Source organism: Sphingobium mellinum (assembly GCF_037860795.1).
In the GTDB taxonomy this organism is placed as follows: Bacteria; Pseudomonadota; Alphaproteobacteria; order Sphingomonadales; family Sphingomonadaceae; genus Sphingobium; species Sphingobium mellinum.
In genome coordinates, this window is record NZ_JBANRK010000008.1 from 55955 (window position 1) to 112107 (window position 56153).

The following is a 56153-nucleotide window of genomic DNA, read 5'->3' on the forward strand; positions in this document are numbered from 1 at the left end:
ATCGGCTATCGTGTGGTCGCGGCCGAGCAGCGCGGCGCGAAGACCAAGAAGAAGCTGGAGATTGACCCGCTGCACGCCGATACCGTGCGGCTGGCGTTCAAGCTCGCGCTGGAAGGCGATGGCACGTCGGGGCCAATGGGCGTAAAGACGATCACGAAATATCTCAACGAGCGCTGCATCTTCACCCGAGACGGCGGGCGCTGGGGCATCGGCACGGTTCACCGGCTGCTGACCCGTCCGACCTATGTCGGGCGGCACGAGTTCAACAAGCGCGGCAAGAGCAAGGAACTGAAACCCGCCCAGGAGGTGATCCCGGTCGAGGTGCCGCCGATTATCGATCAGGCGACGTTCGACGCGGTGCAGGCGCATTTGAAGGCGCGCAGTCCCAAGGTGGAGCACCCGCAGGTCGTCGGCGGCCCGACGCTGCTGACCGGCCTCATCCATTGCGCCAAATGCGGCGGTGCGATGACTATCCGCACCGGCAAGGGTGGGCGCTATCGCTACTATACCTGTTCGACCAAGGCGCGGCAGGGGCCGACCGCCTGCGAAGGCATGACCGTGCCGATGGAGAAGCTCGACGACCTCGTCGCGGCTCATCTGGAGGAGCGGCTGCTCGATCCCGATCGGCTGGAAGAAGTCCTGTCGGCTGTCCTCGATCGCCGGCAGGACCGATCCGACCGGCGTCGCGAGCATATTGCCGAGCTGAACAAGCGCGCCGCCGAGACCGAGTTACGCCTGAAGAGGCTCTATGACGCCATCGAAAGTGGGGTTGCCGATCTCGACGACCCGGCGCTCAAGGATCGTATCGACGGGTTGAAAGCCACCCGCGACCAGGCGCGGGCAGATGCCGAGCGCGCGTCGGCCCTGCTGCATAGCTCAACCCAGCAGGCGATCACGCCCATGATGCTGCGCAGCCTTGCCCGAACCGCGCGCGAGCGCATCCGGTTGGAAGGCGGCGGCTATCGCCGCGATCATTTGCGCGCGCTGGCGCAGCGGGTGGAGGTCGATCAGGGCGAAGTCCGAATCATGGGTTCCAAGAGCAACCTGTTGCGGCTGCTCGCCGCTAACGGCGTAGGCGCGACGGCTGGGGGAGTGCCCAGCATTGTTCCGAAGTGGCGGAGCGGGAGGGATTCGAACCCTCGATACGCTTTTGACGTATACTCACTTTCCAGGCGAGCGCCTTCGACCACTCGGCCACCGCTCCGCGTTGCACTGGAAGGCGGCTCCCTATCGCGCGATGCGGCAGGTGGCAAGAGAGCGTCTTGGTTTCTTTGCGCTCCATGTTTCTTGCGCCGTCCCGTTAAGGATCCTGGCGGGCCCTCGCTGACATTCCGTTCCGCGATCCCATATCATGTCGGGACATCGCGCCGCGCGTGGGCCGCGTTCCGGAACAATCGGCGGTCTCGTCGCGCTAGATTGACGGCGGGTGAAGGCGCATGGCCGCACGGACGGAGAAAGGCTCGACATGATCATTGGCACGCCGAGGGAAATCAAAAACCACGAATATCGGGTCGGCCTGACGCCCGAGAGCGTGCATGAACTGACGGCGCACGGGCATCGCGTGCTGGTGGAAAGCGGCGCGGGGGAGGGGATCGGCGCGCATGACGCGCTCTATGCCCGCGCCGGCGGCGAGATAGTGGAACGGGCGCAGGAGCTATTCGCCGCCGCCGAAATGATCGTGAAGGTGAAGGAGCCCCAGCCCGAGGAGCGTGCGCTGCTTCGGCCCGGGCAGATTTTGTACACCTATCTCCACCTCGCGCCTGATCCTGATCAGGCGCGCGACCTGATGGCGTCGGGCGCGACCTGCATCGCCTATGAAACCGTGACCGACGCCCATGGCGGCCTGCCGCTGTTGAAGCCCATGAGCCAGGTTGCCGGCCGCATGGCGATCCAGGCCGGCGCGACCGCGCTGGAAAAGGCGCATGGCGGCCGCGGCGTGCTGCTGGGCGGGGTGCCCGGCGTGCTGCCGGCCAAGGTCTGCGTCATCGGCGGCGGCGTGGTCGGCTTCAACGCGGCGCAGATGGCGGCGGGTCTCGGGGCGGACGTCACCATCCTTGATCGCAGCCCGGAGGCGCTCGAACGGCTGGGCATCCATTTCGAGGCGCGGGCCAAGACGCGCTTTTCCAACCGGTCGAACCTCGCCGAATGCGTTGCCGAGGCGGACCTCGTCATCGGCGCGGTGCTGATCCCGGGCGCCGCCGCGCCCAAGCTGGTGACGGCGGACATGCTCAAGACGATGAAGAAGGGCGCGGTGCTGGTCGACGTGGCGATCGACCAGGGCGGCTGTTTCGAAACCAGCCACCCCACGACCCATGACGATCCCACCTACATCATCGATGGCATCGTGCATTATTGCGTCGCCAACATGCCCGGCGCGGTCGCGCGCACCAGCACCTACGCGCTCAACAATGTGACCTTGCCCCACGCGCTGCGCATCGCCGATCTCGGCTGGAAGGAGGCGCTCCGATCCGATCCGCACCTGCTCGCCGGCCTCAACGTGTGGGACGGGCATATCACCTATCGCGCGGTCGCCGATGCGCTCGACCTGCCCTATATGGATCCGGCAAAGGCCCTGGCCTGAACGCGCGGCGAGGATCCGGAAATCCAGCCCCGTGACATTGCGGGTTCGCCAACCTCGTTCGTCTTGTCTGGCGGGGGCAGTCTCCTTCCCTGTCCCCGGACCAGCAATTCTGCCGAAGAGAGGCTTGGATATTCCGTCATGGTCGATTCCGTATCTGTTTCCGTCCCTTCCCTTCCCCTGATTTTCGGCGCCGGCCGCAGCCGGGGAGGCCACTGATGAATGGCGATCTCATGACCTGGCTGCTGCCGCTCGTGGCGATGCTGGGCGCGGGCCTGTTCGCGGGCTTTGCGGCGGGCATTTTCGGCATCGGCGGCGGCTTTGTGGTGGTGCCCGCGCTGTTCGTCGTGCTCCCGCTGTTGGGCGGTAGCCATGACGCTATCGCCCATGTCGCGATCGGTACGTCGGCCGCGACCATCATCGTCACCTCGATCCGCTCGTTGCTGTCGCACGCCAAGCGCGGTGCGGTCGAGTTCGAGGTGCTCAAGGCCTGGGCGCCCTGGCTGATCCTGGGAGACGGCATCGGCGTGCTTCTGGCCGGGCATGTCGATGGCAAGGTGCTGACCATGATCTTCGCGACCGGCGTGATGCTGATGTCGCTCAACTTCCTGCTGCCCAAGGTCGGCGGCAAGGTGATCAGCGACACCATGCCTTCGGGCGTCGCGCGCATGGGCATCGCCGGCGGTCTTGGCACTTTCTCCTCGCTGCTCGGCATCGGCGGCGGGGTCATTGCCATCATGGTGATGACGCTGTGCGGCCGGTCGATCCATCGCGCCATCGCCACCGCTTCGGGGATCGGCACGTTGATCGCCATTCCCAGCGCAATCGGCTTCGCGCTCATCGGCCTTAAGGAAACCGGCCTGCCCTGGGGCTCCTTCGGCTATGTGAATGTGCCCGCGACCATCGCCATCACATCCATGTCGGTCCTCACCGCACCGCTTGGCGTGGCCGCCGCCCACGCGCTGCCTGCCGGTCCGCTCAAGAAGATCTTCGGCGTCTATCTGGTTATCATCGCCTATCTGATGTTCCGCAACGCGCTCAAGCTCTGACCGATGCCTGGAGCAGGTTTCGATCCGATCGCATCGGCTCGACTGCTCTAGCCTTTCTATTTAGTCGGCGTCGGGGTTGCGGAAATTCAGCCTGCGCGTCACCGTGTAATCGACCACGCCGACCAGGAAATAGCTGATCCACTGCTGCACCAGCGTCAGCAGGCCGCGCTGCGCCTTGTAGCGCTCCAGCGTGACCTGCCGGCTTTCCCGCGCGCGTCGGTCGATGAAGTCCCGCATCACCTCGGCGAATGTTGCATCCTCGATCCGCAGCATGATCTCCAGGTTCAGGAACAGGCTGCGCATGTCGAAATTGGCGGATCCGATGAAGACCATGTCGTCGATGACGATCAGCTTCATGTGCAGCTTGGACGGCTGATATTCGAAGATTTCGACGCCTCGCTTCAGCAGCGGTCCATAGAGAAGTCGCGCCGCCGCCACCGTGGTGCCATTGTCCGACCGCGACGGCAGCACCAGCCGCGCGCCCTTGCGCCGGGCCGCTGTCGCGATCCGCTTCAACATGCCCCGGCCTGGCGAGAAATAGGCCTCGACCATGTCCACCCGCTGCGCCTGTTCCAGATCATGCTTCACCACCTGTGCCCAGGGGCTGAGCCGCCGTGTCGGCCCGCCGATCAGCCAGCGCATCGGGTCGCTGGGGTCATGGTGCAGCGAAGGGTGCCAGTGCCGCACCATCTGCCGCAGGGTACGGAAACGCTGCCGCTTCGTCGACACCCAGCGCCAGAGCTGCCCATACCAGTTGGTCATCGCCGCCACCTGCGGCCCGTCCATCATCAGGCCCAGGTCGGCCCAGGCGCCGTCCTGCGGCAAGCCGAAATAATCATCCTCGATATTGAAGCCACCCAGCAGCAGCCGCCGATCGTCGGCGATCGTCATCTTCTGGTGATTGCGGATGAGGTATCGGGTCGACCGCCGCACGCCGAACCGCCCGAACTGGCCCCCCGCCGCGATCAGCGGGTCGAAAAAGGCGAGCGGCGTGTCGCCCGATCCGAACGCGTCGATCATCAGCGTGACCGACACGCCGCGTTCGCGCGCCGCGATCAGCCGGTCGAGCACCATGCGCCCGCTCTCGTCGGCCGCGAAGATATAATAATAAAGCTTCAGGCTCTCGCTCGCGCCGTCGACCAGCGCGATCAGCGCCTCGCGCAGCGCCGGGCCATGCTCGATGAGCTTCAGCCGGTTGCCGCGGATCGACAGGCCTATTCCCGACTCGTCACTTTGCCCGTCAGCCTGTCGCGGTGTCGCCATATCCGGTTCATGCCCCCATTCGCCTCGCCGTGCCATGGCTTTGTGGGCTGTTCATTGACTCAACGCGGCAGCGCTGCTAGGCGCGAGCTTCACGATTTCCTCCCGCTGTTCAGGAGCGCCCTTTTGGCACGCGTTACCGTCGAAGATTGCGTCGACAAGGTTACCAACCGCTTCGATCTCGTCCTCCTCGCCGCGCAGCGCGCGCGTGAGATTTCGGGTGGCGCCGAACTGACGCTGGACCGCGACCGGGACAAAAATCCCGTGGTCGCTCTGCGTGAAATCGCTGAAGAAACCATCCTGCCGGTGGATCTGCATGATTCGCTCGTGGCGTCGCTGCAGAAGGTGCAGGTCGACGACGACGATACGCCGGACGAAATCGGTTCGATCGCCCAGTCGGCGGAGGCCCTGCGCCTGACCGCCGCCGCCCCGCCGCGCAACCAGAATATTGGCGGCGACTACGACGGCTGATCGACCTTAATCGGTTTGGAGAGGGAATGGGGCCCGGCCTGCGCAAGCAGGACCGGGCCTCGATCTTTTTGGGCTGCTTTGGATCATTAGGGGACCGTCTGAAATTATTCAAAACGAGTTGTTACCATACATCAGGAAATCCGGGTTAGCCGTCATCCGGTTGTTCTTGAAGAATGAAATGCGCGCGCCCCTCCTGCTCGCCGTCCTTGCTACAACTGTTCCGCCTGGTTCCTATGCTCGTAGTGACGAGAGGTGGCGTCAGCGACTGATTTCGCAATCTATCGAGCCGCTGAAATTACGAGGGCCGAAGACCATCGCTATGTAGAAATACATGATGCGGTAGGTCGGCAGAATCGTTCTACCGGCGCCGAAAGCGTAACTTTATTGGCTCGGCCGTGGCCGCTCCAGTTCACCCATCCGTCTGTCGATCAGGGGAACCGAAACGCTGCTATACAGCTGACATAGCCGCTTCGTGGCTCGGCTGGGTGGATCCCTGCCATTACGTATCTCTTGGCCATGACCGAACCGCCCTTTTACTGTGGTGCTTTCTCGTTCAGCAATGGCACGAGCAGCCCGTTCAGCTCGCCAAGATCGAACGCACCCGACTGCGCGTACCTAAGTATTCCTGCCCGATCGATGACGAAGTTGGTCGGCACGCCGGTGAGCGGCCCGTATGGACCTTTGATCCGTCGCGCGGAAGGAATAGCCATCACGTCGAAGAGTGCCTTCAACTTGAAGAGAGGTAGCGATCCTTCGGTGGTAATGGCAAAAATCTTTAAACCATGTTTGCGCTGGGCAGTATAATAGGCATCGAGCGTGGGTAGTTCTTTTCGGCACGGCGCGCACCAAGTCGCCCAGAAATTGAGCACAACTACATTGCCCTTGAGATCGGAGAGTCTCACTTTGTTGCCATCCGTCAGCGTCAACTCGAAATCCGGCGCCATCGTCCCGATGATAGGCTTCGTTGCGCCTACAGGGTCCGGCAACGCCAACAGCATCAACACCGCTGCAATCGCCATTCCGATATATCTTGTCATGATGCCCCCTTGCTGCCGCCTGCATTAGCGCATTCTGAAGTTGGCCGGAACAGAAGATGGCTTGCAGACTCCGGGAAACAAATAACAAATATGGCGGCAAACGATACAATCCCATCTTTCACCGCCCGGCAGTTCCATGGCTGCACACCTCTTTTCCTACACAGGGCAGACTGCCAGGAATGACCCATATTCACGCGCGCTAAACTCATTCGTAAACGCTTGGCTTTGGCCACAAGCCGACCCCCGCCCTTCAACTCCCCAGCACAAAATCGCGCAGCGCGCGCGCGTCATGCAGCGCATTGTGCGGGATCCGGCTGTTCGCCGCCGCGCTGAATCCCGCCGCGTTGATGAGTTGCAGCCGCAACCCGCTGGTATCCACCATCTGCCCCGGCCCGGTCACCAGCAGCGCGCAGAAATGCGCGAGGTCCTCGGGCCAATCCGCCACGATCACCGGGTCCGCATCGCCCGCCAGATAGTCCGCCAGATGATGCGCCGCCTCGACCCGGCTCAATTCCAGGTCGATGCCGGGCGGCACATGGCGCAGATAGGGGATGACGTTGCGCTGCACCCAGCCATGCGGCTCCTCGGACAGCGGCAGCGACACGTAGAATTCATCGTCGCCAAATTCCGGCACCAGCGCGACGCTGATCAGCGCGCCTGCAAAGCCGTTGAATTCGGTGTCGAGGAAATAGCGCATCGTAAAAAATCTGCCTGCCGGAGAATCGCGGGGAGGGGGTCCGTCCGCGAGATAGGGCCCTCCGCCCGTCAGCGCCACCCTCGCCGACATTTGCGTGCGGGCGCCCAAGCTGCCATGCGCGCGGCAGCAGACAAGGACTCGGCCCCATGACCCCGCGCGAACTGATCGACATCGCCCCCGTGCCCGGCGGCCAGGAACTGAAGCTCTACCGGCGCGGCGGCGATCATATGATCGTGCTCGACCGCAATGAACTGATGAGCAGCCGGATGAGCGGTTCGGAAAAGGCGCTGGCCGTCCTGACGCTGGAGCGGTTGCCGAACGTCAAGGCGCCCCACCTGCTGATCGGCGGCTATGGCATGGGCTTCACCCTGCGCGCCGCGCTGGCGCAGATGGGGCAGGGCGGCCGGATCACGCTCGCGGAACTGGTGCCGCAGATCATCGCCTGGGCGCGCGGGCCCATGGCGGACATGACCGCCGGATGCCTCGACGATCCGCGCGTCCATCTGATTCAGGGAGACGTGGCAGGCGTGATCGCCGATGGCCACGCCTGTTATGACGCAGTCCTGCTCGACGTCGACAATGGCCCCGATGGCCTGACCGCGCCCGCGAATGACCGGCTCTACTCGGCGGCCGGCCTTGCCGTCGCCAAGGCGGCGCTTCGGCCCGGCGGCATCCTTGCCATCTGGTCGGCGGCGCCCGACGCCGCCTTCACCCGCCGGCTGCGCGACGCGGGCTTCGCGGTGGAGGAAGTGGCCGTCAAGGCGCGCGACAACGGCAAGGGGCCGCGCCACGTCATCTGGTTCGCCCGCAAGCGCTGAGGCTTGTTCAGGCCAGCGCTTACTCCGGCAGCGCCCAGTCGATCGCCCCGCGTCCCTTCGCCTCCAGAAAGGCGTTGGCCTGCGAAAAATGCCGGCAGCCCAGAAAGCCGTTATGCGCCGACAGAGGCGAGGGGTGCGCGGCTTTGAGCACCAGATGCCGGGCCGGGTCGACGAACGCCGCCTTCCTCTGGGCATAGGCGCCCCACAGCAGGAAAACGACCGGCTCGGCTTTTTCGTTGACCAGACGGATGACCGCATCGGTGAACTCTTCCCAACCGCGCTTCTGGTGCGACGCGGCTTTGCCCATCTCGACCGTCAGCACGCTGTTGAGCAGCAGCGCGCCCTGGCGTGCCCATGCCTCCAGAAAGCCGTGGCGTGGCGGGCTGACGCCCAGGTCGCTCTTCAGCTCCTTGTAGATATTGACCAGCGAGGGCGGGGTTCGCACGCCCGGCTGCACGCTGAAGCACAGGCCGTGCGCCTGCCCCTCGCCATGATAGGGGTCCTGCCCCAGGATCACGACCTTGACCGCGTCGAGCGGCGTCAGATCGAGCGCACGGAAATAGTCGCGGCCCTTGGGGAAGATGCGCTTTCCCTGCGCCTTTTCCGTTTCCAGAAAGCGTTTGAGCGCCTGCATGTAGGGACGGTCGAATTCCCCGCGCAGCGGCGCGCGCCAGCTGTCATGAAGCTTGATCGTGCCAGTCATGGGACGCTGTTGCGCTGACCCGCCGCGCCCTGTCAACCGCGCAAAGCCCTTGCTCGCGGGCCGCGAATCGCGGAAAGACGGCGGATGCCCCGTTCTTTTTCCTTCGCCGCCCTGTTGGCGGGCCTTGGCCTCTTCCTTACCCCGCTGCCGACTGCCGATGCCTTTGGCCCGACGCATAATGTCGTTCAGCAAAACGCCGAATCCCGGCTGCTGTCCGAATTCAACCGTTTCGCCCGGCTGACCGACGGGACCGTCGGTATCGCCGCGCGCGACCTCCAGACCGGCGAAACGCTCAGCATCAATGGCGATACGCTCTTCCCGATGGCCAGCGTTTACAAGATCGCGGTGGCGGGCAAGATCCTCTCGCTCGCCGATGCCGGCACGCTCAGCCTTGACGAGCGGCTGCCGCGCCTTGGCACGCCGACGCCGGTCAGCGCGCTGCTCGAACTCTCGCTCACGCGCAGCGACAATGAAGCGACCGACGCCCTGGTCGCCCGCGCCGGCGGGCCGCAGGCGGTCAATGGCTGGCTTCAGTCGATCGGCATCCATGGTCTGCGCGTCGACAGCAATACCGCCCAGCTGCTTGCGCGCGCCAAGAGCGCGACCGGCTCGGCGGAGGATGAGGCCGCGCTGGAATCCGGCCAGTCCTCGCGGGACCGGGATGCGCGCGACATGCCCAACCTGGCCTTTGCCGCGGACCCGCGCGATACATCCACGCCGCGCGCGATGGATGACCTGCTCGCCGCAATCCACCATGGCAAGGCGTTGAAGCCGGCCAGCACGGCCATGTTGCTGTCAGTGATGGGCCGGTGCCGAACGGGCAAGGGGCGGCTGTCGGCAATGCTTCCGCCCGGCACGCCGATCGCACACAAGACTGGCACGTTGAACGGTCTGGGCAATGACGTGGGGATTATCGACCTGCCCGATGGTCGCCGATTCGCCATCACCGTATTTGTCATGAAGGACCGACGCGGCCATGTGTTGAGGGACCGCATCATGGCGGAAGCGGCCCGCGCGGCCTACGACTATTTCCTGTTCGCTCCCGAAACAGGCACCGTTTGACGCAGCCGCCTTAACAGATGTAAAGTTTGCGCCCACTCCCTTCTGCTACGGGGAGGTATGATGAGCGACAAGGCTGGCTTCAGGGACTTCTGGCCCTATTATCTGCAGGAACATGCGCGCCGGGGCACGCGTGCGCTGCATTATGCCGGGACAAGCCTGTCGGTGCTGCTGCTGGGCGGACTGGCGGTCACGGGTCGCTGGTGGATGGCGACGGCTCTGCCGCTCGCCGGTTATGGCTTTGCCTGGATCGCCCATGGCCTGGTCGAACGGAACCGGCCGGCCACCTTCCGGCACCCTGTCTGGTCGCTGCGCGCGGATTTTCGCATGTGGTTCCGCTTCCTGACCGGTCGCATCGGCGGCGAGCTGGCGCGGGCGGGTGTCCGGCCGGACGGCTCGGTCGACCCTGCCAAGCGCCGCCATCTGTGAAGCGCGGCCATCACAGCGGTTTCCCTCGCATCTGCTTGACTTGACCCCCTCGCCAGCTCTGCCACAAGGGCGGCGATGGCTCTCACCGCCCATTTTTCTCGCCTGCCTGATCTGGCCGATCTCGCGCCCCGTTGGCAGAGGCTGGAGGCGGCGTCCCGCGGGTCTTTCTTCCTGGGCTGGACGTGGACGGCGGCGTGGCTGGACAGTTACGGCGTGCGGCCCGATCTGCTGGCGGTCACCGACGGGGAGGGGAGGGATGTCGCGCTCGCGCTCATCGGCCGTGCGATGCAGCCGCGCCTGCTGGGCCGCTGCGCCACCCTGCTGCTGAACCAGTCGGGAAACGCGGTCGCGGACCGTCCTTTCGTCGAATATAACGGCCTGCTCGCGGCGAGCGGACAAGAGCAGGAGGCGGCCGACGCTGTCCACGCCGCGCTTGCGCGCCGCGCCGACTGGCGCGCGCTGCGCCTCGGCGGCATGCCCCCCGGCTCGCCGCTGTTGGCCCAGCCCGCGCGGCGGGCCATCTGCCTCGACCGCTCGCCCGTCTATCAGGTCGATCTCGCCGCCGTTCGATCGGCGCAGGGCGATTATCTTTCGCTGCTGAGCGCGAACAGCCGAAGCCAGATCCGCCGCGCGCTCAAGGATCATGGCGGCACGGGACCCGCTATCGCCGCCGCCTCCACCCCATCCGATGCCGGGACCTGGCTGGAGGAAATGGCCTCGCTCAATGCGGGCCGTCATACCGACAATGCCTGGGCGGACGCGGCCTTCCGCCGCTTCGTCGCGCTTCTGGTGGAACGCGGCCGCGCCAGCGGAGAGGTGGAGCTGCTGCGTTTCACCGACGCAGGCGGCCTCGTGGGGTTGTTGCTCAACTTCGTCCATCGCGGTCAGGGGATGAACTACCAGTCTGCCTTCGCGACGCCCCGCACCGCCAAGGACAAGCCCGGCCTGCTCTGCCACGCCGCCGCCGTCGCCTATTATGCCGATCGCGGCCTTTCGCTCTATTCCCTGCTCGCCGGCAAGGATCGCTACAAGCAGAGCCTCGCCACATGCGAGGAGGCGCTGGAATGGTGGCTGATCGAACGCTTTTCCCCCCGGCTGGAGGCCGAAGCGATGCTCCGTCGCCTGTTCAGGCGCCCAGCTTCCGCATGAGGCGATAGGCCAGCCGCCGGCTGCGCTGCCGCTCGGGCCGGGGGCCCACGGTCGCGACCGGCCATCCGCGCCGGCGCAGCAGGGCGTTGAGCCCATGCAGTTCGCTTTCCGCGACGCTGCGTTCAGACCGCCAGGTCACCGACAGGCTGATCGAGACTGCCGGCCCGTTTTCCACGAAATGCGGCGCCTTGACCGGCACATGGATGGCGTCTCCCGGCTGGAGGCGCACGGCCATGCCGCGATCGCGGAAATGCTCCTGCCACGCGAGGTTGCGGTGCCCGCCCGCGTGGAAGGCTTCGCTCTGGATCGCCGGCACCAGTTCCTCGTCACCGGGGGGAAAGACGGTCATCACCTTCTCGCCCCGGATCTGGAGCAGGATATTATGCTCCGGGTCCATATGGAACGGCGTCACGCTGGCCGGGGAGGAGAGGAACAGGAACGCCTCCCGATGCAGCATCGGCCCGGTGCTGCGGTCGACGATCGGCGCCAGTTCCGCCAGCGCCACCTCCAGCAGCGCGCCATAGGCGGGGTCGCGCTCGACATTCTTGAGCACGGCCCAGCTGCCATTGGTTTCGATCGTGCGGATCGTTTCGCCCAGCGTCAGCCCATTGGACGGCGTATCCTCCGCCCGCACGCCCAGCGGCAGCCTGCCCAGATTATATTCGACCGACGCGCCTGGCATCCGTTCCGCCAGCGTAGCCAAAGCCTCGACGGTCAGCAGCGGGTGTCCAGCCAGTTGATGCGTCAGGCGCGCCGCCCGATCGGGATAGGCGGAGGCGAACTCCGCCCGCGCCTCGTCCGAAAAAGCCCGCGCGCTGATGGGGGAGTGCGCCGTCATGCCTGTCCTTTCATCCGGCTCGCAACCGCATCCACGCCGCCGGCCAGCGCGAAGGCGGCGGCGCGCCCCAGCCGCTGCAGTCCGCCGCCGCGCAGGGCGATTCGATATTGCACGATCGTCCGCCGCTCGGCCCAGAGGCTGTCGATCATCGGGTGATCAGGGGCGGCGCAGCTGTCCATCCATCCGATCGCCGGATCGCCCTGCACCGCGTGCAGGTTCATCAGCTCGATCAGCACGCCGGGCGAAAAGCGGCCCAATTCCTCGTCAAAGGCGATCTTGAACGAAAAGGCGCCCTCGCCATGACGGAAATTGGCGAGCATCGCGATTGCGCGGCCATCCAGGTCGATCCGCAGGAAATGCAGCCGCCCCGCGTCGAACGCCGCCGCGCAGGCGGCGCGGAAAAAGGCCGCGTCACTTGCCTCGCAGCCGAGCGCCGTGCCCTCGCGCCCCTTCCACCCGGACGCTTCGAGCGCCAGGAAGTCGGCACACCAGCCCGGCAGATCGTCCCGCCCGACCAGCATGTGCTCGCTGATCCTGCCCAGATCCGCCAGACGTTTCTGCAGCCGCCGGATCTCCTTGCGCTTCTTTGCGCGGACATGAATCTGCCAGTAGCTGTCGGCGTCCAGATCGGACCGCAGCATCGCTCGGTCATAGCGATGCACCTCCCGGCGCCCGCGCCTTTGTTCGACGCACACTGCCTCCAGGGCGGCGGCATTGGCGCCCGCCGCGTCCAGCCCCTTCAGGTGAAGAAAGCCAGGCGCCCAGGCCGCTGCGTCGAGTTGCGCCAGCAGGCTGGCCCAGGCTTCCTTTTCCGCACCCCGGCGGATCAGCGGCGCGCCGAAGAAGCAATGGTCGTGCATCCAGTTGGCGGTACAGGCAACGGGCAGGCGTCCATGGCGCGGCGTGACGATGACGGGCAGCAGGCCGATCAGCTCACCGCCGCTCTGGGCTTCCAGCATTCGCACCGTGCGCGTCGTCGCCAGATGATCGAGCGCCGCGCACAACATGTCGGGCGCGTAGAAGGCGTTGGGCTCGGCGGCCTCCAGCGCCAGCGCCGTCCAGCGCGCGCGCTGCGCCGGACCATGGGCGCGCGCGCCCGCCGTCAGGGGATGGGAAGCCATGTCCATGACTTCAGGCGCATAAACAGCAATGATTAGGGAATAGCTAAACCTGCCTCATTCGGACAAGGCCTTGCCTCTTTAGGGGGAAAGCCCTTTACATCGGGCGCCGGATTGTCTGTGAACAGGACCAGACACGCTACAGTTTTTGAAAGAGTCGCGATGGCCCGCCGATCCTATTCCTGTCCCGACCGGCTGATCGCATGACCATCCTCGTCACCGGCGCGGCCGGTTTCATCGGGATGCATGTTGCAGACCGGCTGCTGGCGGCGGGGCGGGCCGTGATCGGCATCGACAATCTCAACGATTATTACGCCGTGTCGCTGAAGCGCGACCGGATTGCCGCGCTGGAGCAGCGCCACGGCAAGCTGTTTACCTTTGCGGCCCTCGACTTTGCCGACATGGACGCGCTGCAGGCGTCGCTTGCCGGTCAGCAGGTGGAAGCGATCATCCATCTGGGCGCGCAGGCGGGCGTACGCTACTCGCTCATAAATCCGGATGCCTATGTGCGCTCCAATCTGGCGGGCCATGTCAACATGCTGGAACTGGCCCGGCAGCGCCATGTGCGGCACCTCGTCTATGCCTCGTCCTCGTCCGTTTACGGCGGCAATGACAGCCTGCCGTTCCGGGTGGAGGATCGCGCCGATCATCCGGTCTCGCTCTATGCCGCGACCAAGCGCGCCGACGAACTGATGAGCGAAACCTACGCCCATCTGTTCCGCACCCCCATGACCGGTCTGCGCTTCTTCACCGTCTATGGCCCCTGGGGCCGGCCCGACATGGCGATGTGGATCTTCGCCTCGAAAATCCTGGCGGATCAGCCGATCCCCGTCTTCAACCATGGCCGGATGCAGCGCGACTTCACCTATATCGACGACATCGTCTCGGGCGTGATCGGGTGCCTTGATCATCCCCCGGCCGATGACGGCGCGCTCAAGGCCGGCGGCAGCCGGTCGCCGCACCGGCTTTATAATATCGGCAATAATCGGCCCGAGGAACTGATGCACCTCATCGCCGTGCTGGAGGATGCCTGCGGGAAGAAGGCGCAGATCGACTTCCAGCCGATGCAGCCTGGCGATGTCAGGGCGACCTTTGCCGATATCAGCGCAATCGCCCAGGATATCGGCTTCGCGCCCACCACTGGCATCGAACAAGGCGTTCCCCGCTTCGTGTCCTGGTATCGCGAATATCATGAGAGATAGAAGGCGCATCACTACTCTGACCGCGTCTTAAAGTTCCACAAGTCATCCCAACAGTTCGAATTTCGGCTGACTGTGGCCAGAATGGCGCGCAATTTTACGGACCTGGCCGCGAAAACCGATTGCCATCATTGCCCTCGACAGCCTATCCCCAAGGCGGGTTCCGGTTCACGCCGGAAGGGTCGCGGATAAAAGGTCAGGACGGGTGCGCCGAACGAGGCGATCCGTCGCCACGCCTGATCGGTCGTAAAAAACGACGCCGGGCGTGGAAAAAAGGGCGAACGCGTGTTTACAGTCTCGAAAATCGTGCCTTTTGGTTCTGGCAGCAGAATTATCGAAACCGCCGCCAGAACGCTGTCGACCGCTTCTCAGGGCATCAACGCGCTCGAAGCCAAATTCGCTGATCGGGACTTTGCCGCGACATTCCTTCGCCTGGTCGGCATGATCATGAACGTGCGCGGCCGGCTGATCGTGACGGGCATGGGCAAGAGCGGCATCGTGGCGCGGAAGATGACGGCGACGTTGACGTCGACCGGCACGCCCGCCCTCTTCATGCATCCCGCGGATGCCGGTCATGGGGATCTGGGCATGGTGACGCCGGACGATGTCGTCCTGATGCTGTCCCATTCGGGCGAATCCAGCGAACTCGGCCCCATCATCCAATATTGCAAGCGGTTCGGCATTCCGCTGCTTGGCCTCACGGCGCGCGCGCAGAGCACGGTGGCGACCGCATCGGACATATGCGTCCTGCTGCCTGCGGTGCGGGAAGCCTGCCCCAACGAGCTGGCGCCGACCACGTCGACGACGATGCAGATGGCCTTTGGCGACGCGCTCGCCATCGCGCTTATGGAAATGCGCGGCTTTTCGGCCGACGACTTCCATAAGTTCCATCCTAATGGCCGGCTGGGTGCGCAGTTGCTCAAGGTGCGCGAACTGATGGCCGAAGGCGATGCCGTGCCGCGGGTCAGGGAAGACGCCTCGCTGCTCGACGCGACCATCGAAATGACCCGGGCGCGGCTGGGCGGCACGGCGGTGGTCAACCAGAATGGCGAACTGATCGGCGCCTTCACCGATGGCGATCTGCGTCGCACGGTAACCGGGACGCAGTATCTGACAGAGCCGGTCGGCCGCTTCATGACATCCACGCCCTTGGCCGTGGGACCCGAAGAACTGGCGTCCGAAGCGCTGCGTCTCATGCACCTGCACAACATCACCCTGCTGTTCGTCTGCGAAGCCGGGCAGCTGCTGGGCGCCGTCCACATGCACGATCTTCTGCACGCCGGGGTCGCCTGACGATAGCCGTCGTCATACCCGCGCGGGCGGGTTCGTCGCGCCTGCCGCGCAAGCCGTTGCGGCTGATCGCCGGGCGCACCTTGCTGCATCGTACGATCGCGATGGCGCGGTCGGCGATCGCGGGCGTCGATGGCGGCGAACTGCTCGTCGCGACCGATGACGCCGACATCGCCGCCCATGCGCGATCGGTCGGGTGCGAGGCGGTAATGACCGACAGCCGCATCGCGACCGGTTCAGGCCGTGCGCTGGCCGCCGTCCTGCAACGGCCCGCCCCGCCGCGCTTCGTCGTCAATCTCCAGGGGGATTCTCCCTTCCTGCCGGAAGGCGCGCTGCGTGCCGTTATTGCAGCGCTGCAATCCGGGGCGCAGGTGGCCACGCCGGTGATTGCGCTCGACTGGGGTGCGCTCGACGCATTGCGCGACCACAAGACACGCTCACCCTTCAGTGGCACGACCTGCGCCCGCGCGCCCGATGGGCGGGCGCTCTGGTTCTCCAAGACGATCATACCCGCGATCCGCAACGAGGACGCGCTGCGCGCCAGCCAGCCGCTCTCGCCCGTCTGGCGCCATGTCGGCCTCTATGGCTACGCGCTCGATGCACTGACGCGGTTCGAGCAGGCGCCGCCCACCGCGCTCGAAAATCTTGAAGGGCTGGAGCAACTCCGGCTGCTGGAACTCGGCATCCCGGTCACCACCGTGGCGGTCGCGCCGCCGCTGTTCGACAGTTCCGGCATCGACACCGAAGCCGACATTGCGCGGGTCGAAGCCATGATCGCCGCCCATGGCGACCCCACGCCCGCCTGAGCGCGTCCTTCGATCCCATGCGCCGCATCTTCATCATCCGCCATGGCAACACGTTCGAAAGCAGCGCCACCGCCTGCCGCATCGGCGCTGGCACCGATATCCCGCTGGTAGACAGCGGGCGGGTTCAGGCTGACCGGCTCGGCCAATGGTTCGCGGCGCAGGCCTTTCCGGTGCGGTGCCTCTTCAGCAGCCCGCTGCGCCGCGCGGGCGAAACCGCCGCACGGATCGGCGCGGCGATCGGCCATCGACCCGACGGCACGCTGCCCTGGCTCAATGAGATCGATCACGGCCCTGACGAAGGCCGCCCCGAGGCCGAAGTCGTCGCGCGCATCGGCGCCCGGGCGATCGCCGACTGGGACGAGCGCGGCCTTGCTCCCGATGGCTGGCATGTCGACGCCGCCGGCCGCATCGCCGCCTGGCGCGACTGGTTCGCCGAGCCGGGGGAGGGGGTCGACCTCCTCGTCACCAGCAACGGCGCCGCCCGCTTCGCGCTGCTCGCGATGCGGCTATCCCCGGCGTCGCTCAAATTGCGAACCGGCGCCTTTGGCGAGATCGCAATCGACGGGCAGGGCCGCCCGACTGTGGCACGATGGGACGCGCGCCCCTGATCCGCGGCCGCTGACCTCGCCCGTCAGTTTTTCCGCTGGGGCACCGTGAAGGTTCCCGATACGCGCCCGCCCGATCCGCTCGACACGCCCGGCGCGCCGCCGCCCGACGCCCGGCCATCCACCGTGGATCGCCCGCTCGTCAGGTCGATCACCAGCCGCCCCCCGGTCAGCCGGTTGCTCCCCTGCGTCAGCGTCACATTGCCCAGCATCGTGATCAGCCGGCTGTTGAGGTCGTAGATCGCGACATTGCCCTTCGCGGTCTCGTTGCCCTTGGTGACGACCACGCCGCCCGACGCGTCCATCCGGTCGACCTGCACGCCGCCGTCGCTGCCGTTGCCCCCCGGTTGATTGCGGTAGGCCACGGTCATCCGCGCCGCGTGCAGCGTCATGCCCGCCTGCGTCACCATGACATTGCCGGACACGACAACGCGATCCGCCCGGTCCTGCACCTCGATCCGGTCGGCGGTGAAGTTCACCGGCGCGTTGCTGTCATGATTTTTCAGCACCTGCGCCCCGGCCCCGGCATAGAGCGCCATCGCGCCCACGGCGCCGGTCGACAGCAGGATCAGCGTTTTCTTCATCAGTTCCGCCCTTTGAGGCCATTTTGTTCGATGCGCAAGCTTGCCCTGCCTTGCAGCGTCACCGTCCGCGCGCTCAGGTCAGCTTCCAGATGGTCGCCGCTGAACGTGCCGATCGGGATGCGCCCGTCGACCCGCCCGGCGCTTTGCATCCGCCGGGTCTTGAGGTCGATGCCCACGTCCCGCGTCGTCAGCCGGTATCCGTTCGCCGCCTCGAACTGCACCGGGCCATCGACCGCCATGCGCTCGCTGTTCATGTCGTAGCGCCCCTTGCGCGCGTTCAGCACGGCGGGCCCCTCGCTCAGCAATATGCGCGCGGACATGTCGTTCAGGTCGACGATCGGCTCGCGCGAGCTCTTCTGCACCGCGCTCCCGGCGCGCAGGGAAAAGGGCTGCCCCTTGCCATCCTCGCCGCGATAGAGCGCCTCGGTCACGCGCATCCGTTCCTTGGCCACCTCGACCTTGTTCTTGTCGAGCACGAAGCTGACCTTGTCGCCGCCGGTGAAGGGTGCGGTGGCGAGCAGCGCCGCCAGCACGCCCACGGCGGCCGGCAGCCAGTTCTTCAGCAGCCCGACCAGCCGGTCATGGCTGCCTCCGGGCCGCGCCCAGTGGCGCCTCGCATGGCGTTGCTGTTCGGCCTGGATGGACATGGGATAGCGCTTTCAGCCCCTCACATATGCGCGAAGATGTCGATCTCCGGCCAGCCGGCAAGGTCCAGCTGCGCCCGATGGGGCAGGAAATCGAAACAGGCCTGCGCCAGTTCCATGCGCCCCTCGCGGATCAGGCGCTTGTCCAGCTCCGCCTTGAGCGCGTGCAGGTAGCGCACGTCGGACGCGGCATAGTCCTTCTGCGCGTCGGACAGCACCGGGCCGCCCCAGTCGCTTGATTGCTGCACCTTGCTCAATTCCTGCCCCAGCAGTTCGCGCACCAGTTCTTTCAGGCCATGGCGGTCGGTATAGGTACGGATCAGGCGCGACGCGATCTTCGTGCAATAGACCGGCGCTGCCACCACGCCCAGATAATGTTTGATGGCCGCGATGTCGAAGCGCCCGAAATGATAGAGCTTCAGCCGTGCCGGATCCGCCAGCACCGCCCGCAGGTTCGGCGCGGCATAATCGCTCCCCGGATTGAAGCGCACCAGATGCTCGTCGCCCCGCCCGTCGCTGATCTGGACGACGCACAGCCGGTCGCGCGGGGTGATGAGGCCCATGGTTTCGGTATCGACGGCAACGGGGCCGGGGCCAAGGACGTCTGCGGGCAGGTCCTCTTCATGAAAATATACTGTCATGAATGACCCTCTATGGCGAAAGCGGCCGCAACTCAATCGACCCTTTTGGTGACATCCGGCAAAGCCCCGCCGATTGCATCGCAGGAATGTGGCGGCAATCGGGCTAAAATCATTCGCGTGAAGGTGAAAAGTTGATATAGTGATTCTCAAACCGCATGGGTTGCGGTGGATTGTGCATGCCCTTCGCCCGGCATGTTTGTCCGGTATAGTCTGGGGCGAAGCGAAAGTGACCAACAGGGCATGAGTTTTGATAGAGGTCGCCGCGGCGGGCGCGGCAAGGACAAGCGCGACAGTTTCGGCGACGACAATTTCTACGGCGGCGATCGTGGTGGCTTCGGCGGCGGTTTCGGTGATCGCGGTGGTTTCGGTGGTGATCGTGGCGGTTTCGGCGGTGGTGACCGCTTCGGCGGCGGTGGTGGCGGCGGCGGCGGCGGTTTCCGCAGCGGCGGCGGTGGCGGCTTCGGCGGCGGCGGTGGCGGCGGTGGTTTCGGCGGCGGCCGTGGCGGCGGCATGCCGGCCCAGGTCGTGGGCGAAGGCACGGGCGTCGTAAAATTCTTCAACGGGCAAAAGGGCTTTGGCTTCATCGTCCGTGACGATGGCGGCGAAGACGTGTTCGTTCACATCAGCGCTGTCGAGCAGGCGGGCCTCACGGGCCTGGCCGAAGGTCAGCCGCTCGGCTTCACCCTGGTGGATCGCGGCGGCAAGGTGTCGGCGACCGACCTCAAGATCGAGGGCGAACCGCTTCCGGTCCAGGAACGCGCGCCCCGCGAACCCCGTGCAGGCGGCTTCGGCGCTGAACGCAGCGGCGGCTTCGGCGGCGGCGATCGTGGCCCGCAACGTCAGCTTACCGGCGAACGCGCCAGCGGCACCGTCAAGTTCTTCAACGCCATGAAGGGCTTCGGCTTCATCCAGCGCGATGACGGCCAGCCTGACGCATTCGTCCACATCAGCGCCGTCGAGCGCGCCGGCATGGCCGCCCTCAACGAAGGCGACCGCCTCGACTTCGAACTCGAAGTCGACCGTCGCGGCAAGTACGCGGCTGTGAATCTTCAGTCGAAGGCCGACTAAAGGCCACGACTGCCCGCATTAGCGGAGAGGATAAGAAGGGGTCGCCTGCCCGGCGGCCCCTTTTTTTTGTGTATTGAGCGTGGAATTCGGCGGCTGCCTTGCGCCAATGGCGGCTATTCGGACATCCGCCCGGCGATCCAGGAAGCCGACATTTGGATCCTCAGCTGCGGTCGGTCCGCTTTTCCGGTTCAGATCGGCAATGGGTGAGCGGCTGGACTGGCAGTCAGAAACCCCGCCTTGCCGTGCAGGCTGCATGGCACAAGGAACTCAGCGGTCATCCGCGCCAGATGGTCTAGGCGGTTGGCCCTGGCGCGCCCGAACCCGCGTGGACAAGCGGCAGCACGAGCTTGCAGGTTACCCCGGCGGGCGAAAAGCCCACCCTCGCTGTCGCACCGAGCTGATAGGGCAGGCTGCACTCGATAAGGTCGAGCCCAAATCCCCGGCGTACCGGCCGGTCGAAATCCGGCATGGCGACCCCGCTTTCGCGCCATTCGAGCGACAGGGACGGGGTTTCGTCGGTTTCGATCGACCACCGGACCGCGAGGCTCCCCAGGGGCGTGCTGAACGCGCCGTGTTTCAGCGCGTTCGTGGCCAGTTCATGCACGCCCAGAGCCAGCGCCTGAAATGAGTCATCCGGGAGTTCGGTGGAGGGGCCTTCGAGGATGACGCGCGGCTCGTCGGGTGCGATCCCGTGGGCTGCAAGCTCCGCTTGCAATAGCTCGCGGATCCCGATCGGCGACCTCTGCGAGAGAAAGCTCTGGACGCGCGACAGCGCCGCCAGCCGGCATTTGAAGTTGTCGAGCGAAGCGCTGGGCTCCAGGGTCTCCGCCGCCACGGAGCGCACGATGCCAAGCAGGTTGCGCGTCCGGTGCTGGAGTTCGGCGATGAGCAGGCCCTGCTGGCCCTGCGCCCGCTTGAGATCGTCTACGTCGGTCGCCGCGCCGAACCAGGCGACAAGCGCGCCATCGTCGTCGAGCAGCGGCTGAACACGCGCCAAAAACCAGCGATAGACGCCATCCTTCCGACGGACGCGGCATTCGTGCGACATGGGCCGTGCGCTCTGGAAAGCGGCTTCGAAATCGGTCCGGACTTTCCCGACGTCATCGGGGTGAAGCTTGTCCCACCCGCCATTCGGCAGCGTCTCCAACGGTTGCCCGACATATTCCGGCCAGCATTGATTGGACCATATCGGCGTCCCGTCGGGCTCGGCGCGCCACAGCAGGTCGGGCACGAGATTGGCGACCGCTTCGAAATGCGCCCGGCTCGCCTGGAGCGTCTCTTCCATCCGCTTGCGCTCGGAAATGTCCTGATAGTAGATGGACAGCCCGCCATCGTCGCGTGGATAGATCCGCGCGGAAAGCCATCGTCCTGCCGTTTCGCTGAAATATTCCACATTCCGCTGTCGTCGATCTGCCATCGCCTGGCGAAACCAGGCAAGTTGAGGACTGGCTTTGCCTTTTCCGGAGACAAGATCGCCCAGCCGTCGACCCACCATAGTCTCGGGAGTCCGGTTCAGCACCGTGGCAGCGCGGCGATTGGCGTAGGTGATCCGCCACTTGGTATCGACCGAGTAGAAGGCGTCGCCAATGCTTTCGAGAACTGCGGTTCGCTCGGTCTGTGCAACGGCCAGTGCGGCCTCGGCTTGCTTGCGCTCCGAGATGTCGCGACCGACGCCGTAGGCCAACTCCTCGTCGGGAAAATAGGCGGTGTGCCACTCGGTCCAGAAATGGCTGCCGTCCTTGCGGAGCATCCGATGTACTAACCGGACGTTCGTCTGGCCCATGGCTTGCGGCATCGCCGCCGCCGCCGCCCCGGCGCGGTCGTCCGGATGAATCAGTTCGAGAAACGGCCGGGACAACAACTCGGCTTCGCTCCAGCCCAAGACGCGGCAGGAGGTCGGATTGACGTGCGTGAGCAGTCCGTCGCGCAAATTGGCGGCCATAAGCATATCCGGGCACACCGCGAAAAAACGATCAAGATTGGGCATCTGAAATGCAGCTTCCGACGGAGTAATAGCTATCCTACCAGCCGCGCCGAGCTGCCGCCACTGCTGAAAAGCCCAGCTTTTCCAGCGGATATCGGCCACGCCCCATTGGCGTGGCGTCAACGATCACATCCGACGCGCGCTGCTCCGCCCCCGGGGGCGGCCAACATTGCAATTGATCCGCCAACGGCAGGGCGGCCTTCGGACCGCGCTTGTCAGTTTTGGCGCGGGCTTCACCCTTGGACACTCGCGGGAACGGGTGGGCAGCGGCAGCGTCAAAACCGTCCGCGGCGTTTCGACATCGTCCCGCAAGCGGTTTTGAGTTTCATTCCAGTGCGCGCTGTCAAACCCGCCGAAACGGAAACGGCGCGACCGTCCGCTCATAGCCATGCAGGTCCAATGCCCGCGTGACCGGGGGCAGGGCGCGGTCCGGGCAGGCGCGGCGTTCGCACAGATGGCAGGTCGGGCCGATCCCGGTCGCCGCATCCTTCTCCACGTCGATCCCGTCGGCATGGACGATCCGGCTGCCATGTTTCGCCTCGCAGCCGATCGCGATCACGGATCGGCCGCGCGCGCCGGACGCGCCGTCGGCGCGCAGCGCCACCGCGAAGCTCAGGAAGCGGCGGCCGTCGAGCGTCTCCATCAGCTGCGTCTGCACCCGGTCCGGCTCGCCCGCGTCATGCGCGTCCCAGCGCGGGCAGGTGCCGCCCAGCTTGGCGAAGGGCCAGGCCTCGCCCTCGAACCGTTTCGACACGATGCCCGCCCGGTCGATCTTGGCCAGGAAGAAGGGCACGCCGCGCGCGCCCGTCCGGCCAAGGCTGGTCAGGCGATGCGCCAGCTGCTCCATCGACACGCCGAAGCGCGCCCGCAGCAGCGGCAGGTCGTGGCGGCTCTGTTCGGCCGCCTGGCGGAAGCGGTCATAGGGCATGATGAGCGCGGCGGCGGCATGGTTGGTGAAGGCGATGGTGGCGATCCGGCGGCTGTCCTCGTCCGGCGGCGCGGCGCGCGCGACCTGCGCGGCGATCGCGTCCGCCATCTCCTGCGAACAGAGCTGATAGGCGAGCGCGAACAGCCGTCCCGACGCGGGCAGCCGCTCGTTCAGCAGCAGCCGCCGCCGGTGCATGTCATAATGGCGCAGCGTTCCGGCCAGCACATCCTCGCGTACGATCTGGGCGCCCATGCCGTGCCGGTCCTTGAGTCGGACGCGGATTGCCGTCTGCAGGCTTGCCGGATCATCCCCCAGCTCCGGGGCGAGCGCTTCCCCCGCCGCGTCCAGTTCCGGGACATGATTGCCCGCCCGCGCGATCGTCTCGCGCAACCAGTCGAGCGGAGCGTGCTGCGGCGCGCCAAGGCCGGGTAGCGCGCCGCCGTGGCCGCTCGCCATCTGCTCGGGCAGGCGCCGCAGGTCGGTCAGCGCGCGGTAGAAGCGGCTGATCGCCTCGCTGACGCCGGGATAATTTTCCGCGACCTCCACCACCTCGTCCTTCGCCACGCCAATGTCGCGCACCAGCGCGTCGGACAATATCTCCGCCAGTTCCTTGGCGGTGCTTTCCTGCGTGCCGGCGACGAATTCGCGGATGTCGATGTCATAGACATTGGCGAGCCGCAGCAGCATCTGCGCCGTCAACGGCCGCTGGTTGCGCTCCAGATGGTTGAGATAGCTGGGGCTGACCCCCAGCTCTTCCGCCATCCGCGTCTGGTTGAGCCCCAACTCGCGCCGCAGCACCCGCAGCTTGGGGCCAAGATAAAGCTTCCGGTCGCTGGGTGATGCCATTTCGGCACACTGTCAAACTATGACAGATTGATCAATACAGATCATGACCGCGCTGCACTAATCGCTCTTAAATCACGACTTCATTCATGATTTTAAGGACCACCCCACAGCGGAAAGGCCCATCCCATGACCACCGACACCCAGACTGCTCCCGAACCGACTCGCAGCCGCGCCGTCTTCTCTCAGGAAGATTTCGGCCTGATCCGCACCGCCATCGCCCATTATCTGCGCGAAGTTCAGCACAAGCCCGAATCCGTCAAATACGCCAATCTCTATCACCGCCTCGGCCGCGTCAGCTAAGCGGCCCGGCGTGTCACGGCTTCGGCGGCGCCACCACCGCCGGAGCCGGAACGGGCGGCGCGATCCGCACCGTCTCGAACCGCTCCTTGCGCCGCACCCCGTCCAGCGCGGGCTGCGGCACGACGGCCTTTACCTCCGCCCCGGCGACCGGCGGCGCTGCCGTCGGCACCCGCTGGCGCATGCACTCCCCGGCATTGGCGCGCGGCGTCTGCGCGCAGTTCCACAGCGACCGCTGCAATCCGGTCGACACATTGTGGATATAGGCAAAGCTCATGCTTTCAATCTGATCGCCCGACAGCGGAAAGCCGGGCGGCGCCGTTCCCGCCCGCCACGCCATGATCCGGCATTCCGGCCGTCCGGCGCAGAAGGTCTGTGCCACCGCAGGCCAACTGTCGGCGCTCGTCCCTCGCCCCAGTTCCACCAGGAAGCTCCGGGCGCCCGGCGCGATCGCCACCAGCCGCACCCCCGCCATCACCTGCCCTAGCGAATCCGCGCCAATCGCCTGCTGCGGCCGCGCCGCCAGCGCTGCTGCGCTCCCGCCGGCAAGAGCAAGTCCCGCCGGCAAGGGGCCATCCTGATGCGCCGCCGACAGCCGGGCGATCGAGGGAATGACCGGCTCGCCACCGACCGCGGCCTTGCGGAACGCGGGCGGCGTTCCCCACCAGCCGCGCCAGCGAAAGAAGAGGTGCGTGTCCACCGCGCTGATCTTTTCCAGGCTCCCGCTCCAATAGGGCACGACCCAGTCGGTATGATAATGGGTGGCATAGCCCACCGGCTTGAATACCTTGCCCGCAAGAGCTGCCTTCGCAATGTCGCGCGCCCGTTCCCACGCCGCCTGCGGTGGCACGCGGGCCAGCGCCCCGTCGCAGGTGAAGGTGAACTGGCAACCCGTCGATCGTTCCTGACCCTGGAAGACGACGCCGCAAACCGATTTGGGGAAGGCCGGATGCCGCACCCGGTTCAGCACCACCTGGGCAACCGCGCGCTCGCCGGTTGCATCGTCCCCTGCCTCATAAAGCTGGGCAGCGGCCAGGCAATCAGTCGCTCGCGCCAGGTCGAGCGGGGTGCCGGCGAAGACGAACGGCCGGGCGGCGGGATTGGGCAAGGGGGAAAATCGGATGGACGCGTTCAACGCCCGCGCCTCATCACGGTCCAGTGCGTAGAGTTCGACCGGCTCGACCGCCGGTGGCGGTGTGCTGGGAGGCTTTAACAGGGAATGCCGGACAAGCCGCGCGCCCGCCTCCCGCGCGACAGGACTGCGCGCCTCCCAGGACGCGACGAGAGCGGGCAGACCGACGAACAGGGCAAACCAGATCAGCCACATTAGTGGATGCGGCTGCCTGGTGGATGGGGCGTCGGTCATGCCCGTTCCGGCGCCATCCTATTCGGGCAGGAAGTCGGGCACCGACAGATAGCGTTCGCCGGTGTCATAATTGAAGCCCAGAACGCGGGTTCCGGCGGGAAGTTCCTTGAGCTTCTGGGCAATGGCGGCCAGCGTGGCGCCCGACGAGATGCCGACCAGGATGCCTTCCTCGCGCGCCGAACGGCGAGCATATTCCTTGGCGTCGGCGGGATCGACCTGAATCACGCCGTCGAGCAACTGGGTATGCAGATTGGCCGGGATAAACCCCGCACCGATGCCCTGGATGGCATGCGGGCCGGGCTGACCGCCGCTGATGACAGGCGACAGGGTCGGTTCGACCGCGAAGACCTTGAGGTTCGGCCACAACTTCTTGAGCACCTCGGCCGCTCCGGTGATGTGGCCTCCGGTGCCGACGCCGGTGATCAGCACGTCGATCGGGCTGTCGGCAAAGTCTGCTGCGATCTCCTGCGCCGTGGTGCGGACATGCACGTCGATGTTCGCGCTATTTTCAAACTGCTGCGGCATCCAGGAATTGGGCGTCTGCTCGATCAGTTCCAGCGCCCGCTCGATTGCGCCCTTCATGCCCTTCTCGCGCGGGGTGAGGTCGAAGCTGGCGCCATAGGCGAGCATCAGGCGCCGACGCTCGATGCTCATGCTTTCGGGCATCACCAGGATCAGCTTATAGCCTTTGACGGCCGCCACCATCGCCAGTCCCACGCCGGTGTTGCCGGACGTTGGTTCGATGATCGTGCCCCCGGGCTTTAACTCGCCCGACGCCTCGGCCGCCTCGATCATGGACAGGGCGATGCGGTCCTTGATCGACCCGCCGGGGTTGGAACGTTCGGACTTGATCCACACTTCGGCGTTGCCAAAAAGCCGGTTGACCCGGATATGCGGCGTGTTGCCGATGGTTTCGAGAATATTGGCAGCTTTCATTGGGCCTTCTCCTGGCTGATATCCGGCTCCCTTAAGTCGGGTGGCTCGAAGGTACGTGCAAGGCGCAGCTCGGGGAAGAGCCGGGCCCACGAAAGGGTGATGACAATCGCACCGATCCCGCCGCCGATCACCGCCGCGACCGGGCCGACCAGCGCAGCGAGGAAGCCCGACTCCGCTTCGCCCAGTTCATTGGAGGCGGATATGGTAAGCTGCGATAGGCTTGATACGCGACCACGCATGGCGTCGGGCGTATGAAGCTGAATCAGCGACTGGCGAACATAGACCGAAACCATGTCGGCAGTGCCCAGCAGGATCAGAGCCCCTATCGCGATCGCAGGCGCGACCTTCAGGGGCATGAAGGCGGTCGCGCCGAACAGGATCGTCGCCAGGCCGAAGACGATGACAGCCCCCAGCATCTTGAGACCCACCTCGCTCCTCATCGGCCGGACGGAAAAGAACAGCGCGGTGACGCCGGCACCGACCCCTGGCGCCGCGGCCAGATGCCCAAGACCGGCAGAGCCGACATGCAGGATGTCGCGGGCGTAGATCGGCAGAAGCGCCGTCGCGCCCGCGAGCAGCACGGCGAACAGGTCGAGGGTGATAGAAGCGAGCACGAGGCGGTTGCCCCGGACATAGGAGAGGCCGTCCAGCATCTGTCGCAAGGGATGCCGGCTCATGTCGCGCGGCGGCTGGGGGACTGGGCCGATCAGCAGCATGGCGCACAGAGCGCTCGCGAATAGGGCGGAGGCGAGCGCGTAAGCGGCCCAGGGCGCGGCCGCATAAGCGTAGCCTCCCAAGGCCGGGCCGATGATCATGCCTGTTTGCCATACAACGCTGGAGATCGCGATCGCATTGGGAAGGACATCGCGCGGCACCAGATTGGGGGCCAGCGCGCTGTAGGCCGGGCCATTGAAGGCTCGGGCAATCCCAACGACCCCCGCGATGGCGAAGATCAGCGGCAGGCTGACCCATCCCTCATAGGTCGCCAATGCCAGTACGCCGGCAGCGGCGGACAACAGGGTGAGGGTCAATCGAGTGATGATGCGGCGGTCGAAATGATCGGCCACCCATCCGGTCACGGGAGTCAGGAAGAAGAGCGGAACGAACTGGGCTAGGCCGATCAATCCCAACTGAGCGGCGGCGCCCGATGTGCTCATCGTTTCGCGTGCCACATTATAGGCCTGCCACCCAAGCACGATCATCATACCGTACTGGGCGAGCACGCTCGCGAGGCGTCCCGCAAGATAAGCCCGGTAGGCGCCGAAGCGCAGTGGGTGACGCGGGGCGGAGGAAGCCGTCATGCGGCGTCCTTAGCGGGTGGCCTGGCCGCTAGGCAACCGCGCTTCGGAGAAAGAAGGAATTCGATTTTTTCAGGCCGAAAATAGCAGCTTCTTCCGCTCCGCAGCCTGTCAGCGATCGGAATCCAAGCGGATGCCGCTGACCGATCCGTTGCGTACGGAACACACGAAGGGGACGAAGCGCTGATCGGCATAGGGACCGACCCGGCCTTCCACTTCCCAGCCGGTCGACATGGTGGTGGCAAAAGGCCGGCCGATGACGGTTGCGCCGCGTCCCGCTTCTTCCCTGGCCTTGGCCGCACAAGCCTGGCGAGCCCCGTTGGCAGTGGTGATGTGTCCGAACCCGGGCGATGCATAGGGCTGCCTCTTCGCATCACGCTCTGCCTGGCGGTCATGGGCGATGTCGCTGGCGATGGCGGCATCCGTCGCGCGGCGGAGCTCGCGATCGTTCAACTGGGCGGCTGCGGGAAAAGTTGGCGTCAGCGCGGCGATCAGGAAAGCGGCTTTCAGCTTGGACATGGGATGATGCTTCCTAAGAACGAAAGGGGGGCGGGAAGACGAGAGGGGGCATGCGTTCAGCGGAACAGGCTGCCCAATATGCCACGCACCAGCTGCCCTGCGATCCCGCCGGAGGAGGAGCGGCGACTGGAGCCGCCGAACACGGCGCGGCCGACCTCATTGGCGACCTGCCTGCCGACGGAGGATGCAGCGGAGCGGGCCGCCGACTGGACAGCCTTGTCGAACGCGGAAGGCTTCGCCACCTCGCGCGCCGCGGCGGCATCGCGGCGTGCCTGCTCCTTAAGTTCGGCTTCCCGTTGCTTGGCCTCGACCTTGGCCTGTGCTGCTGCTGCCCTGTCGGATTCAGCTTTGGCCTTGGCCGCTTGAGCGGAGGCCGCCGCTGCCTGCCCGCGGGCAGCCAGAATCTCTTCGGCCGATTCGCGGTCGACCGCCACGTCATATTTGCCAGCGCACGGAGAGATGGACTGGATGATCGCCCGTTCCTTGGCATCAACCGGGCCAAGCCGGGAGCGCGGCGGGGCGATGAGCGTGCGCTGGACGATCCCGGGCGAGCCGTCCTCCTGCAGCAGCGACACCAATGCCTCGCCAACCTTGAGTTCGGTGATCGCGCTTTCGACGTCCAGCTCGGGATTGACGCGGAAGGTGTCTGCGGCTGCCTTGATCGCTTTCTGGTCGCGCGGCGTGAAGGCCCGGAGGGCGTGCTGGACGCGGTTGCCCAACTGGCCCGCCACATCCTCTGGGATGTCGATGGGGTTCTGCGTCACGAAATAGACCCCCACCCCCTTTGAGCGGATCAACCGCACCACCTGTTCGATCTTGTCAGCCAGCGCCTTGGGCGCATCATCGAACAGCAGGTGCGCTTCATCGAAGAAGAAGACCAGCACGGGCTTATCGGGATCACCCACCTCCGGCAGCGTCTGGAAGAGTTCGGACAGCAGCCAAAGCAGGAATGTCGCGTACAGCTTCGGGCTCTGCATCAGCTTGTCGGCGGCCAGGATATTCACATAGCCGCGCCCCTTGTCGTCGACCTTGAGCATGTCGTGGATGTCGACCGCGGGCTCGCCAAAGAAATGGTCGCCGCCTTGGGACTGAAGCTGCAGAAGTTGGCGCTGGATGGCTCCGACGCTGGCTTTGGTCACATTGCCATAGCGGGCCGACAGGGTATCGGCATTCTCCGCGCAATAAGCGAGCATCGCCTGCAAGTCCCCCAGGTCGAGCAGCAGCAGCCCTTCCTCATCGGCATATTTGAAGGCGATCGTCAGCACGCCTTCCTGCGTTTCATTGAGGTCCATCAGGCGGGACAGCAACAGCGGCCCCATTTCACTGACTGTGGTGCGGATCGGATGACCCTGCTCGCCATAGAGGTCCCAGAAAATGGCTGGATTGTCGGCATAGCTGTAATTGTCGATGCCGACTTCCCGCGCGCGGGCTACAAGCTTGTCCGCGTTGTTCGCGGTTGGCGAACCGGCCATCGCAATTCCGGAAAGATCTCCTTTCACGTCGGCGAGGAAAACAGGCACACCCAGCGCGGAAAAGCTTTCCGCGATACCCTGCAGCGTCACCGTCTTGCCGGTGCCGGTCGCGCCAGCGATCAGCCCGTGTCGGTTGGCACGCTTCAGATTCAGTGTCTGCGGTATGCCGCCATTTTTGTCCGGCGCGCCAAGGCCGATAAAGATGCCGTCGCTCATTCGCGTCTCACTCCCCATGTGAAGGTGCGAGCCGCGCTCGCCGGAGAATAACCCTTCCTATAGGAAAGCTGGTCAGTCCGGCAAGCGCGGCGCCACGAGGCTTGGCGCGCGGACAGGATCAAGGCAGATCCGATATCGCGCGCCGAAACCATGCTGCTGCCGAACGCATGGCGACGCCCAGCAAGTATGAACCAGGAAAGCACGAACCGGCAGGCGAGCGTCAAGACGGAGGGCGGTTTCCGCCCTCCGGTCCAATTTACTTGTCCCGCAGCCGCACCGGCAGGAACACGGCCGGCTGACCGCGGCGCAGCACTTGCAGCAGGATGGCGTTTCGACCCTGGCTTTCGACCTGCTTGACCGCCGCATTCAGATCGGCCTGGCTTGCGACCGGGCGGTTGTTGGCGGTGATGATGACATCGCCTCGCCGCAGACCCTTGGCGCCTGCGTCAGTCGATGAGTCAACGGCAGTGATCACGATGCCCCGCGTGTCGGCGGCAATGCCCAGCTGCCTGATGATGCTGGGCGTGAGCGGAATAGCGGAAATGCCGAGCGATTGCTGGTTTGCCTGAGGGCTGCTCGACTGGTCGTCCTGCTGCTGACTGAAATCGTCACCCTGGCTCTGGGCGAAACGGTTCAGTTCGTCCTCCGACGGACGTTCGCCGACGACAGCGGTCACCGTCTGCCGCTGCCCATTGCGCATCAGCACGATGGGAACGCGTGATCCGATCGGCTGCGTGGCCACGATCGAAGACAGATTCTGATCAGGCGTCACTTCCTGGCCGGCGACGCTGACAATGACGTCGCCAGGCTTGATGCCCGCCCGATCAGCGCCCTTGCCGGGCTCTACACCCTGGACGAATTCGCCCCGGTTTTTCGCCAGACCCAGGGAATCCGCCAGGTCTTCGCCCAGCGGGCTGATCTGGATACCCAAATAGCCGCGCTTCACGGTCTGACCCTTGCGCAATGTTTCGACAATCGGCGCCGCCTGCTCCGACGGGATGGCGAAGCCGATGCCGACATTTCCGCCTGAGGGGGAGAGGATCTGGCTGTTGATGCCAATCACATTGCCGCGCATGTCGAACATCGGGCCGCCGCTGTTGCCCTGATTGATGGATGCGTCGGTCTGGATGAAGCGGTCATAAGTCCCGCCTGTGCCGCGATGCATGGCGGAGATGATGCCGGCGGTAACCGTGCCGGACAGGGCGAATGGGTTACCGATCGCGATTACCCAGTCGCCTACGCGCGCCTTGGTGCTGTCACCGAACTTGACGAAGGGCAGGGGCTTCCTCGCGTCGATCTTCAGCACGGCGATGTCGGTGGCCGGATCGCGTCCGACCAGTCGGGCCGGATATTCCTCACTATTGGTCAATGTCACCGTGATGGAGTCGACCGACGCACCTTCCGCGCCCGCTGAAACGACATGATTGTTGGTGACGATATAACCGTCGGACGAAATGATGAAGCCCGATCCGAGCGATTGCGCCTGGCGGGTTTGCGGCTTCCCGCCCTGATCGCCGAACAGGTCGCCAAAGGGTGTGCCGGCGAACGGATTTTGCACCTGCACCCGCTGGCGCGTGGAGATATTGACTACTGCGGGCTGCAGCTTTTCGACCATGTCGGCCAGGCTGGCGGGTCCTCCGGCGGGCGCTGCGGCCTGCATGCCTTCATTTTGCGCGGTCTGGGCGCCGACATTTGGACTGGAGGTGACGGCGACGGCGGTGCCCCCGAGCAGCAGGGCACCGGTGATGGCATAAGCGTAACGCACTCGTGACGGTCCTCTCATGAATTGGGCGAAGGCAAGGCGGGACTATTGCGAAACAATCGGATGCGCTGCCTTGTCTGAACCCTCATTGAATGGCGCTGGTTCCTATCGGCCAAATCGCGATTCGGACAAGGCAGCGCTGTTGCGCGGCTCTTTTGACCCAATGGCGGCCTGTTCGCGATTCCCTTTGGATGGACAGCAGATGCATTTCCCATCACTGTTCTCCCTGAAATTGTTTCAGGAAGTCGTTATCGCGCGACAGCACCATGGTTGTCGACCCTTGCCGTTCGGGAGCGAAGGTGAAGCGATATGCCTGCATCGCACGATAGAAGTCGTAGAATTTGGGATCCTTGCCGAAACTGTCGGCATAGATGCGCGCGGCGTTGGCGTCCGCTTCCGCGCGGATGATCTGCGCCTGTTTGGCGCCTTGCGCGCGAATCGTCAGCGCCTCCTGCTCACGGGCAGTGCGCATGCGTGTGAAGGCGCTTTCCAGCGGCGCGCCGTCGGGCAGGTCGGCGCGCTTGATCCGCACGTCGACAATCTGCGCGCCATATTGCCGCGCAACCCGGTTGAGCCCGGCTTCGATATTGTCCATCACCTGGCCACGCTCAGGCGAGAGCAATGCCGCGAAGGGACGTTTGCCCAGTTCGTTGCGAAGCGCCGATCCAAGAATAGGGCGAAGCGCGTCAGAGACGCGGTCCTCACTTCCGGCCGCAATGTACATGCGAAGCGGATCAACGATGCGGTAACGAGCAAAGGCGTCGACCTGCAAGCGCAACTGGTCGGTGGAAAGCACCTGCTGCCGTTCCATTTCAACCGAAAGCACCCGCTTGTCGATCCAGACAATCTGGTCGATGAACGGCCACCGCAGGATGACGCCAGCGCCGGTCTTGCCGAATTCCTCGTTGGGGCGGTAGCGGTTGATGATCTTCTTGGGGTCGCCGAAGCGGACGATCACGCCCTGCTTGGTTTCGGGAACGATGGCTACGGTGCTGCCGATCAGCAGCAGCAGCGCTATGACCGACAGGGCCAGCGCAACCGGGTGGCGGAGCAGGGGCGACATTACTGGCCCTCCTCGGCGGCCGCGCCCTGGGCTGTGGCACTGCGCGCGCGACGCTTGAGTTCGGGGAGCGGAAGGAACGGCGTTACATTGCCGTTTTCGACGATGGTCTTGTCGACGTTCGACAGGACACCCTCCATGGTTTCATAATACATGCGTCGGCGGGTGACTTCGGGCGAGAGCTTGTATTGCTCATACACCTTGTCGAACGCGGCTGCCTCGCCCTGTGCCTTGGCCGTGACCTGTTGCGCGGCGGCGCGGGCTTCGTTCAAATAGGTCTGCGCGGTCTGCTGCGCGGCGGACACCGCCTTGAACGCGTCGTTCACAGCCGTCGGCGGATCCGCCTGCTTGATGGCCACGCCCTGGACCCGAATGCCAGAGCGATAGCCGTCCAGTATCGCCTGCATCCGCTGTTCGACCTGCTGCTCTATTTCCGTGCGCCCAGCGCCCAGCGCATCGTCCAGGCTGACACTCGCGACGACGGAGCGCATCGCGCTTTCCGCGACTTCGCGCACTGATGCATCGGGATCGGCGAGCTGGAAGAGGTAAAGTTCCGGATTGCGGATGTTCCAGCGCACCGAATAGGCAAGGTCAATGATATTCTGGTCGCCGGTTAGGACGAGGTTTTCGCTTTGCGCGCTTGCAGAGCCGATGTCGATGGTCCGGATTTCCTCGACATCGACGGTCGTCACATTTTCCAGCGGCGCGGGCAACGTGAGGCTGATGCCTGGAGACAGGGTGCGACTATATTTGCCGAGCAGAGTCACCACGCCTCGTTCCTGCGGTCCCACGCGGTGAAAGCAGGTGAGTACCAGCCACAGCACAATCAGGATGCCGATCGCGGCGGGCCACAACGTCTTGCCGCTTGGTCGCGGGGGAAGGTTGCCCAAGCCGCCGCCGCCCGAACCGAAGCTTTCCCGGCCTCGACGCAGTATTTCCTCGATCGCGGACGGACCCTTTCCGCCCGTGTTGCGACCGGGCTGGGTCCAGGGATTGCGCGGTCCCGCGTCGCCGCCCTTGCCGGGACCGTCGCCGCCGTCAGGCCCTTCGTTCTTTCCGCCCCATGGACCCTGGACCATGGCGATGGCAATGGCCGGTATCCGCCCGAAAATTCTCTTCATTTCGTCTCTATAGGAAGGCTGAGGCGCGAAAAACAGTGCCCTTCGCAACGATTATTCCTTAAGGGCTCGCTATCATGACCGATCTTGAGAGTTTCGCCGCCCGCCTGAAGACGCTGACAAACGGCCGCGCAAGCAGTCCGCGCGTCAAAGATGGCGTTCTGACCCTGGCCCTGGACGTAGGCGGCCTGTCCCCGGATCAGCGCGACGGCGTCGCTGCGGCGATCCGCGAGGGCGCCCTGTCTGTCCCCGGCGTTTTGGATGTCCGCATCGCCATGACGGTCGAGCGCCGACCGATCCGCATCATCGCCGTGGCATCCGGCAAGGGCGGTGTAGGCAAGTCGACCCTGTCGGCAAATCTTGCGGTCGCGCTCAAGCGGATGGGATGTGCGGTTGGGTTGGTAGACGCGGATATCTACGGTCCTTCGCAGGCCCGGCTGATGGGGAGCGAGGACAAGAAGCCGCAGGCGCAGGACAAGAAGCTGATACCGGTGGAAAGCCCCTTTGGCATACCGATGCTGTCGATGGCGCATCTGGTGGAGCCGGGCAAGGCGCTCGCCTGGCGCGGCCCGATGGCGGGCAATGCGCTGTCGCAGCTGATCGATGCCGACTGGGGCGATACGGCCCTGCTCGTCGTCGACATGCCGCCGGGGACGGGGGACGTGCAACTGTCGATGATTCAGAAGCACAAGCCTGCCGGCGCGATCATCGTGTCAACGCCGCAGGATCTGGCGTTGATCGACGCGACCCGCGCCGTCAGCCTGTTCGAACAAATGCAAGTGCCGCTGATCGGGCTTGTCGAGAATATGGCCGGCTATGTCTGCCCCCATTGCGGGGAAGTGTCCGATCCGTTCGGCGCGGGCGGGGCCGAGGCGGCTGCGGCGAGCATGGGCATGCCTTTTCTTGGCCGCATCCCGCTGGCGATCGATATCCGGCGGCGCTCCGACGAGGGCAATCCGCCGGCGGCGGGAGACGATGTTCATGGCGATGCGTTTCGAGGGATCGCAACGAAGGTGGCTGATTGGTTGAACGTCGACGGGCGCGGTTGACCGGGCGGGAACGGCTTGCGGGTCTTTGCGTAATTCCCATGCCTGATTGATTTTGTAAGGATCGCCATGCCGCTGACCCAGCCTCAGGATATAGCCGACCTGCTGCGGCAGACCCGGACGATCGCGCTGGTGGGCATTTCCGACCGGCCAAACCGGCCCAGCTACGGCGTGATGCGGTTCCTGCAGGGGCATGGCTACCGCGTCCTGCCAGTCAATCCGCAGATCGCCGGTGAACATGTCCATGGCGAATTCGTCTGGGCGCGGCTGGCCGACATCGGTGTGCCTATCGATATGGTCGATATCTTCCGTCGCAGCGACGCTGCGGGCGATGCAGTGGATGAAGCGATCGCGATTGGCGCGAAGGCGGTCTGGATGCAGCTTGGCGTCATCAACGACGCCGCCGCGGCCCGCGCCGAAGCCGTAGGGCTGAAGGTGGTCATGGACCGCTGCCCCGCGATAGAAATTCCCCGACTCAATATCCCACATGCTGGCGCCGATTAACGCTTCCCAGGGCTTGCAGGCGTCTTTATCACCGGCTGCATGGGGCGCGCAAAGCGGAAGCAGGCAGATCAACGGGACAAGGTGAAGGGTTTCGACCGCCGAACGCTACTCGTGGGCGCCGGCGCGGCGGCAGGACTTCTGCTCGCCTGGTCTGCCTGGCCGCGAGCTTACCGCCCCAACCTCAATGTCGCGGCGGGCGAGACCGCCTTCAACGCCTTCCTCAAGATTGACAAGTCCGGCCAGATCGTCGTGATCGTGCCACAAGCGGAACTGGGGCAGGGTGTCACCACGCTGCTGCCTCAGATACTGGCTGATGAACTGGGCGCGGACTGGCGCACCATTGGCGTGCAGAGCGCGCCGGTGAGCCCTCTCTACGCCAACACGCTGTTCGCCCGCCAATGGCTGTCGAGCGACTGGAGCCGTCTCGTGGGCGATGCGGGCGATTGGGCGATAGATCAATATGCGACCCGCAAGGCGCTGATACTCACCGGCGCGGGCACGTCGGTGCCCATGTTCCACGACGCGTACCGGGACGCGGGCGCAGCCGCGCGGGTGCTGTTGTGCCAGGCGGCAGCGGCGCGCTGGGATGTGCCATGGGAAAGTTGTGACATCGAAAATGGCCTTATCACCGATGGCGGCGACAGGCGGCTGAAGATCGGCGAGGTGGCGGCGGAAGCGGTGGACTTCGATCTGCCCGAGATCCTTCCCTATCGCCAGGCGCAGGCTGATCGGCTAGCAGGGCAGGTGCTGCCCCGGCTGGACACGCCTTCGAAGATCGACGGCAGCCACAATTTCGCGGCCGACATCCGTCTGCCTGACATGATTTTCGCTTCCATCCGGCAAGGGCCGATCGGAGACGCGAAACTGAAGACCGTCAATGAAGATGCGGCAAGGCGCGTCACCGGATTTTTGAAGCTGGTGCGGCAGGAGCGATGGGTCGCGGCTTTGGCCAGCAACTGGTGGGCGGCCAACAAGGCGCTCGACCTCAGCGATCCTGTCTTCGAGCTGGCAGGGGTGCCGGTCAGCAGCGACGGCATCGACAAGGCCTTGGAGGGCGCCTTTTCCGGTTCTTCGGGTCAACGGCTGTATGCCCGGGGCGATCTGAAGTCCCTGTTCGACAATGCAAGCCTCGTGGCCAGCGAATTCAGCGTCGCCCCCGGCCTTCATCTCGCTTTGGAGCCGATGTGTGCGACCGCGCGGGTCAGCGATGCCGCCATCGAGGTCTGGATGGCGACCCAGGCGCCGACGCTGGCCCGCGCCGCCATCGCTGACGCCTTGGGCGTAGCGCATGATATGGTCACGCTCTATCCGCTCCATGCCGGTGGCTCTTTCGGTCGCAAAATGGATTTCGAGGCAGGGGTTCAAGCGGCGCTGCTCGCCCGGGACATGAGGCGGCCAGTGCAACTCCTCTGGTCGCGCCTGGAGGATGTCGTGCAGGATCGGCCCAGCGCGCCCGCTCACGCCCGCATGGCCGCCAAGCTGGGGCGCGGCGGCGCCATCGAAGGCTGGCTGGCCAAAGTTGCAGCACCATGCGCCATGTCGCAGACTTGGGATCGGATCGCGCACGGCAAGCTGCCGCACGAGGCGGCGCGCGACGCGGCAGCGACCTCAACCCGGCTCGCGGTTGCGGGCATGGAACTGCCCTATGCGCTGCCCAATTGGGCGGTCGATCATTATCCGGTCGATCCGGGACTTCCTGCCGGATTTGTCCGGGGCAGCGCACACCTCTATGGCGCCTTCTTTACCGAAAGCTTCGTCGATGAACTCGCCCATGTCGCGGGGGTCGAGGCCATGTCCTTCCGCATCCAGATGCTGGGCGGAAATCCCCGCCTGGCCCGGTGCCTGACCACGGCGGGTACCATGGGTGGCTGGCAGGGCGGCATTGACGGCAGTGGCCAGGGCCTGGCCGTTCATGTCATGAATGGCGTCTATGCCGCTATCATGGTGGAAGCGTCGATCGCCGGTGACAAACTGAGCGTCGGACGGATCATCGCCGCGGTCGATGCGGGGGAGCAGGTGAATCCCGATATCGCCCGACAGCAGGTCGAAAGCGGTATCATCTATGGCCTGGCGCTCGCTATGGGCGCCTCCGTCTCCTATGCGAACGGGCTGCCTGAACGCGCGATTTTGGGCCGGATGGACCTGCCGCGCCTGGCCGATGTTGGCGAGATCACCGTGGAGCTGATCCGTAGCACCGCGCCACCCGGCGGTCTCACCGACATCGGCGCGCCGCTGGTCGCGCCGGCGATTGCCAACGCCCTCTTCACCGTGACGGGGCAGCGTTTTCGCCAGCTCCCTCTCTTGCCCCGGACCTGATGCCGACCATGTCCAGTATCGCGATTCTCCTTATTAATCTGGGCACGCCCGATGCGCCCGACGCTCCGTCGGTCCGCCGCTATCTCAGCGAATTCCTTTCCGACCGGCGAGTGGTGGAAATATCACCTCTGCTCTGGCAGCCGATCCTGCGCGGTCCCATCCTGCTGACCCGGCCGCGCAAATCCGCACGCGCCTACAGGGAGGTATGGATGGAAGACGGGTCTCCGCTTGCCGTCTATACCCGGGATACGGCCGTCAAGCTTCAGGAGATGTTTGGGCCGGATGTCGTCGTCGACTGGGCCATGCGCTACGGTCGTCCTTCGATCGAGAGCCGGTTGACTGCTCTTATAGAAGGCGGCGCTGACCGCATATTGCTGGCCCCACTCTATCCGCAATATTGCGCCGCCACCACCGCGACCGCGCTCGATGCCGTCTATGCCGCGCTCTCGCGGATGCGGGTGCAGCCGGCGACCCGGACGCTCCCACCCTATTATGCAGATTCCTCCTATATCGAGGCCGTGCGCGCATCGACGCAACGGCAACTGGAAGCGCTGGACTTCGAACCGGAACTGCTGCTGGCCAGCTTTCACGGCATGCCCGAACGGACGCGCAAGCTCGGCGATCCCTATTATGACCAGTGCGTGGAAAGCGTCCGGCTGATCGCCCAGGCGCTGGGCCGGGAAGTGCGCCTGACCTTCCAATCGCGTTTCGGGCCAGCCAAATGGCTGGGCCCCGCGACGGATGAAACGCTTCGCGCCCTTCCGCGAGAGGGCGTGAAGAAGGTTGCGTTGCTCACGCCAGGCTTTGCGGCGGACTGCCTTGAAACACTTGAGGAAATCGCGATGCGGGGTCGGGACGAATTTTTATCCTCAGGCGGCAACAAATTTGCCCATCTTGGCTGTTTGAACGCGTCAGTTGAGGCTATGCTCCTGTACCGTGACCTGACCAGCCGTGAACTGGCAGGCTGGCGGAAGGATTAGTTTCGTCCAACTTTTAAACCGGAGGGGCTGACATGACCAAAGTTGCGATCGTGACGGGCGGAACACGCGGCATTGGAGAGGCGATCAGCCTGGCGTTGAAGAAAATGGGCTTCAGCGTCGCCGCCAATTATGCGGGAAATGACGACAAAGCTCGCGCCTTTACCGAAGCGACAGGGATAGACGCGTTCCGCTGGGATGTTGGCGACCACCAGGCCTGCCTGGACGGGTGCGCGGCCGTCGCCGAACGCCTGGGGCCTGTCGATGTTGTGGTCAACAACGCCGGCATCACCCGCGACGGCGTGCTAACAAAAATGAGCTTCGACGACTGGAACAGCGTCATGCGCGTCAATCTGGGCGGATGCTTCAACATGGCGAAGGCCACCTTCGACGGCATGCGGCAGCGGGGCTGGGGCCGCATCGTGAATATCGGCTCGGTCAATGGTCAGGCCGGCCAATATGGGCAGGTCAATTACGCAGCGGCCAAGTCGGGTATCCACGGCTTTACCAAGGCGCTCGCGCAGGAAGGCGCGAAATATGGCGTGACCGTGAACGCGATAGCCCCGGGCTATATCGACACAGACATGGTCGCCGCCGTGCCCCCTCCTGTGCTGGAAAAGATCGTCGCCAAGATTCCGGTGGGGCGGTTAGGCCAGGCGGAGGAAATCGCACGCGGGGTCGCCTTCCTGTGCAGCGACGAGGCCGGGTTCGTCACCGGAAGCACATTGTCCATCAATGGCGGCCAGCACATGTACTGACGCGATGGACGGGGGCGGCGACAGCGAGCAAGGGGACGTTGCTGTCCCTGCGTGTGTCTTTGCCGCCCCGGTCAAGCGCAGCGTTACGATCGCCGGTCATCAGACCGCAATCAGCCTTGAACCGATATTCTGGGAGGCTCTTCGCGCGCATGCGGAGCGACAGGGCCTGCCCGTGAATGCGCTGATCGCTCGCATCGATGCAGCGCGCTTGGCTGCGAATGCTCCCCCTAATCTTGCGAGCGCGGTTCGGTGCTGGCTATATGCCGTCGCCGCAAAAGGTAAGAATGTTTCGCAATAGCGTTGACTTTGCGAACGGCTATCAATAGCAGAACCCCGTAAGCATTCAGGAAGGGGTTTCTGTTCATGTCCAGTTCCAAGTCCTCGACGTCGTTTCTTGCGCTTAGCTGCGTTGGCGCCTTCGCTTTCGCAGCTGGTGCGCATGGTCAGGAAGCGACGCAAACGCCTCGTCTGGGCGGTATGACCGTTACGGACACGGCGATCGATGAGTCGGAAGTGAAGGTCAACAAGGCGGAGTCCCCCAAATATGTGCGGCCCCTGCTGGACACGCCGCAGACGATTACCATCATCGGCAACCAGACAATCTCGAAGCAGAATCTTCTGACGCTGCGTGACGTGCTTTCGACCGTGCCGGGTATCACCTTCGGAGCAGGCGAAGGCGGCGGCGGCTACGGCGACAGCATCAACCTGCGTGGGCAGAGCGCCAATACCGACATCACGGTCGATGGCGTGCGGGATAGCGCTCAGTATAGCCGCACCGATCCGTTCAATCTGGAACAGATCGAAGTCATCAACGGCGCCAATTCCGTTTTTGGCGGTTCGGGCGCGATCGGCGGAACAATCAATCTGGTGACCAAACGCCCGAAGGAGGATGACGAGACGCTGATCCAGGCCGGGGCCGGCACCTCGGACTATTATCGCGCGACGATCGACAGCAATATGCGTCTCTCCGATCAACTCGCCGTGCGCCTGAACGCCATGTACCACGAAAATGACGTGCCCGGACGCGATGTCGACCGCTACAAGCGGTGGGGTGTGGCGCCTTCGGTGAAGTTTGGCATCGGTGGCCCGACGTCGATGACGTTGCTCTATGTGCATCAGGCGGACAAGAATACGCCGCTTTACGGCGTGCCCTATTACAAGAACGGCGTTTATGACGGTCCCCTGCCCGGGGTGCCTTACAGCGGTTACTTTGGCTACAGGAACATCGACCGTCAGGACCAGACCGTTGACCAACTGACGGCGATCTTTGAGCACAGGTTCAGCGACCACCTGTCGGTCCGCAACCTTTCCCGCTGGCAGCGGGTGGAACAGGACCTTGTCGTCGATCCGCCGCAGGCGACCGGCACAGGCGAATTCTGCCTTGCCAATGGTCTCAACCAGCTTGGCGTCGCCTGCGCAGCGGGGCACACACCGGGCCTCTATTATCCCAGTGGGCCGCGTGGCAATTTCCGCTATTCGGAAAACCAGGCACTCTACAATCAGCTCGACTTCACCTTCAACATCCCGGGCGGGCATACGTTGGTGCTGGGCACGTCGGCGATGCAGGAGGATTATAATCTCGACAGCGGCAACCTGTTGCGCACGGCGACCGGTTCCTTGCCAAACCCCGTGCTCGATCCGATCAACATCGCCAGTCCCAACGGCATCTACACCGGCCCCCTCAACGAGATCCGCACCGCCCATCAGGATGGGGACCTGTTCAATGTCGCTGCCTATGCCTTTGCGGGGGTGAAGATCTTCGACCAGCTCGAATTCAATGGCGGCGTCCGCTATGAGCATAATCGGGCGAAGTTCCGCGCCGACACGATTGCCACCCCGGCTGTGGGCGGCACCTACACCCCGGGTGTGAACCAGGTTTCGAAGGACAATCTCTTCTCCTATCGGATTGGGCTGGTCTACAAGCCGGTGGAGAATGCAAGCTTCTATGTCGCCTATGCAAACTCGAAGAACCCCACCAGCACCACGGTGCGGTCGGGCTGCGGATTGGCGGCGGCTACGACCCTCAATGTCGATCCGTGCGACCTCTCGCCGGAAGAGGCGCGCAACTACGAGATTGGTGGCAAGGTTGATCTGTTTGATCGTAAGCTGCTGCTGACCGCCGCCCTGTTCCGCAATGAACGGACCAATTACCGCGTTACCGCCAATGACCCGTTCGTCGGCAGCCTGCCGGTGGGTGATGGGCGCAACCGTGTCGACGGTCTGGTGCTTGGCGCATCCGGCAACATCACGCCCGAATGGACCATCTTCGCCAACTACACCTATTTAAAGAGCAAGGTTTTGCAGAGTATCACTGACGAATGCCTTGCCAATCCGGGTCAAACCAGCGTGATCGGGGGTACGGCCTATACGTGCCCCACTTCGGACCCTCAGGCCGGCAATCCGCTGATCAACACACCCAAGCATTCGGGCAGTCTGTTCACTACCTACATGCTGCCCTTCGGCCTGCAGGTCGGCTATGGTCTCACCTATCAGAGCAGCTTCTACCTCAACAACGCTCGGACGACGCCGACAACGGTGCTTTATAAGTCCGACGCCTACACGACGCATCGGGCTTTTCTGTCCTATGCATTCGCGGACAATCTGACGGCGCAGCTCAATGTCCAGAACTTCACCAACAAGAAATATTATACCAACATCCGGAATAACGGCTGGGCCAATCCGGGCGAAGGGCGGTCCTGGGTCCTGACGCTGGGCTACAAGCTCTGATCAGCCTTAATCCTCGGCATTCGTCCCATGCCGGGGAGACGGGTGAGCGGCGCTACCATCCTCCTCGGGCCGCCGCTCATCCGACCCTAATGAATTAAATTGCAATTGTATCGCATTAGAAGTCGCGCTATGGCGGCGCGAAGGCGCTAAGCCGGGAAAGGGATTGTGCATGCTTCATGCAGCAGAGCAGGCCAGGGACCAGGATATCGGCATCCTTTCCGCCCCTTGCGCTCAGCCTCCCATTGTCCGACCCGTTCCTTCTACCACCACCGCAGGCTCGGCCCCCGTGGCAAGATACGGCGCCCGCCGGTCACCCAACTGGCTGATCATTGGCCTCATTTTGATCGCTCACGCCGTGGTGATCGCCGCTATCCTCCATGTTCGGCACCAGGCCCAGCGGCGGGTGGAAGCGCGCCTTTCAGTGGTCAATCTGACGCCGCCTTCCGCGCCGTCCGCAGCAGATACGCCATCACCGCCACCCACCGCGCCGAAGGTCGCCGCGCCCACGCCGGTCGTGCAAGTGCCGGTCGCTGCAGTGGCACAGGTCGCGGTTGCGCCGGCCCCTGCGCCCGCGGCTTTCAGCCCGCCCCCTGTCGCTGCGCCGGCATCCGTAGCTGCGGCGCCGGCTCCGCCGAGCGTCATGCCAGGCGGCGATCTGAGCGCCCAGATGGTATCCGGCAAGCCGCCGCGCTACCCGATTGAAAGCCGCCGCAAGCGGGAGCAGGGGACGGTTGTGCTGGCGCTCACACTGGGCTTGGACGGTGCGGTTGAAAGCCTGACAATAGCCCGCAGCAGCGGCTTTTCGCGACTGGATGACGCGGCGCGCGATGCGGTGCGCAAGTGGCGTTGGCGACCGATGATCCAGCAAGGCCAGCCGGTGAAGGTGAAGGGGGTGGTCGAAATTCCCTTCGTCCTTCAGGGCAGCGCAACCTGAGGCGCCTTAACCCGCTTTTGCTGCGGCCTGGAGAGATATGAGACATGCTGACTGTCATTCCCGATCTGCTGCAGTCCGATGATGTGGCGGCGATCCGTTCGCTCATCGAAACGGCGGAATGGGTCGACGGGAATGTGACCTCGGGCCACCAGTCGGCCCTTGCCAAGCGCAACCTGCAACTGCCCGAGGATTCGTCAGAGGCGTGTGACGCTGGGCAGATGATCCTCGATGCGCTGGGCAAATCGCCGCTGTTCATTGCCGCCGCGCTGCCGCTCAAGGTTTTCCCGCCGCTGTTCAACAGTTATGCGGGGGGGCAATCCTTCGGCATCCATGTCGACAATGCGGTGCGGATTCAGGCGGGGACGGGCTTTCGCGTGCGATCGGACCTGTCTGTCACCCTGTTCCTTGAGGACCCTGCTCAATATGAGGGGGGAGAGTTGACGATAGAGACGCAGTTCGGGGTGCAGCAGGTGAAGCTGCCCGCTGGGCACGCGGTACTCTACCCGTCTTCTTCGTTGCACAGGGTGGAGCCAGTGACGAGGGGGCGGCGGCTGGCGAGCTTCTTCTGGTTGCAGTCGATGGTTCGGGACGATGGCGCGCGGCAGATGTTGTTCGACCTCGACAGCAGCATCCAGGCGCTGGCGACGGAGTTGGGCCACGATCATGGCCAGGTCATCCGGCTGACCGGAGTATATCATAATCTGCTCAGGCGCTGGGCTGAGGCCTGAGCGGCTGCGGCTTCACTCCAGCATCTCCACCAGAGCAGGCGTCATATATTCGCGAACGCCATCCTCGGTACGAAGGATGAGGCGAGCGGCGAGACCATGGCGGGTGGCGAGAGCCATTCCCTGATCATGCCCCAATATGGTGATGGCGGTGGCCCAGGCGTCGGCCAGCATCGCGCTGTCGTGGAGGACGGTGACTCCGGCGACCCCGTTGCCGACCGGCTGGCGGGTGCGCGGATCGATGCTGTGCGAGAGGCGCCGGTTCCCTTCCTGACGATAGTGGCGATAATCGCCCGAGCTCGCGACCGAGAGGTTGCAGAGCGCGACGCGGAGCGTCGGTACGGAGAGGCCGGGCGGCGACTCTGCGTCCACCCACCAGGGCTGGCCATCGGGACGGATGCCTTGGCCCCGCAGTTCGCCGCCGATCTCTACGAGAAAATCGCGGACTCCCAAGTCATGGAGTGCCTGCGCGACGCCATCGACGGCAAAGCCCTTCGCGATCCCGGAAAAGTCCAAGGTGACGTCCGCGACGCGGCGTGCTTTGCGTTTCCCCGTCTCGATCGCGGTCCAGGGGGCCGGGTGGCTCGGCACGACGCTGTCGCCTGTGAGGCCCGAAGGGCCGAATCCCCACCGTTCGACGAGGCGACCCACTGCCGGGTCAAAGGCGCCATCGGAAAGGCGCGCCATGGTCAGGCCCGCTTCCAGCACCATCACCATCTCACTGGGAAGGGCGGTCCATTGGCCGACAGGGGCGGTGTTGAAGCGGCTGATGTCGGAATCTGCCTCCCAATTGCTCATCTGGGCGATGACGCGGTCGAGCACGGTCTTGATGGCGGGCTCGCAGCCGGGGGGCGCGTCGACGATGCGCGCTGACCAACTGGTGCCCATGGTCCGGCCGCCAAAGTTGCTGATCGTCCCCGCCTGTCGTTGCCGCCCGGAGAAGAGACCGGGCGGCAGATCGGCGGGAACGGCGACGCGCAAGCCGGTCAGGGGGCGAGCACTTCCAGTGTGGTGACATAGGAGGCGCGGCGCTGCGGCGGGCCAGCGGGGCGCGGGGGCTGCGGGGCAGCACCGCTACCAGCGCCACCCATGCCGGCTACCCCATCGCCGCCTTCGCGACCGCCGCCGACGCTGGCGTTCAGCCAGTACATGCCCGGCTGCGGCCAGGTCACCGTCAGCTTGCCTTCCTTGTCAGCGGTCAGATCCTGCTGCCCCAGCGTATCGCGATAGCGACCGCCGCCGGGGATGATCGTGACCTTGAGATTCGAAGCGGGTTGGCCGTCGAGGAGAAAGCGGAAGGTCGCTGCCTCGCCTGAGACGAGATCGTTGGGATGGGTGACCGGCATCATTTCGATGCCGACGCCGGTTGGCTTGAAGATTGTCGTCGTGGGCGCGCCCAGCGTCAGGAAGGTTTCGTTGCGGCTGGATGCCTCGGCGGTCTGCACATCGGTAGCGCCCGCAGGAATCGCGGCGGCGAGCGTTTCTTTCGTGGTGCCGCGCGGCAGACGCTTCACCTCGCCATTCAGCGTGTAGCTGCCCATAACCATGGTCGAAACATTGGCAATGCGATAGGTGCCCGGCTGGGTGAGATGCACGTCGAAGGTGGAGCGGCATTTGCCGGTGGCGGCGTTCTCGATCTTCCCGGTTGAGCCGTCCGGCTGCGTCACGGCGATATTGTCGGTCCGCATCGGCATATGGTCGAAATAGAAGAGATCGTTGGAGACCGCCGCGTCCACGGTAACCCAGTTGTCGGTCCCCGACAGGCTGGTCGAAGAGGGGAGCATCCACTGGCGGTGCGCCTGCGCCGCGCTGGTGAGCATCAGGGCGGCGAGCGCCCCCGCGATCATCAATCTGGTCTTCATTCGATAATCCTCCCCTTATTTGCCGAAGCCGAGGCTGATCGCCCCCAGTTCGCTGTTGCCTTTCGCGCGCACGACGGCGCCGGGTCTGGGCGGCCAGCTGAAGGGCAGGCGGATGACTTCCCGTCCGCCGACTTCGCGAGCGGCTTCCACCAGCAGCGTGTAGTTGCCGGCATCAAGCTGGCCTAGCGGACCCTTGCCGGTCGTGAAGGCGATCTTCTGTTGCCCGGGCGGGCGGGTCGCGCCGGTGATACCGTCGGCGGGGAAGCTCATGCTGCGGCCCGAGGCGCGCCACCATTGGCGCACGTCGCGCAGCCATTTGGTGCCTTCGCCCTTGGCCTTGTCGACATCGTACCAGACCGACAGGGTGCGGGGCGCCGCGCCCTCCTTTTCCAGCCAGATGGCGACATAGGGGCGATGATATTCCGCGACTGGCAGGCGCGGGATGGTGACATTGACTGTCAGTGTTTCGGCGGTGGCGGGCATGGCCGCGGCGATCGCCGCGCTGCCGAGGATGAGTTTATAGCCGCTGTGCATGACGCTGCTGTCCCCTAATGCATGAACGAAATGGCGAGAAGCGCGGGAATCGCGAGGCCGGCCGCCACCAGGGGCCAGGTGCTGGGCCGCTTTTTGGCGTGGAGATAGAGCAGGAGCAGTCCGGTCAGCGCGAACAGGAAGCAGGCGACGGCGAAGATGTCGATGAACCATTTCCACGTGGCGCCGGTATTGCGGCCCTTGTGCAGGTCGTTGAGGTAGCTGATCCAGCCGCGGCGGGTGCTCTCGCTGGTCACCTGGCCGGTCTGCCGGTCGATCGCGACCCAGCCGTCGCCACCGGGGCGGGGCAGGGCGAGATAGATTTCATCGGCCGACCATTCGGCCTGCCCGGCAGCGGGAAGCCCGACCGCCTTGCCCACCCAGTCGGCGATCGCCGGGGGCAGGGGCTTTTTCGCGTCGGGAGCGCTGTCGGGTGCGACCTGCTTCAACAAGGCAGGCGGCAGGGTGGCGGCCTTTTCCACTGTCCGTGGCGACCCCTCGACGTCGGCGGCGTGGTTGAGCGTGATGCCGGTGAAGGCGAACAGCAGCAGGCCGATGAGGCTGATCGCGCTGCTGACCCAATGCCAGGTGTGAAGCTGTTTCAGCCAGAAGGCCCTGGGGCTTTTCTTGCCGAGCGGTCGGGATCGGACGGGCGCGTGCATGGAAGAGTGGACGGGTCCTGAGCGAAGAGTTGGGAGCAGATAACGCGAACGACTCGCAATTGCAAACAGGGTCGTGCGGAAATTTGTATCAAATTGTATGCCTCGCGCAGTTCGCCGCGCCTGTTAAGGACTCGCTATTGACGGCGGGCCACATCCTAACTAGCCGCCGTTGGTCGGACGCCGGCGAGGGCGAAACCCCGCCTGCTCTCCGAACAGGGGTGATGGGTCGCAAGCAAAGGGACTAAAACATGCTGCTGCCGGGCATCGCCGCAGGATTGATGATGATGGGGACGCAGGCGGTGGCGGTCGTTCCGCCGCAACCACAGTCGCCCCCCGTGGTTGACGCGGCCAGCGCGGCGAAGGCGCTGCAACAGGGTCCCGCTGCCAATCCCACCCCGCCTGCGTCCGAGGTTCCGGCGCCGGCGACCGCCCCGGCCGAGCAAGGTCAGGACATCGTGGTGACGGGCGAAGGCCGGGCGCCCCCCGGCGATCCGCTGGAGCATCTCAACGCCAAGAGCTTCCAGGCGGTTCAGTCCGTCGACAAGGCCGTGGTGGAACCAGTCGCCAAGGCCTACAACAAGGGGCTGCCCAAGCCGGTGCGAAAGGGCTTCCGCAACTTCTTCAACAACCTGCAGGAGCCGGTGGTCTTTGCAGCCTATCTGCTGCAGCTGAAACCGGGCAAGGCGATCGAAACGGCCGGGCGATTTTCGATCAACACGACGCTGGGCCTGGCAGGCCTGTTCGACGTCGCCAAGCGCAAGCCCTTCTTCCTGCCCTATCGCCCCAATGGCTTGGCCAATGTGCTGGGCTATTATGGCGTGGGCGCGGGCCCCTATATGTATCTGCCGATCGTCGGGCCAACGACGTTGCGGGACATCATCGGCGATACGATCGACAAGATGATCGTGCCCCTCGCGCTGGGCAAGCCGTTCAACGAACCGGCCTATGTGATCCCGGCGACGATCCTCAACCAGCTGGGCGAGCGCGCCGCCTTTGACGACACGGTGCAGCAGATCCGCAAGTCCGACGACCCCTATGCCACCTATCGCGACCTGTATCTGAAGCAGCGCAAGGCCGAGATTGAGGCACTGCACGGACGTCGTCCGGAGGAGCCGGTGACGCCTGTCTATGGTCCTGACATGGGCAAGGTTCCGGTCAGGATCGCGCCCGACGAGGGGCACTGACGCGGCCCTGCCACCAGTTGCACCGCCCCGGATGCCCAGTCATTTTGTGCCGCCTTTTCCAGGTCGGCAGATGAGTCCGTCTGCCTGGAAAACGCCCTAGCGCCCTAGCGCCCTAGCGCCCCAGCAGCCCGCGCGCCTGACCGGCGATTTCCGCCAGCATGGCGACATTGGGTAGTGCCGCTGCCTTGGCGCGCTGGACAAGCGAACGGAACTGGTGGATCCGGGGCGCCTTGGCCTCCAGCCACTGGTCGACGTGGGCGGCGACATCCCTGTCCTTGCCCTGCGCCAGGAAATCCAGCCGCACCTGCTGCATGTCGCGCGCAACGCCGGATATCAGCAGCCGCTCCCAGGGGTCCGAAGGCGTCATGCGCGCCGCTGTGGATTGAACCCAATCTATGCCGACCGCTTCGCCCAGATGGGTGAATGCGTGCGTCAGCGCGATTTCGTCCAGCTTCAGCCGCGTCGCCAGTTCGGCGATGCCGACCGCGCCATCCAGCTTGAACAGGCCGGCTGTGCGCCGCACCAGTTTTTCAGGCGCGCCGAGTGCCAGGAGGCGGTCAGCGACCGCCTGGGTGCGTCGCAGGGCTTCGCTGGTCAGCAGCTCGTCGACATGGGCTGCAAGCTTGCCGACGCCCGGCGCCAGCATCGCATGGCCCGCGCCTGGCAGCGTGCCGGCCGGAAGGCTGCGCAAGATGTCGGCGATTTGCGCGCGCATGCCGCTGGCGATGTCGCCAAACAGCGCAAGGCGCGCGGCTTCCGACATCTCTGCCGCGTCGATATCCGCCCATAGCGCGTCGATATGGTAGAGCCGCTCCGCGATCAGGAAGGCGCTGGCAAGATCAGCGAGCGAGCAGCCTTCCTCCTCCGCCAGTTCGAACGGGTGGATGAGGCCCAGGCGGTTGACGATGCGGTTCGCGACCTTCGTCGCGATGATCTCGCGCGCGAGCGTGTGGGCCGCGATCGCGTCGCCTTCCTTCTTGCGCATCGCGGGCGGAAAGGCGGCGGCGAGTTCGGCGCCCATGCTGGGGTCGGTGGCAAGATTGCCATGTTCGGTCGCGTCTTGCAGCGCCAGCTTGGCAGTCGACAGCAGCACGGCGAGTTCGGGGCGGGTGAGGCCCTGTCCATCCTGCGCCCGCCGCAGCAACTGGTCGTTGGCGGCGAGCCCTTCCACCTGCCGGTCGAGCCGGCCGCTTTCCTCGAAGGTTTCGATGAGCCGGACATAGCTTGCCAGTTCAGCCGGGCCGCCCGCTTCCGCGATGGAGAGGCCAAGCGCCTGCAGGCGGTTGTCCTCCAGGACGATGTCGGCCACCGCGTCGGTCATGCTGACCAGCAGCGTGTTGCGTGCCGCCAACGTCAGACGGCCTTCGGCCATTTCCTGGTTGAGGGCGATCTTGATGTTGACCTCATTATCCGAACAGTCGACGCCAGCCGAATTGTCGATGAAGTCGGTATTGATCCGTCCGCCACGCAGCGAGAAGGCGATGCGCCCCGCCTGGGTGACGCCCAGATTCGCGCCTTCGCCCACGACCTTGACGCGCAGATCCTCTGCATTGACGCGCAGGCGATCGTTCGCGGGATCGCCCACCTCCGTCTGGCTTTGCGCCGCCGCCTTCACATAGGTGCCGATGCCGCCGAACCAGAGCAGATCGGCCTGGCTTTTGAGGATCGCGGAGATGAGGGCGGCCGGTTCCATCTGGCTGACGCCGGCGCCCAGCATCGCCTGGACCTGGGGGCTGAGCGGAATGGTCTTGAGCGTGCGGGGGAAGACGCCGCCGCCGCGCGAGATCAGCGCCTTGTCATAATCGTCCCAGCTGGAACGGGGGAGCTGGAACAGACGATTACGCTCTTCCCAGGATTTGGCCGGGTCGGGATCCGGATCAAGGAAGATGTGCCGGTGGTCGAAGGCGGCGACGAGCTTGATCGCCTTGCTCAAAAGCATGCCGTTGCCGAACACATCGCCCGACATGTCGCCGCAGCCGATGACCCGGATCGGCTCGCTCTGCACGTCGACGCCCATTTCAGCGAAATGGCGCCGCACGCTGATCCAGGCGCCGCGTGCGGTGATGCCCATGGCCTTGTGGTCATAGCCGTTGGACCCGCCGCTCGCGAAGGCATCGCCGAGCCAGAAACCCCGCTCCAGCGCGATGGCGTTGGCGATATCGCTGAAAGTTGCCGTGCCTTTGTCAGCGGCGACGACGAAATAGGGATCGTCGCCGTCCCGGATCACCACGGACGCGGGATGCCTGACCTTGCCCTTGACGATATTGTCGGTGACCGACAGCAGGGCGCGGATGAAGATGCGATAGCTTTCGGTGCCTTCCGCCAGCCAGGCGTCGCGGTCGACCTGAGGGTTGGGGAGCTGCTTGGGATAGAAGCCGCCCTTCGCTCCGGTCGGCACGATGACGGCGTTCTTGACGCGCTGCGCCTTCATGAGGCCAAGGATTTCCGTGCGGAAATCATCGCGACGGTCGGACCAGCGCAGCCCGCCGCGAGCCACCGGCCCGGCGCGCAGATGGATGCCCTCAACCCGTGGCGAATAGACCCAGATCTCGCGCCAGGGCAGGGGCGCGGGCAGGCCGGGTATCTGCGCGCTGTCGAGCTTGAAGGCGAGCGCTTCGGTCGCGGCATCGGTGAAGAAGTTGGTACGCAACGTTCCGGTGACGACGGCGAGCAGCAGGCGCAGCACCCGATCCTCGTCAATCGCGCTGACCTTTTCGAGGCCGGCGTCGATCGCGGCCTGCGCTTGCGCCGCCCCGGCCTCGCGGTCTTTGGCTGCGGGATCGTGCAGCGCCTCGAAAAGCGCGACCAGCTGCCGGGCGATATCCTGTTCGCGCCGAAGCGTTTCGGCGAATGTGGCCAGGCCGTAGGAAATGCCGGTCTGGCGCAGGTAGCGGAACATCGCGCGGAGCAGCACCACCGCGCGAGGGACGAGGCCCGCGGTCACGATAAGTTCATTGAACCGGTCGTCTTCCGCGCGGCCTTCCAGCACTTGCGCGATCGCTTCGGTAACGACCGAGGCGCGGGCGATGACGGCTTCGGCATCGCCCCCCGCAGGCAGTTCCAGCACGAAACGCTGCACATGGCCTTGCGCGCCGCCGTCGATCGCCGTTGTCATCTCGTCGATCACCCGGAAGCCGAAATTTTCGAACGCGGGGACGACCTCCGACAGGGCGATGGCGTCCTGGCTGTAGAGCTTGAGCCGCAGCTGTTCGGGCGTGTCTTCGCCGTTGCGATAGATGCGGATCGACTTGTCGTCGGGGCCGGTCAGGCCATGCAGAAGCCGGATGTCGATGGCGGCCTCCGCCGGCCCGGCGCCATTGCGATAGCCGATGGGGAAGCCGGGCGCGTAGCGCTGCGCGAGCGCGGCGGCGCGGCCGGGTTCCTCGGTTTCGGCGAGCGCTTCCTCGACGGCGGGGAGCCAGCCGCGCACCATCTGCTTGAGCTGCCGGTCGAGCGGGGCTTCGTCGGGCACCACGCCGCCTTCGCGCAGGTCCAGCGTGATGCGCAGCAGCGCCAGGCCGCTTTCCTCCAGCGCGATCGACCAGCTGAGCACCGGGGCGTTGGCGGCCTGGCCCAGCATGTCCTGTACCTGTATGCGCCGCGCAGTCGTCAGTTCCTCGCGCGGCAGCCAGGCGAAGGCATAGAGATGGCGCGCCAGCGCGCTGGTCCCGAGGGCCAGCTTGGGGCGGGGCCGGTCAGCCAGCGACATGAAGGTCAGCGCCAGCCTTTCGAGCGTGTCATGATCGAAACCGATCAATATGTCGTGGGGCAGGGCCGTCAGCGCGTGGGCCAGGACCTTGCCGGCGTGGCCACCGGGATCGAAGCCGAACTTGTCCATCAGCGCCGAGAGCGCCGAACGCAGCAGCGGCACCTTGTCGGGACTGGCCGCGAGCGCGGCGCTGGTCCACATGCCGGCGTGGATGGACAGGGCCACCACCTGCGCGCCCTTGCGGACCGCCACGATGACGAGGTCCAGCAGCACCGGCCGGTGGACGCGCGACAGGCGGTTGGACTTGATGATCAGCGGATTGCGCTTGCCTTCCTCGAACCAGGCGAAGGCCGCCTCCAGCGACGCAGGCGCCAGCAGCGGTGCGTCCTCCAGGCTGCACAGGCCCAGCCGCGCATCCGCCTTGCCGTCGCGACGGCGGCGCTCATGCCCGATCTGGGTGAAGTGGCGGGCAAGGAACCAGCGCAGCAGCGCGGCGCCCTCGCCATCGGGAATGATGTCCGCATCGTGCGCCATGGCATCGCGCATCCGGAGCCAGTCGGACACGGCGGCCCGCACGTCGGCCAGCGTCTGGCGGAGCGCCCTTTCCAGCGCGCGCCGGCCCTTGGCATCGGCGCGGTCCGCTTCGATATAGATCATCGATTCGCGGCGGGCGCCGGGCGCGTCATCGGCCAGAATCGCGAGCAGATCGGCATTGTCGGCGCGATCGACGGAAAGGACCGGGTGGAGCAGGCGGTGGATGGTGATATCGACGCCCGCCAGGGTGTTGGCGATCGAATCCACCAGGAAGGGCATGTCGTCATTGACGAGCGCGATCCGCATGAAGCGGCCGGTTGCCCCTTCGCCCAGCGTGTCGATGGCGATGGCGACATGCCCCGGCTTGCGGGACTGGGCCGTGCGTCCCAGGAAAGCGGCGGCGGCCGAGGCGGCGTCATGATCGAAGCCCTCGCTCTCGCCGGGCAGGGCGCCGCGCGCCAGCGCCGCCTCAAGCGCCTCCCGGATCGAAATGTCGACGCGATTGCTCTTCGATTCAGCCAGTGTCGTCATGCGCAACCTCTTCCCAGGCGGACTTTTGTCCGCTTTTCCCTGAACGGAGAAGACGCTGGGCGGCCGCCAGGCGACTCCTCGGGCTTATCCGATCTTATGCGCTCGCGGCTGACAAGTCTCAACGGGCAGTTGAAACAAAATTACGGCCTGTTGAAATATAGGTGCAGCGCAACGAGGGGCAGTCGAAGATGTCGTACCAGCCGCGCGCGACCAATGATCCCGTTCTGCCGCCTTGTCGCAGTCTTTCGTGCCGGTGGGGTGAAAGCGAGGTCAGCCGGCGGCCGCGACGATCACCCGCTGTCCAAGATCCGAGCTGTCGGGCAGCGCGCCTACGATGGCGAGCGTCCCATCCGCTTCGCGCCGGGCGACGACTACGGCCAGACCATCCTCGTCAGTCGGGATGGCGGCCGGATCGAGCGCCGTTGCGGCTTTCATCGCCACGCGCGCGGCCTGGCGGGGATCGGGGCGGGCCGGGGCATTGGCGCGGCGCTGGCTGCGCTCATCCCGAATCAGCGCCTTGAGACCTCCTTCGTAGCGGGCGAGATAATCGCCCAGCGTTCCGATGCCGAGCTGCGCCGCCTTGGCGTGTTCGAGCGCGGTCGCATATTCGGTGAGGCGCGTCTTGTCATAGGTCGTGCCGAAGACCAGCTTTACCACGGCGGTCAGCGGACTGCGCGCCTGCGCCTTGATCCCGGCGTCGGCCAGCATTTCGGCATAATCGTCGGGCGCCTGTTCCGTCATCAGGGCGAAATCATAGGCAAGGCCGATCGCATGATAAAGCGCGCCATGGGTGCGCGCCTCGCTGGTGCGCGCCTGTTCGGCGCCGTCCCGGGCGAGCGCCAGCCAGTCGGCGAGCGGCGCGTCGGCGGCGGGGCTTTCCATGCCGGACAGGTCGAGCGTGTCGTCGTCGGCGGCCGGGCCGTCGGCCCAGATCGGCGCTACCTGCCGGGGCGCCGGGACGCCGCGCAGGGCGGCGTCGACCTCGCGCCCAAGCTCGTCGGCCACGTCCTGGCTCGCCAGTTCTTTCCAGCTGATGACGCCGAAGACGAAGTCGATCGTCTCGCCATCAGACGAAAAGGGCATCAGGATGCCGCGATAGAGGACTTCCGCGCCGCGCTGGTTGACGAAGCCCGCCTCGAAGCCGATCGGCGCGGCATTGGCGATGATCTGCAGATAGTGGTCGGTCAGGCGAGACAGCAGCGATCGCGACGGCACGTCATTGATGAACCGGATGGTGCTTTCGACCTCGCACTCGCGACGCAGCGCGGTGCCCAGATAGACGACGGCAGGATTGTCCAGCCCGGTGCTGAAGTCGAGCAGGACGCTGTTGGGGCCGAAATCCTCCAGTTGATCGGGCGACAGGTCCTCGATCGAAGGGAGTGCGCGGTCGCCCAGAAGCGAGGCCCAATAATTATAGGCGCGCACCTGCATCCGCCGCTCATCGGAACCGATCGCGATCGGCGCGTCGAGCGCTGCGTCGTCGGCATAGTCGAAATCGTCCTGATCGTTGGCGATTTCCTGCCCTCGCAGAGTATCCATTCCGTCGGTCCCCGGCCCTGAAGAAAAGCTTTCCTGAGACTCGACCATGGCACGGGATGGTAAACATGCTGTAAAGAGCCGAAGCGCCAAATCGGGACGATCGCGGCTGGGCCCCGACAGGGGCGACCCGACGATCGCGAGGGAGAATGAATTGCCCGCTTGTCCTGCGTCCCAACCGCTGTTATCTGCGCGCTCCAATGCCGCTTTAGCTCAGTTGGTAGAGCACATCATTCGTAATGATGGGGTCACGTGTTCGAGTCACGTAAGCGGCACCATTACCCCCTCTGCCAGCATCCACATCAGGTTGAAAAAGCGGCAGAAATCTGCTAAAAATTCACTCTTTCTGGTCAGGTGCGTTTGTCGCCGTCCATGCCTGTCCGTTCCCCATTGGGGGTATCGGGAAGGGGTATGAGGCTAAAGCGTCAAACGCGATACCCCCAGGAAGCGGACGAGGCAGATGGGATGGTCGACGGATGGCGCTTTCAGACACGAGAATCAGGGGGCTGAAGCCTCAGGACAAGCCATACAAGGTTGCTGACGAGCGCGGCCTTTTCCTCCTGATCAGCCCAAATGGCAGCCGGCTATGGAGATTGAAATTTCGGATCGACGGGCTTGATGCACAAGGACGGTTCAAAAAGATCGAGAAGTTGCTCTCCCTTGGCGCCTACCCGGATGTCTCTCTCAAGAGAGCCCGCATATTGCGCGACGAGGCGCGGGAGGCGCATGCTGCTGGACTAGATCCGGCTCTCGAAAAACAGAAGGCGAAGGCTGCTGCCAGGATCAGTGCGGAGAATAGCTTTTCTAAAGTCGCGGAAATGCTTCTGGAAAAGCAGGAGCGCGAAGGGCTTGCGGAAGCGACGATCAAAAAGAGGCGCTGGTTCATTAAGCTCGTCTTTCCTGTGCTGGGGAAACGGCCCGTCTCTGAAATCCAGCCGATGGAGGTGCTGCTGGCCCTGCGGCCAATCGAGAAGAAGGGGCGGCACGAGAGCGCGAAACGTGCGCTGAACTTTATGGGGCAGGTATTTCGTTACGCAGTGGCATCTCAATTGGCGCCCGGCGATCCCACGCGCGATCTTCGTGGCGCGCTGACCATACCCCAGGTCAAGCATCACGCAGCCATTCTTGATCCCGAACGCGCGGGCGAGATGCTGCGCGCCATAGATGGATATGAGGGGCAGCCACTGACGCGCTGGGCCCTGCAGTTGTCGGCGCACCTTTTCGTTCGGCCGGGGGAACTCCGGAAAGCCGAATGGACAGAGATCGACGTGGTGAAGTCCGTATGGCGCATTCCGCCCGCAAAGATGAAGGGACGGGTCGAACATCAGGTGCCTCTGTCACGGCAGGCTTTGGCGATCCTAGCGGAGATCAGGAGTCTCACCGGGAGGGGGAAGTATGTTTTTCCTTCGATCAGAAGCGCAGCAAATCCAATGTCAGAAAATACCGTGAATGCGGGCCTGCGACGGCTGGGTTATTCAGGCGATGAGATGACGGCGCACGGTTTCCGTTCCATGGCGTCCACTCTCCTGAATGAGTGCGGGAAGTGGCATCCAGACGCCATCGAGCGGGCCTTGGCACACAAGGATCGGGATTCGGTTCGAGCGGCTTATGCTCGCGGGGCTTTCTGGAATGAACGTGTCGAAATGGCGCAATGGTGGAGCGATTATCTGGATCGGCTGAAGGACGAGCGGAAGGTGTTGCGCCCGGCGTTTGGTCAATGAGGGGGTAGGGGTAAGAGATGCCACCCTTTCTGCGATGGGCAGCGGATCGTA

Annotated in this window: 50 protein-coding genes, 2 tRNA genes and 1 pseudogene (1 of these 53 cut by a window edge); 26 read left to right on the forward strand and 27 right to left on the reverse strand. The window is 64.9% G+C overall.

The annotated features are described in order from the left end of the window. Window positions 1-540: pseudogene (locus AAC640_RS10875) on the forward strand (recombinase family protein); its annotated part reaches 486 nt to the left of the window's first position; the annotation flags it as partial. Window positions 541-729: 189 nt separating this feature from the next. Here the strand turns inward: AAC640_RS10875 and AAC640_RS10880 are convergent. Next, window positions 730-873, reverse strand: coding sequence for a hypothetical protein (locus tag AAC640_RS10880; protein WP_340266148.1), 144 nt, complete (start codon window positions 871-873; stop codon window positions 730-732). A gap of 240 nt (window positions 874-1113) precedes the next feature. Continuing rightward, window positions 1114-1204, reverse strand: a tRNA-Ser gene (locus AAC640_RS10885). Window positions 1205-1465: 261 nt separating this feature from the next. Here AAC640_RS10885 and ald point away from each other — a divergent pair. Beyond that, window positions 1466-2581, forward strand: coding sequence for an alanine dehydrogenase (ald, locus tag AAC640_RS10890; protein ID WP_340266150.1), 1116 nt, complete (start codon window positions 1466-1468; stop codon window positions 2579-2581). A 215-nt stretch (window positions 2582-2796) separates the two neighbouring features. Then, window positions 2797-3627, forward strand: a complete 831-nt coding sequence (locus tag AAC640_RS10895) for a sulfite exporter TauE/SafE family protein (RefSeq protein WP_340266152.1) — start codon at window positions 2797-2799, stop codon at window positions 3625-3627. 60 nt (window positions 3628-3687) lie between these two features. On the opposite strand, the gene AAC640_RS10900 is transcribed toward AAC640_RS10895, so the two are convergent. Further along, the gene (locus AAC640_RS10900) at window positions 3688-4926 is read right to left on the reverse strand and encodes a phospholipase D-like domain-containing protein (protein WP_340266154.1); all 1239 of its coding nucleotides are present in this window, start codon (window positions 4924-4926) and stop codon (window positions 3688-3690) included. An 87-nt stretch (window positions 4927-5013) separates the two neighbouring features. Here AAC640_RS10900 and rpoZ point away from each other — a divergent pair, with 87 nt between their 5' ends. Further along, the gene (gene rpoZ / locus AAC640_RS10905) at window positions 5014-5358 is read left to right on the forward strand and encodes a DNA-directed RNA polymerase subunit omega (RefSeq protein WP_340266156.1); all 345 of its coding nucleotides are present in this window, start codon (window positions 5014-5016) and stop codon (window positions 5356-5358) included. Between the two features lie 533 nt (window positions 5359-5891). On the opposite strand, the gene AAC640_RS10910 is transcribed toward rpoZ, so the two are convergent. Together AAC640_RS10910 and AAC640_RS10915 are read right to left on the reverse strand one after the other, a co-directional pair. Next, on the reverse strand, window positions 5892-6395 hold the full coding sequence (locus tag AAC640_RS10910; RefSeq protein WP_340266158.1) for a TlpA family protein disulfide reductase: 504 nt from the start codon (window positions 6393-6395) through the stop codon (window positions 5892-5894). Window positions 6396-6645: 250 nt separating this feature from the next. Then, window positions 6646-7092, reverse strand: coding sequence for a hypothetical protein (locus AAC640_RS10915; RefSeq protein ID WP_340266160.1), 447 nt, complete (start codon window positions 7090-7092; stop codon window positions 6646-6648). Window positions 7093-7238: 146 nt separating this feature from the next. On the opposite strand from AAC640_RS10915, the gene AAC640_RS10920 reads away from it, so the two are divergent. Further along, window positions 7239-7910, forward strand: a complete 672-nt coding sequence (locus AAC640_RS10920) for a spermine/spermidine synthase domain-containing protein (protein WP_340266162.1) — start codon at window positions 7239-7241, stop codon at window positions 7908-7910. A gap of 19 nt (window positions 7911-7929) precedes the next feature. Here AAC640_RS10920 and ung read toward each other — a convergent pair whose 3' ends face one another. Beyond that, entirely contained in the window at window positions 7930-8613 is a 684-nt protein-coding gene (gene ung, locus AAC640_RS10925; protein ID WP_340266164.1) for a uracil-DNA glycosylase, read from the reverse strand. An 84-nt stretch (window positions 8614-8697) separates the two neighbouring features. Between ung and AAC640_RS10930 the strand changes: the two genes are divergently transcribed. The 3 genes from AAC640_RS10930 to AAC640_RS10940 all read left to right on the forward strand — a co-directional run bounded on the left by AAC640_RS10930 (window position 8698) and on the right by AAC640_RS10940 (window position 11250). Beyond that, complete coding sequence (locus AAC640_RS10930; protein WP_340266166.1) at window positions 8698-9675, forward strand: serine hydrolase; 978 nt, start codon at window positions 8698-8700, stop codon at window positions 9673-9675. A gap of 60 nt (window positions 9676-9735) precedes the next feature. Beyond that, on the forward strand, window positions 9736-10101 hold the full coding sequence (locus AAC640_RS10935; protein WP_340266168.1) for an Mpo1-like protein: 366 nt from the start codon (window positions 9736-9738) through the stop codon (window positions 10099-10101). Window positions 10102-10176: 75 nt separating this feature from the next. After that, window positions 10177-11250: a GNAT family N-acetyltransferase gene (locus AAC640_RS10940; protein WP_340266170.1), complete on the forward strand. Its 1074-nt coding sequence runs from the start codon at window positions 10177-10179 to the stop codon at window positions 11248-11250. Here AAC640_RS10940 and AAC640_RS10945 read toward each other — a convergent pair. Together AAC640_RS10945 and AAC640_RS10950 are read right to left on the reverse strand one after the other, a co-directional pair. Further along, window positions 11228-12088 (reverse strand): cupin-like domain-containing protein, encoded by an 861-nt coding sequence (locus tag AAC640_RS10945; protein WP_340266172.1) that lies wholly within the window; start codon window positions 12086-12088, stop codon window positions 11228-11230. The two genes, AAC640_RS10940 and AAC640_RS10945, sit on opposite strands and share 23 nt — an antisense overlap. Further along, window positions 12085-13215, reverse strand: a complete 1131-nt coding sequence (locus AAC640_RS10950; protein ID WP_340266174.1) for a GNAT family N-acetyltransferase — start codon at window positions 13213-13215, stop codon at window positions 12085-12087. The genes AAC640_RS10945 and AAC640_RS10950 overlap by 4 nt, the downstream gene beginning before the upstream one ends. A 194-nt stretch (window positions 13216-13409) precedes the next feature. Between AAC640_RS10950 and AAC640_RS10955 the strand changes: the two genes are divergently transcribed. The 4 genes from AAC640_RS10955 (at window position 13410) to AAC640_RS10970 (ending at window position 17109) form a co-directional block, all read left to right on the forward strand. Next, window positions 13410-14408 (forward strand): NAD-dependent epimerase/dehydratase family protein, encoded by a 999-nt coding sequence (locus tag AAC640_RS10955; protein ID WP_340266176.1) that lies wholly within the window; start codon window positions 13410-13412, stop codon window positions 14406-14408. Between the two features lie 282 nt (window positions 14409-14690). Continuing rightward, window positions 14691-15698, forward strand: a complete 1008-nt coding sequence (locus AAC640_RS10960; RefSeq protein WP_340266178.1) for a KpsF/GutQ family sugar-phosphate isomerase — start codon at window positions 14691-14693, stop codon at window positions 15696-15698. Next, window positions 15695-16501 (forward strand): 3-deoxy-manno-octulosonate cytidylyltransferase, encoded by an 807-nt coding sequence (locus tag AAC640_RS10965; protein ID WP_340266262.1) that lies wholly within the window; start codon window positions 15695-15697, stop codon window positions 16499-16501. Before AAC640_RS10960 ends, AAC640_RS10965 begins: the two co-directional genes overlap by 4 nt. A 17-nt stretch (window positions 16502-16518) precedes the next feature. After that, the gene (locus AAC640_RS10970; RefSeq protein ID WP_340266180.1) at window positions 16519-17109 is read left to right on the forward strand and encodes a histidine phosphatase family protein; all 591 of its coding nucleotides are present in this window, start codon (window positions 16519-16521) and stop codon (window positions 17107-17109) included. Between the two features lie 23 nt (window positions 17110-17132). On the opposite strand, the gene AAC640_RS10975 is transcribed toward AAC640_RS10970, so the two are convergent. The 3 genes from AAC640_RS10975 to AAC640_RS10985 are packed head-to-tail and all read right to left on the reverse strand — an operon-like array spanning window position 17133 to window position 18975. Next, complete coding sequence (locus AAC640_RS10975; RefSeq protein WP_340266182.1) at window positions 17133-17690, reverse strand: LptA/OstA family protein; 558 nt, start codon at window positions 17688-17690, stop codon at window positions 17133-17135. Next, a complete protein-coding gene (locus tag AAC640_RS10980; RefSeq protein WP_340266184.1) occupies window positions 17690-18337 on the reverse strand; it encodes an LPS export ABC transporter periplasmic protein LptC in 648 nt (215 codons plus the stop codon). The genes AAC640_RS10975 and AAC640_RS10980 overlap by 1 nt, the downstream gene beginning before the upstream one ends. A 20-nt stretch (window positions 18338-18357) precedes the next feature. Then, window positions 18358-18975: a ribonuclease D gene (locus AAC640_RS10985; protein ID WP_340266186.1), complete on the reverse strand. Its 618-nt coding sequence runs from the start codon at window positions 18973-18975 to the stop codon at window positions 18358-18360. 240 nt (window positions 18976-19215) lie between these two features. Here AAC640_RS10985 and AAC640_RS10990 point away from each other — a divergent pair, with 240 nt between their 5' ends. Further along, window positions 19216-20043: a cold-shock protein gene (locus tag AAC640_RS10990; protein WP_340266188.1), complete on the forward strand. Its 828-nt coding sequence runs from the start codon at window positions 19216-19218 to the stop codon at window positions 20041-20043. A 292-nt stretch (window positions 20044-20335) separates the two neighbouring features. Here AAC640_RS10990 and AAC640_RS10995 read toward each other — a convergent pair whose 3' ends face one another. Together AAC640_RS10995 and AAC640_RS11000 are read right to left on the reverse strand one after the other, a co-directional pair. After that, the gene (locus AAC640_RS10995) at window positions 20336-22030 is read right to left on the reverse strand and encodes a PAS domain S-box protein (protein ID WP_340266189.1); all 1695 of its coding nucleotides are present in this window, start codon (window positions 22028-22030) and stop codon (window positions 20336-20338) included. 340 nt (window positions 22031-22370) lie between these two features. Continuing rightward, on the reverse strand, window positions 22371-23801 hold the full coding sequence (locus AAC640_RS11000) for a helix-turn-helix domain-containing protein (protein WP_340266191.1): 1431 nt from the start codon (window positions 23799-23801) through the stop codon (window positions 22371-22373). Between the two features lie 126 nt (window positions 23802-23927). On the opposite strand from AAC640_RS11000, the gene AAC640_RS11005 reads away from it, so the two are divergent. Then, a complete protein-coding gene (locus tag AAC640_RS11005) occupies window positions 23928-24101 on the forward strand; it encodes a hypothetical protein (protein WP_340266193.1) in 174 nt (57 codons plus the stop codon). A gap of 13 nt (window positions 24102-24114) precedes the next feature. On the opposite strand, the gene AAC640_RS11010 is transcribed toward AAC640_RS11005, so the two are convergent. From AAC640_RS11010 to hflK, 8 genes are all read right to left on the reverse strand, one after another. After that, entirely contained in the window at window positions 24115-25464 is a 1350-nt protein-coding gene (locus AAC640_RS11010; protein WP_340266195.1) for a cell wall hydrolase, read from the reverse strand. Between the two features lie 18 nt (window positions 25465-25482). Continuing rightward, window positions 25483-26400: a cysteine synthase A gene (cysK, locus tag AAC640_RS11015; RefSeq protein ID WP_340266197.1), complete on the reverse strand. Its 918-nt coding sequence runs from the start codon at window positions 26398-26400 to the stop codon at window positions 25483-25485. Continuing rightward, complete coding sequence (locus AAC640_RS11020; protein ID WP_340266199.1) at window positions 26397-27701, reverse strand: MFS transporter; 1305 nt, start codon at window positions 27699-27701, stop codon at window positions 26397-26399. Before AAC640_RS11020 ends, cysK begins: the two co-directional genes overlap by 4 nt. 108 nt (window positions 27702-27809) lie before the next feature. After that, window positions 27810-28217 (reverse strand): hypothetical protein, encoded by a 408-nt coding sequence (locus AAC640_RS11025; protein WP_340266200.1) that lies wholly within the window; start codon window positions 28215-28217, stop codon window positions 27810-27812. Between the two features lie 56 nt (window positions 28218-28273). Continuing rightward, window positions 28274-29905, reverse strand: a complete 1632-nt coding sequence (locus AAC640_RS11030) for a helicase HerA-like domain-containing protein (RefSeq protein ID WP_340266203.1) — start codon at window positions 29903-29905, stop codon at window positions 28274-28276. Window positions 29906-30161: 256 nt separating this feature from the next. After that, on the reverse strand, window positions 30162-31670 hold the full coding sequence (locus AAC640_RS11035; protein ID WP_340266205.1) for a Do family serine endopeptidase: 1509 nt from the start codon (window positions 31668-31670) through the stop codon (window positions 30162-30164). A 211-nt stretch (window positions 31671-31881) separates the two neighbouring features. After that, window positions 31882-32730 (reverse strand): protease modulator HflC, encoded by an 849-nt coding sequence (gene hflC / locus AAC640_RS11040; RefSeq protein WP_340266207.1) that lies wholly within the window; start codon window positions 32728-32730, stop codon window positions 31882-31884. Continuing rightward, window positions 32730-33848 carry an FtsH protease activity modulator HflK gene (hflK, locus tag AAC640_RS11045; protein ID WP_340266209.1) on the reverse strand — a complete coding sequence of 373 codons (1119 nt, stop codon included), beginning with the start codon at window positions 33846-33848 and terminating at the stop codon, window positions 32730-32732. Before hflK ends, hflC begins: the two co-directional genes overlap by 1 nt. A gap of 74 nt (window positions 33849-33922) precedes the next feature. On the opposite strand from hflK, the gene AAC640_RS11050 reads away from it, so the two are divergent. From AAC640_RS11050 to AAC640_RS11090, 9 genes are all read left to right on the forward strand, one after another. Next, window positions 33923-34894: an Mrp/NBP35 family ATP-binding protein gene (locus AAC640_RS11050; RefSeq protein WP_340266211.1), complete on the forward strand. Its 972-nt coding sequence runs from the start codon at window positions 33923-33925 to the stop codon at window positions 34892-34894. A gap of 66 nt (window positions 34895-34960) precedes the next feature. Continuing rightward, window positions 34961-35395, forward strand: a complete 435-nt coding sequence (locus tag AAC640_RS11055; protein WP_340266213.1) for a CoA-binding protein — start codon at window positions 34961-34963, stop codon at window positions 35393-35395. A 39-nt stretch (window positions 35396-35434) separates the two neighbouring features. Then, window positions 35435-37711, forward strand: a complete 2277-nt coding sequence (locus AAC640_RS11060) for a xanthine dehydrogenase family protein molybdopterin-binding subunit (protein WP_340266215.1) — start codon at window positions 35435-35437, stop codon at window positions 37709-37711. Between the two features lie 8 nt (window positions 37712-37719). Continuing rightward, window positions 37720-38691, forward strand: coding sequence for a ferrochelatase (gene hemH, locus AAC640_RS11065; protein WP_340266217.1), 972 nt, complete (start codon window positions 37720-37722; stop codon window positions 38689-38691). Window positions 38692-38723: 32 nt separating this feature from the next. Further along, window positions 38724-39446 carry an acetoacetyl-CoA reductase gene (gene phbB / locus AAC640_RS11070; protein WP_340266219.1) on the forward strand — a complete coding sequence of 241 codons (723 nt, stop codon included), beginning with the start codon at window positions 38724-38726 and terminating at the stop codon, window positions 39444-39446. A 4-nt stretch (window positions 39447-39450) separates the two neighbouring features. Continuing rightward, window positions 39451-39744 carry a ribbon-helix-helix domain-containing protein gene (locus AAC640_RS11075; RefSeq protein WP_340266264.1) on the forward strand — a complete coding sequence of 98 codons (294 nt, stop codon included), beginning with the start codon at window positions 39451-39453 and terminating at the stop codon, window positions 39742-39744. A 65-nt stretch (window positions 39745-39809) separates the two neighbouring features. Next, the gene (locus AAC640_RS11080; protein ID WP_340266221.1) at window positions 39810-42173 is read left to right on the forward strand and encodes a TonB-dependent receptor; all 2364 of its coding nucleotides are present in this window, start codon (window positions 39810-39812) and stop codon (window positions 42171-42173) included. A gap of 286 nt (window positions 42174-42459) precedes the next feature. Next, window positions 42460-43107: an energy transducer TonB gene (locus tag AAC640_RS11085; RefSeq protein WP_340266223.1), complete on the forward strand. Its 648-nt coding sequence runs from the start codon at window positions 42460-42462 to the stop codon at window positions 43105-43107. 44 nt (window positions 43108-43151) lie between these two features. After that, a complete protein-coding gene (locus AAC640_RS11090; RefSeq protein WP_340266225.1) occupies window positions 43152-43835 on the forward strand; it encodes a Fe2+-dependent dioxygenase in 684 nt (227 codons plus the stop codon). A 12-nt stretch (window positions 43836-43847) separates the two neighbouring features. On the opposite strand, the gene AAC640_RS11095 is transcribed toward AAC640_RS11090, so the two are convergent. From AAC640_RS11095 to AAC640_RS11110, 4 genes are all read right to left on the reverse strand, one after another. After that, window positions 43848-44720 carry an FAD:protein FMN transferase gene (locus AAC640_RS11095; RefSeq protein WP_340266266.1) on the reverse strand — a complete coding sequence of 291 codons (873 nt, stop codon included), beginning with the start codon at window positions 44718-44720 and terminating at the stop codon, window positions 43848-43850. A gap of 98 nt (window positions 44721-44818) precedes the next feature. Beyond that, complete coding sequence (locus AAC640_RS11100; RefSeq protein ID WP_340266227.1) at window positions 44819-45694, reverse strand: DUF4198 domain-containing protein; 876 nt, start codon at window positions 45692-45694, stop codon at window positions 44819-44821. Window positions 45695-45709: 15 nt separating this feature from the next. After that, window positions 45710-46228 (reverse strand): DUF2271 domain-containing protein, encoded by a 519-nt coding sequence (locus tag AAC640_RS11105; protein ID WP_340266229.1) that lies wholly within the window; start codon window positions 46226-46228, stop codon window positions 45710-45712. A gap of 14 nt (window positions 46229-46242) precedes the next feature. Continuing rightward, window positions 46243-46887: a PepSY-associated TM helix domain-containing protein gene (locus tag AAC640_RS11110; RefSeq protein ID WP_340266231.1), complete on the reverse strand. Its 645-nt coding sequence runs from the start codon at window positions 46885-46887 to the stop codon at window positions 46243-46245. A gap of 248 nt (window positions 46888-47135) precedes the next feature. On the opposite strand from AAC640_RS11110, the gene AAC640_RS11115 reads away from it, so the two are divergent. Next, window positions 47136-48071, forward strand: a complete 936-nt coding sequence (locus AAC640_RS11115; protein ID WP_340266233.1) for an MlaA family lipoprotein — start codon at window positions 47136-47138, stop codon at window positions 48069-48071. Between the two features lie 112 nt (window positions 48072-48183). Here AAC640_RS11115 and AAC640_RS11120 read toward each other — a convergent pair whose 3' ends face one another. Together AAC640_RS11120 and AAC640_RS11125 are read right to left on the reverse strand one after the other, a co-directional pair. Then, the gene (locus tag AAC640_RS11120) at window positions 48184-52845 is read right to left on the reverse strand and encodes an NAD-glutamate dehydrogenase (protein ID WP_340266235.1); all 4662 of its coding nucleotides are present in this window, start codon (window positions 52843-52845) and stop codon (window positions 48184-48186) included. Window positions 52846-53115: 270 nt separating this feature from the next. Further along, on the reverse strand, window positions 53116-54384 hold the full coding sequence (locus AAC640_RS11125; RefSeq protein ID WP_340266237.1) for a PAS domain-containing protein: 1269 nt from the start codon (window positions 54382-54384) through the stop codon (window positions 53116-53118). A 199-nt stretch (window positions 54385-54583) separates the two neighbouring features. Here AAC640_RS11125 and AAC640_RS11130 point away from each other — a divergent pair. Together AAC640_RS11130 and AAC640_RS11135 are read left to right on the forward strand one after the other, a co-directional pair. Further along, a tRNA-Thr gene (locus AAC640_RS11130) sits at window positions 54584-54659 on the forward strand. A 198-nt stretch (window positions 54660-54857) separates the two neighbouring features. Next, window positions 54858-56102: a tyrosine-type recombinase/integrase gene (locus tag AAC640_RS11135; RefSeq protein WP_340266239.1), complete on the forward strand. Its 1245-nt coding sequence runs from the start codon at window positions 54858-54860 to the stop codon at window positions 56100-56102. Window positions 56103-56153: the final 51 nt, after the last annotated feature.

What these genes read in the sequence shown, in the direction of transcription:
- ung (WP_340266164.1), bottom strand. Translation starts at nt 8,613, where the DNA reads ATGACTGGCACGATCAAGCTTCATGACAGCTGGCGCGCGCCGCTGCGC.
- phbB (WP_340266219.1), top strand. Translation starts at nt 38,724, where the DNA reads ATGACCAAAGTTGCGATCGTGACGGGCGGAACACGCGGCATTGGAGAG.
- AAC640_RS11135 (WP_340266239.1), top strand. Translation starts at nt 54,858, where the DNA reads ATGGCGCTTTCAGACACGAGAATCAGGGGGCTGAAGCCTCAGGACAAG.
- AAC640_RS11100 (WP_340266227.1), bottom strand. Translation starts at nt 45,694, where the DNA reads ATGAAGACCAGATTGATGATCGCGGGGGCGCTCGCCGCCCTGATGCTC.
- AAC640_RS10945 (WP_340266172.1), bottom strand. Translation starts at nt 12,088, where the DNA reads ATGACGGCGCACTCCCCCATCAGCGCGCGGGCTTTTTCGGACGAGGCG.
- AAC640_RS11025 (WP_340266200.1), bottom strand. Translation starts at nt 28,217, where the DNA reads ATGTCCAAGCTGAAAGCCGCTTTCCTGATCGCCGCGCTGACGCCAACT.
- AAC640_RS10955 (WP_340266176.1), top strand. Translation starts at nt 13,410, where the DNA reads ATGACCATCCTCGTCACCGGCGCGGCCGGTTTCATCGGGATGCATGTT.
- AAC640_RS11120 (WP_340266235.1), bottom strand. Translation starts at nt 52,845, where the DNA reads ATGACGACACTGGCTGAATCGAAGAGCAATCGCGTCGACATTTCGATC.
- AAC640_RS11090 (WP_340266225.1), top strand. Translation starts at nt 43,152, where the DNA reads ATGCTGACTGTCATTCCCGATCTGCTGCAGTCCGATGATGTGGCGGCG.
- AAC640_RS11050 (WP_340266211.1), top strand. Translation starts at nt 33,923, where the DNA reads ATGACCGATCTTGAGAGTTTCGCCGCCCGCCTGAAGACGCTGACAAAC.
- AAC640_RS11095 (WP_340266266.1), bottom strand. Translation starts at nt 44,720, where the DNA reads ATGGGCACCAGTTGGTCAGCGCGCATCGTCGACGCGCCCCCCGGCTGC.
- AAC640_RS11020 (WP_340266199.1), bottom strand. Translation starts at nt 27,701, where the DNA reads ATGACGGCTTCCTCCGCCCCGCGTCACCCACTGCGCTTCGGCGCCTAC.
- AAC640_RS11115 (WP_340266233.1), top strand. Translation starts at nt 47,136, where the DNA reads ATGCTGCTGCCGGGCATCGCCGCAGGATTGATGATGATGGGGACGCAG.
- AAC640_RS11005 (WP_340266193.1), top strand. Translation starts at nt 23,928, where the DNA reads ATGACCACCGACACCCAGACTGCTCCCGAACCGACTCGCAGCCGCGCC.
- AAC640_RS11080 (WP_340266221.1), top strand. Translation starts at nt 39,810, where the DNA reads ATGTCCAGTTCCAAGTCCTCGACGTCGTTTCTTGCGCTTAGCTGCGTT.
- AAC640_RS11060 (WP_340266215.1), top strand. Translation starts at nt 35,435, where the DNA reads ATGGGGCGCGCAAAGCGGAAGCAGGCAGATCAACGGGACAAGGTGAAG.
- AAC640_RS11010 (WP_340266195.1), bottom strand. Translation starts at nt 25,464, where the DNA reads ATGACCGACGCCCCATCCACCAGGCAGCCGCATCCACTAATGTGGCTG.
- AAC640_RS10980 (WP_340266184.1), bottom strand. Translation starts at nt 18,337, where the DNA reads ATGTCCATCCAGGCCGAACAGCAACGCCATGCGAGGCGCCACTGGGCG.
- AAC640_RS10990 (WP_340266188.1), top strand. Translation starts at nt 19,216, where the DNA reads ATGAGTTTTGATAGAGGTCGCCGCGGCGGGCGCGGCAAGGACAAGCGC.
- AAC640_RS10975 (WP_340266182.1), bottom strand. Translation starts at nt 17,690, where the DNA reads ATGAAGAAAACGCTGATCCTGCTGTCGACCGGCGCCGTGGGCGCGATG.
- AAC640_RS10920 (WP_340266162.1), top strand. Translation starts at nt 7,239, where the DNA reads ATGACCCCGCGCGAACTGATCGACATCGCCCCCGTGCCCGGCGGCCAG.
- AAC640_RS11125 (WP_340266237.1), bottom strand. Translation starts at nt 54,384, where the DNA reads ATGGATACTCTGCGAGGGCAGGAAATCGCCAACGATCAGGACGATTTC.
- AAC640_RS10935 (WP_340266168.1), top strand. Translation starts at nt 9,736, where the DNA reads ATGAGCGACAAGGCTGGCTTCAGGGACTTCTGGCCCTATTATCTGCAG.
- AAC640_RS10970 (WP_340266180.1), top strand. Translation starts at nt 16,519, where the DNA reads ATGCGCCGCATCTTCATCATCCGCCATGGCAACACGTTCGAAAGCAGC.
- AAC640_RS10915 (WP_340266160.1), bottom strand. Translation starts at nt 7,092, where the DNA reads ATGCGCTATTTCCTCGACACCGAATTCAACGGCTTTGCAGGCGCGCTG.
- AAC640_RS10950 (WP_340266174.1), bottom strand. Translation starts at nt 13,215, where the DNA reads ATGGACATGGCTTCCCATCCCCTGACGGCGGGCGCGCGCGCCCATGGT.
- hemH (WP_340266217.1), top strand. Translation starts at nt 37,720, where the DNA reads ATGTCCAGTATCGCGATTCTCCTTATTAATCTGGGCACGCCCGATGCG.
- AAC640_RS10930 (WP_340266166.1), top strand. Translation starts at nt 8,698, where the DNA reads ATGCCCCGTTCTTTTTCCTTCGCCGCCCTGTTGGCGGGCCTTGGCCTC.
- hflK (WP_340266209.1), bottom strand. Translation starts at nt 33,848, where the DNA reads ATGAAGAGAATTTTCGGGCGGATACCGGCCATTGCCATCGCCATGGTC.
- AAC640_RS11000 (WP_340266191.1), bottom strand. Translation starts at nt 23,801, where the DNA reads ATGGCATCACCCAGCGACCGGAAGCTTTATCTTGGCCCCAAGCTGCGG.
- cysK (WP_340266197.1), bottom strand. Translation starts at nt 26,400, where the DNA reads ATGAAAGCTGCCAATATTCTCGAAACCATCGGCAACACGCCGCATATC.
- AAC640_RS11110 (WP_340266231.1), bottom strand. Translation starts at nt 46,887, where the DNA reads ATGCACGCGCCCGTCCGATCCCGACCGCTCGGCAAGAAAAGCCCCAGG.
- ald (WP_340266150.1), top strand. Translation starts at nt 1,466, where the DNA reads ATGATCATTGGCACGCCGAGGGAAATCAAAAACCACGAATATCGGGTC.
- AAC640_RS10895 (WP_340266152.1), top strand. Translation starts at nt 2,797, where the DNA reads ATGAATGGCGATCTCATGACCTGGCTGCTGCCGCTCGTGGCGATGCTG.
- AAC640_RS11055 (WP_340266213.1), top strand. Translation starts at nt 34,961, where the DNA reads ATGCCGCTGACCCAGCCTCAGGATATAGCCGACCTGCTGCGGCAGACC.
- AAC640_RS10995 (WP_340266189.1), bottom strand. Translation starts at nt 22,030, where the DNA reads ATGCCCAATCTTGATCGTTTTTTCGCGGTGTGCCCGGATATGCTTATG.
- AAC640_RS10940 (WP_340266170.1), top strand. Translation starts at nt 10,177, where the DNA reads ATGGCTCTCACCGCCCATTTTTCTCGCCTGCCTGATCTGGCCGATCTC.
- AAC640_RS11075 (WP_340266264.1), top strand. Translation starts at nt 39,451, where the DNA reads ATGGACGGGGGCGGCGACAGCGAGCAAGGGGACGTTGCTGTCCCTGCG.
- hflC (WP_340266207.1), bottom strand. Translation starts at nt 32,730, where the DNA reads ATGTCGCCCCTGCTCCGCCACCCGGTTGCGCTGGCCCTGTCGGTCATA.
- AAC640_RS10900 (WP_340266154.1), bottom strand. Translation starts at nt 4,926, where the DNA reads ATGGCACGGCGAGGCGAATGGGGGCATGAACCGGATATGGCGACACCG.
- AAC640_RS11105 (WP_340266229.1), bottom strand. Translation starts at nt 46,228, where the DNA reads ATGCACAGCGGCTATAAACTCATCCTCGGCAGCGCGGCGATCGCCGCG.
- AAC640_RS10880 (WP_340266148.1), bottom strand. Translation starts at nt 873, where the DNA reads ATGCAGCAGGGCCGACGCGCGCTCGGCATCTGCCCGCGCCTGGTCGCG.
- AAC640_RS10910 (WP_340266158.1), bottom strand. Translation starts at nt 6,395, where the DNA reads ATGACAAGATATATCGGAATGGCGATTGCAGCGGTGTTGATGCTGTTG.
- AAC640_RS11030 (WP_340266203.1), bottom strand. Translation starts at nt 29,905, where the DNA reads ATGAGCGACGGCATCTTTATCGGCCTTGGCGCGCCGGACAAAAATGGC.
- AAC640_RS10985 (WP_340266186.1), bottom strand. Translation starts at nt 18,975, where the DNA reads ATGACAGTATATTTTCATGAAGAGGACCTGCCCGCAGACGTCCTTGGC.